Origin of the sequence: Rugamonas fusca, from assembly GCF_014042365.1 — a bacterium.
Lineage (GTDB): Bacteria > Pseudomonadota > Gammaproteobacteria > Burkholderiales > Burkholderiaceae_D > Rugamonas > Rugamonas fusca.
In genome coordinates, this window is sequence record NZ_JACEZS010000012.1 from 115343 (window position 1) to 173013 (window position 57671).

General features: G+C 66.9%; 51 protein-coding genes (2 of these 51 running past the window's edge). 25 read left to right on the forward strand and 26 right to left on the reverse strand.

Annotated features, from left to right (window positions below; translation table 11 throughout):
• Together pgeF and H3H36_RS15160 are read right to left on the reverse strand one after the other, a co-directional pair.
• Positions 1-128, reverse strand: the 5' portion of a protein-coding gene (gene pgeF / locus H3H36_RS15155) for a peptidoglycan editing factor PgeF (RefSeq protein WP_182218925.1). The gene continues 688 nt to the left of window position 1, outside the view; only the first 128 of its 816 coding nucleotides appear in the window; its start codon is at positions 126-128; its stop codon lies beyond the left edge, outside the window.
• On the reverse strand, positions 128-1168 hold the full coding sequence (locus tag H3H36_RS15160) for an RluA family pseudouridine synthase (protein WP_182218926.1): 1041 nt from the start codon (positions 1166-1168) through the stop codon (positions 128-130). The genes pgeF and H3H36_RS15160 overlap by 1 nt, the downstream gene beginning before the upstream one ends.
• A 66-nt stretch (positions 1169-1234) precedes the next feature.
• On the opposite strand from H3H36_RS15160, the gene H3H36_RS15165 reads away from it, so the two are divergent.
• Entirely contained in the window at positions 1235-2032 is a 798-nt protein-coding gene (locus H3H36_RS15165; protein ID WP_182218927.1) for an outer membrane protein assembly factor BamD, read from the forward strand.
• Positions 2033-2130: 98 nt separating this feature from the next.
• On the opposite strand, the gene yaaA is transcribed toward H3H36_RS15165, so the two are convergent.
• Positions 2131-2901, reverse strand: coding sequence for a peroxide stress protein YaaA (gene yaaA / locus H3H36_RS15170; RefSeq protein WP_182218928.1), 771 nt, complete (start codon positions 2899-2901; stop codon positions 2131-2133).
• A gap of 36 nt (positions 2902-2937) precedes the next feature.
• Here yaaA and H3H36_RS15175 point away from each other — a divergent pair, with 36 nt between their 5' ends.
• The 3 genes from H3H36_RS15175 to H3H36_RS15185 all read left to right on the forward strand — a co-directional run bounded on the left by H3H36_RS15175 (position 2938) and on the right by H3H36_RS15185 (position 5809).
• The gene (locus H3H36_RS15175; protein WP_182218929.1) at positions 2938-3375 is read left to right on the forward strand and encodes a putative toxin-antitoxin system toxin component, PIN family; all 438 of its coding nucleotides are present in this window, start codon (positions 2938-2940) and stop codon (positions 3373-3375) included.
• Positions 3376-3475: 100 nt separating this feature from the next.
• Complete coding sequence (locus tag H3H36_RS15180; protein WP_182218930.1) at positions 3476-4654, forward strand: pyridoxal phosphate-dependent aminotransferase; 1179 nt, start codon at positions 3476-3478, stop codon at positions 4652-4654.
• A 57-nt stretch (positions 4655-4711) separates the two neighbouring features.
• A complete protein-coding gene (locus H3H36_RS15185; protein WP_182218931.1) occupies positions 4712-5809 on the forward strand; it encodes an HD-GYP domain-containing protein in 1098 nt (365 codons plus the stop codon).
• Between the two features lie 381 nt (positions 5810-6190).
• Here H3H36_RS15185 and H3H36_RS15190 read toward each other — a convergent pair whose 3' ends face one another.
• A complete protein-coding gene (locus H3H36_RS15190; RefSeq protein WP_182218932.1) occupies positions 6191-6523 on the reverse strand; it encodes a hypothetical protein in 333 nt (110 codons plus the stop codon).
• 241 nt (positions 6524-6764) lie between these two features.
• On the opposite strand from H3H36_RS15190, the gene H3H36_RS15195 reads away from it, so the two are divergent.
• The gene (locus H3H36_RS15195) at positions 6765-7352 is read left to right on the forward strand and encodes a class I SAM-dependent methyltransferase (protein ID WP_182219004.1); all 588 of its coding nucleotides are present in this window, start codon (positions 6765-6767) and stop codon (positions 7350-7352) included.
• Positions 7353-7504: 152 nt separating this feature from the next.
• Here the strand turns inward: H3H36_RS15195 and H3H36_RS15200 are convergent, their stop codons facing one another.
• The 15 genes from H3H36_RS15200 to H3H36_RS15270 all read right to left on the reverse strand — a co-directional run bounded on the left by H3H36_RS15200 (position 7505) and on the right by H3H36_RS15270 (position 21158).
• Positions 7505-8740, reverse strand: coding sequence for a tetratricopeptide repeat protein (locus tag H3H36_RS15200; protein WP_182218933.1), 1236 nt, complete (start codon positions 8738-8740; stop codon positions 7505-7507).
• Entirely contained in the window at positions 8737-9630 is an 894-nt protein-coding gene (locus H3H36_RS15205; protein ID WP_182219005.1) for an ExeA family protein, read from the reverse strand. The genes H3H36_RS15200 and H3H36_RS15205 overlap by 4 nt, the downstream gene beginning before the upstream one ends.
• Positions 9631-9632: 2 nt before the next feature.
• The gene (gene mshL, locus H3H36_RS15210; RefSeq protein ID WP_182218934.1) at positions 9633-11405 is read right to left on the reverse strand and encodes a pilus (MSHA type) biogenesis protein MshL; all 1773 of its coding nucleotides are present in this window, start codon (positions 11403-11405) and stop codon (positions 9633-9635) included.
• Between the two features lie 8 nt (positions 11406-11413).
• Positions 11414-11839, reverse strand: coding sequence for an MSHA biogenesis protein MshK (locus H3H36_RS15215; RefSeq protein WP_182218935.1), 426 nt, complete (start codon positions 11837-11839; stop codon positions 11414-11416).
• A complete protein-coding gene (locus H3H36_RS15220; RefSeq protein ID WP_182218936.1) occupies positions 11824-12615 on the reverse strand; it encodes a type II secretion system protein GspM in 792 nt (263 codons plus the stop codon). The genes H3H36_RS15215 and H3H36_RS15220 overlap by 16 nt, the downstream gene beginning before the upstream one ends.
• Complete coding sequence (locus H3H36_RS15225; RefSeq protein ID WP_182218937.1) at positions 12612-13292, reverse strand: hypothetical protein; 681 nt, start codon at positions 13290-13292, stop codon at positions 12612-12614. Before H3H36_RS15225 ends, H3H36_RS15220 begins: the two co-directional genes overlap by 4 nt.
• Positions 13289-14233 (reverse strand): agglutinin biogenesis protein MshI, encoded by a 945-nt coding sequence (locus tag H3H36_RS15230; protein WP_182218938.1) that lies wholly within the window; start codon positions 14231-14233, stop codon positions 13289-13291. The genes H3H36_RS15225 and H3H36_RS15230 overlap by 4 nt, the downstream gene beginning before the upstream one ends.
• Before the next feature lie 236 nt (positions 14234-14469).
• On the reverse strand, positions 14470-14952 hold the full coding sequence (locus H3H36_RS15235) for a pilus assembly PilX family protein (RefSeq protein WP_182218939.1): 483 nt from the start codon (positions 14950-14952) through the stop codon (positions 14470-14472).
• The gene (locus H3H36_RS15240) at positions 14949-15836 is read right to left on the reverse strand and encodes a type II secretion system protein (RefSeq protein ID WP_182218940.1); all 888 of its coding nucleotides are present in this window, start codon (positions 15834-15836) and stop codon (positions 14949-14951) included. The genes H3H36_RS15235 and H3H36_RS15240 overlap by 4 nt, the downstream gene beginning before the upstream one ends.
• Positions 15836-16456, reverse strand: a complete 621-nt coding sequence (locus H3H36_RS15245; protein WP_182218941.1) for a prepilin-type N-terminal cleavage/methylation domain-containing protein — start codon at positions 16454-16456, stop codon at positions 15836-15838. Before H3H36_RS15245 ends, H3H36_RS15240 begins: the two co-directional genes overlap by 1 nt.
• Positions 16446-17006: a pilus assembly FimT family protein gene (locus H3H36_RS15250; RefSeq protein WP_182218942.1), complete on the reverse strand. Its 561-nt coding sequence runs from the start codon at positions 17004-17006 to the stop codon at positions 16446-16448. The genes H3H36_RS15245 and H3H36_RS15250 overlap by 11 nt, the downstream gene beginning before the upstream one ends.
• 88 nt (positions 17007-17094) lie before the next feature.
• Positions 17095-17622, reverse strand: a complete 528-nt coding sequence (locus H3H36_RS27560; protein WP_182218943.1) for a type II secretion system protein — start codon at positions 17620-17622, stop codon at positions 17095-17097.
• 71 nt (positions 17623-17693) lie between these two features.
• Positions 17694-18203 carry a type II secretion system protein gene (locus H3H36_RS15260; protein ID WP_182218944.1) on the reverse strand — a complete coding sequence of 170 codons (510 nt, stop codon included), beginning with the start codon at positions 18201-18203 and terminating at the stop codon, positions 17694-17696.
• Positions 18204-18217: 14 nt separating this feature from the next.
• Positions 18218-19453: a type II secretion system F family protein gene (locus H3H36_RS15265; RefSeq protein WP_182218945.1), complete on the reverse strand. Its 1236-nt coding sequence runs from the start codon at positions 19451-19453 to the stop codon at positions 18218-18220.
• Between the two features lies 1 nt (position 19454).
• Positions 19455-21158 (reverse strand): GspE/PulE family protein, encoded by a 1704-nt coding sequence (locus tag H3H36_RS15270; protein ID WP_182218946.1) that lies wholly within the window; start codon positions 21156-21158, stop codon positions 19455-19457.
• A gap of 210 nt (positions 21159-21368) precedes the next feature.
• Between H3H36_RS15270 and H3H36_RS15275 the strand changes: the two genes are divergently transcribed.
• From H3H36_RS15275 to H3H36_RS15355, 17 genes are all read left to right on the forward strand, one after another.
• Positions 21369-22085, forward strand: coding sequence for an ABC transporter ATP-binding protein (locus H3H36_RS15275; RefSeq protein WP_182218947.1), 717 nt, complete (start codon positions 21369-21371; stop codon positions 22083-22085).
• Between the two features lie 10 nt (positions 22086-22095).
• On the forward strand, positions 22096-23097 hold the full coding sequence (locus tag H3H36_RS15280) for an ExeA family protein (RefSeq protein ID WP_182218948.1): 1002 nt from the start codon (positions 22096-22098) through the stop codon (positions 23095-23097).
• Positions 23098-23188: 91 nt separating this feature from the next.
• On the forward strand, positions 23189-25111 hold the full coding sequence (gene mshL / locus H3H36_RS15285) for a pilus (MSHA type) biogenesis protein MshL (protein WP_182218949.1): 1923 nt from the start codon (positions 23189-23191) through the stop codon (positions 25109-25111).
• Positions 25108-26763, forward strand: coding sequence for a tetratricopeptide repeat protein (locus H3H36_RS15290; protein WP_182218950.1), 1656 nt, complete (start codon positions 25108-25110; stop codon positions 26761-26763). Before mshL (H3H36_RS15285) ends, H3H36_RS15290 begins: the two co-directional genes overlap by 4 nt.
• A 73-nt stretch (positions 26764-26836) precedes the next feature.
• A complete protein-coding gene (locus tag H3H36_RS15295; protein ID WP_182218951.1) occupies positions 26837-28570 on the forward strand; it encodes a GspE/PulE family protein in 1734 nt (577 codons plus the stop codon).
• On the forward strand, positions 28570-29772 hold the full coding sequence (locus tag H3H36_RS15300) for a type II secretion system F family protein (RefSeq protein WP_182218952.1): 1203 nt from the start codon (positions 28570-28572) through the stop codon (positions 29770-29772). Before H3H36_RS15295 ends, H3H36_RS15300 begins: the two co-directional genes overlap by 1 nt.
• A 7-nt stretch (positions 29773-29779) precedes the next feature.
• Positions 29780-31345: a hypothetical protein gene (locus H3H36_RS15305; RefSeq protein WP_182218953.1), complete on the forward strand. Its 1566-nt coding sequence runs from the start codon at positions 29780-29782 to the stop codon at positions 31343-31345.
• The gene (locus H3H36_RS15310; protein ID WP_182218954.1) at positions 31345-32034 is read left to right on the forward strand and encodes a hypothetical protein; all 690 of its coding nucleotides are present in this window, start codon (positions 31345-31347) and stop codon (positions 32032-32034) included. The genes H3H36_RS15305 and H3H36_RS15310 overlap by 1 nt, the downstream gene beginning before the upstream one ends.
• Entirely contained in the window at positions 32031-32513 is a 483-nt protein-coding gene (locus tag H3H36_RS15315) for a hypothetical protein (RefSeq protein ID WP_182218955.1), read from the forward strand. Before H3H36_RS15310 ends, H3H36_RS15315 begins: the two co-directional genes overlap by 4 nt.
• Complete coding sequence (locus tag H3H36_RS15320; RefSeq protein ID WP_182218956.1) at positions 32482-33240, forward strand: hypothetical protein; 759 nt, start codon at positions 32482-32484, stop codon at positions 33238-33240. Before H3H36_RS15315 ends, H3H36_RS15320 begins: the two co-directional genes overlap by 32 nt.
• A 6-nt stretch (positions 33241-33246) precedes the next feature.
• Positions 33247-33948, forward strand: coding sequence for a type II secretion system protein (locus tag H3H36_RS15325; protein ID WP_182218957.1), 702 nt, complete (start codon positions 33247-33249; stop codon positions 33946-33948).
• Between the two features lie 2 nt (positions 33949-33950).
• Positions 33951-34706, forward strand: a complete 756-nt coding sequence (locus H3H36_RS15330; RefSeq protein ID WP_182218958.1) for an ABC transporter permease — start codon at positions 33951-33953, stop codon at positions 34704-34706.
• Positions 34706-35422 carry a hypothetical protein gene (locus tag H3H36_RS15335; RefSeq protein WP_182218959.1) on the forward strand — a complete coding sequence of 239 codons (717 nt, stop codon included), beginning with the start codon at positions 34706-34708 and terminating at the stop codon, positions 35420-35422. Before H3H36_RS15330 ends, H3H36_RS15335 begins: the two co-directional genes overlap by 1 nt.
• Positions 35423-35517: 95 nt before the next feature.
• Positions 35518-36090, forward strand: coding sequence for a prepilin-type N-terminal cleavage/methylation domain-containing protein (locus tag H3H36_RS15340; protein WP_182218960.1), 573 nt, complete (start codon positions 35518-35520; stop codon positions 36088-36090).
• Positions 36091-36220: 130 nt separating this feature from the next.
• Complete coding sequence (locus H3H36_RS15345; RefSeq protein WP_182218961.1) at positions 36221-37303, forward strand: phosphotransferase; 1083 nt, start codon at positions 36221-36223, stop codon at positions 37301-37303.
• A 171-nt stretch (positions 37304-37474) separates the two neighbouring features.
• Positions 37475-42016: a PAS domain-containing protein gene (locus H3H36_RS15350; RefSeq protein ID WP_182218962.1), complete on the forward strand. Its 4542-nt coding sequence runs from the start codon at positions 37475-37477 to the stop codon at positions 42014-42016.
• Positions 42013-42960, forward strand: a complete 948-nt coding sequence (locus tag H3H36_RS15355) for a diguanylate cyclase domain-containing protein (protein WP_182218963.1) — start codon at positions 42013-42015, stop codon at positions 42958-42960. Before H3H36_RS15350 ends, H3H36_RS15355 begins: the two co-directional genes overlap by 4 nt.
• 14 nt (positions 42961-42974) lie before the next feature.
• On the opposite strand, the gene H3H36_RS15360 is transcribed toward H3H36_RS15355, so the two are convergent.
• Genes H3H36_RS15360 through H3H36_RS15370 form a run of 3 tightly spaced genes read right to left on the reverse strand, consistent with a single transcriptional unit; the run spans position 42975 to position 45794 of the window.
• Positions 42975-43442 (reverse strand): MaoC family dehydratase, encoded by a 468-nt coding sequence (locus H3H36_RS15360; protein WP_182218964.1) that lies wholly within the window; start codon positions 43440-43442, stop codon positions 42975-42977.
• 11 nt (positions 43443-43453) lie between these two features.
• Positions 43454-44593 (reverse strand): acyl-CoA dehydrogenase family protein, encoded by a 1140-nt coding sequence (locus H3H36_RS15365; protein ID WP_182218965.1) that lies wholly within the window; start codon positions 44591-44593, stop codon positions 43454-43456.
• A gap of 10 nt (positions 44594-44603) precedes the next feature.
• Positions 44604-45794 carry an acyl-CoA dehydrogenase family protein gene (locus tag H3H36_RS15370; protein WP_182218966.1) on the reverse strand — a complete coding sequence of 397 codons (1191 nt, stop codon included), beginning with the start codon at positions 45792-45794 and terminating at the stop codon, positions 44604-44606.
• Positions 45795-45994: 200 nt separating this feature from the next.
• Here H3H36_RS15370 and H3H36_RS15375 point away from each other — a divergent pair, with 200 nt between their 5' ends.
• Positions 45995-49198 carry a DUF4214 domain-containing protein gene (locus H3H36_RS15375; protein ID WP_182218967.1) on the forward strand — a complete coding sequence of 1068 codons (3204 nt, stop codon included), beginning with the start codon at positions 45995-45997 and terminating at the stop codon, positions 49196-49198.
• A gap of 39 nt (positions 49199-49237) precedes the next feature.
• Here the strand turns inward: H3H36_RS15375 and H3H36_RS15380 are convergent, their stop codons facing one another.
• From H3H36_RS15380 to H3H36_RS15395, 4 genes are all read right to left on the reverse strand, one after another.
• A complete protein-coding gene (locus H3H36_RS15380) occupies positions 49238-51376 on the reverse strand; it encodes a gluconolaconase (RefSeq protein WP_182218968.1) in 2139 nt (712 codons plus the stop codon).
• A 341-nt stretch (positions 51377-51717) separates the two neighbouring features.
• A complete protein-coding gene (locus H3H36_RS15385; RefSeq protein WP_182218969.1) occupies positions 51718-53970 on the reverse strand; it encodes a carboxy terminal-processing peptidase in 2253 nt (750 codons plus the stop codon).
• A gap of 188 nt (positions 53971-54158) precedes the next feature.
• Complete coding sequence (locus H3H36_RS15390; RefSeq protein ID WP_182218970.1) at positions 54159-54704, reverse strand: hypothetical protein; 546 nt, start codon at positions 54702-54704, stop codon at positions 54159-54161.
• Positions 54705-54729: 25 nt separating this feature from the next.
• On the reverse strand, positions 54730-55281 hold the full coding sequence (locus H3H36_RS15395; RefSeq protein ID WP_182218971.1) for a thymidine kinase: 552 nt from the start codon (positions 55279-55281) through the stop codon (positions 54730-54732).
• Between the two features lie 230 nt (positions 55282-55511).
• Between H3H36_RS15395 and H3H36_RS15400 the strand changes: the two genes are divergently transcribed.
• Both H3H36_RS15400 and H3H36_RS15405 read left to right on the forward strand, forming a co-directional pair.
• Positions 55512-56879 carry a pyridoxal-phosphate dependent enzyme gene (locus H3H36_RS15400; protein WP_182218972.1) on the forward strand — a complete coding sequence of 456 codons (1368 nt, stop codon included), beginning with the start codon at positions 55512-55514 and terminating at the stop codon, positions 56877-56879.
• Positions 56876-57671, forward strand: partial view of a trans-sulfuration enzyme family protein gene (locus H3H36_RS15405; protein WP_311196638.1) — the 5' portion only. 401 nt of this gene lie beyond the right edge of the window; only the first 796 of its 1197 coding nucleotides appear in the window; it begins with the start codon at positions 56876-56878; its stop codon lies off the right edge, out of view. The genes H3H36_RS15400 and H3H36_RS15405 overlap by 4 nt, the downstream gene beginning before the upstream one ends.

The following is a 57671-nucleotide window of genomic DNA, read 5'->3' on the forward strand; positions in this document are numbered from 1 at the left end:
CCGCCGCCGCCCGCCCCGTCATCGTACGGCGCGGGACTCACCCCGCCCTGGCGGGTGGTGGACAGCGCTCCCACGCCGGCCGGCAAGTCCGGCCAGTGGGGGATCAGCCAGGATGGCTGCCCCGGCATCAGTCCTGCCCCGGCTCGGCGATGCCGGCCTTGGCGATCAGTTCAGCGAAGTCGTCGGCCAGCGGCACGGTCCACTCGCACTGCTCGCCCGTGGCCGGATGCACCAGGCCCAGGCGGCGCGCCTGCAGCGCCTGGCGCGGGAAGATGTTGGCCAGGTGCTGCTTGCCGTAGGTGACGTCGCCGACCAGCGAAAAGCCGATCGACATCATGTGCACGCGGATCTGGTGGGTGCGGCCCGTCTCCAGGCGGCACTGCACCAGGCTCACGGGACGGCGGTCCAGCTCGCCCGAGGCCAGCACTTCGTAGTGCGTGATGGCGGGCTTGGAACCCATGCTGGTGGAGACGGCCATCTTGATGCGGTCCTTCGGGTGGCGGCCCATGGCGGCGTCGATGGTGCCGCTCTGGCGCGGCGTGCCCCACACCAGCGCGTAATACTCGCGCTTGACGGTACGGGCGGCCAGCTGGCGCACCAGGTCGGTCTGGACCGGCAGCGTCTTGCCGACCACCATCAAGCCGCTGGTATCCTTGTCCAGCCGGTGCACGATGCCGGCGCGCGGCACGCCCGCCAGTTGCGGGCAGTGGTGCAGCAAGCCATTGAGCAAGGTGCCCGACCAGTTGCCCGCGCCCGGATGCACGACCAGGCCGGCCGGCTTGTTGATGACGATCAGGTGCTCGTCCTCGTAGACGATATTCAGCGGCACCGGCTCGGGCTTGAACGCCACGTCCTCGGGCGCCGGCTGCGGCAGGATGACGATGTGCTCGTCGCCATACACGGTGTCCTTGGTGCTGCGGGCCGGCTTGCCGTCCACGCTGACGAAGCCGTCCGTGATCCACATTTGCAGGCGGCCGCGCGAGAATTGCGGCACCAGGTGGGAAATGACCTTGTCGAGGCGCTGGCCGCACACCTCGGACGTCAGTTGCAGTTCGATCGGCGCCAGGCCGTCGTCGCCGTCATCGGCCAGCAGCTCGCCTTCGAAATCATGGTCAAATTCCGGTTCGGAGGTAGAATCGGCCGGATTCGGCTTTGGAGTTAATATCACAGCATTCCCATCGGCTATAATCAGCCCATTGTAAAACTTTGGTTAAACAGCTTCTTGCACAACTTTATGCAAAAAAAATTATCGGTAGTCGCAGCAACTGTCGTTCTGCTTGGTTTGTCCGGTTGCGGTCTCCTGCCCGAGAAAGTCGATGAGACGAAAGGCTGGAGCGCTTCGAAATTATACTCGGAGGCGATGGAAGAACTCGAGGGTCAACATTACGAACGTGCGGTTCAATTGTTCGAGAAGCTGGAATCGAGCTACCCGTTCGGCACCTACGCGCAACAGGCGCAGATGGAAATTGCCTACGCCTACTACAAGTCGCAGGACCAGGCCCAGGCGCTGGCGGCCGTGGAGCGCTTCATCAAGCTGCACCCGAACCACGCCAACGTCGACTACATGTACTACCTGCGCGGCCTGATCAATTTCAACGACCAGATCGGCTTCCTGAACTTCATCTACGAACAGGACCCGACCGAGCGCGACCCGAAAGCGACGCGCGAAGCGTTCACGGCCTTCAAGGCCCTGGTCGACAAGTTCCCCAACAGCAAGTACACGCCCGACGCCATCGAGCGCATGAAGTACCTGATCAACGCCATGGCCTCGTATGAAGTGCACGTGGCGCGTTACTACTACCGCCGGGGCGCCTACCTGGCGGCCATCAACCGCGCCATGGGCGCCGTCAATGACTACCGCGACTCGCCGGCCATCGAGGAAGCGCTGTACATCATGTACCGTGGCTACGACAAGATGGGCATGACCGTGCTGCGCGACGACACGCTGCGCGTGCTCAAGCTCAACTTCCCCAAGACCGCCTTTCTGGACGAAGGCGTGAAGGCCGAGCGCCACTGGTGGAAGATCTGGTAAGCAAAATCGGGGACGTACCCCGATTTTTCCAGCAGCCAAAATCGGGGACGTAACACGGTTTTTCTGCGTTGGAAAATGGTGTTACGTCCCCGATTTGTTTAGGCGGCAACGCGGCGGCGGAAGATCCAGGTCTTGGCGTTGGAGTCCTCGGCGTTGAAGGCGTAGCCATCGGCCGTGAAATCCTTCAGGCGCTCGGGATCGGTGATGCCGTTGACGGCCGCGTAACGGGCCATCAGCCCGCGCGCCCGCTTGGCGTAGAACGAGATGATCTTGTATTTGCCGTTCTTCCAGTCCTCGAACTGGGGCGTGACGACCGGCATCGCCAGCTGGCGCGGCTTGACGGACTTGAAATATTCTTCGGACGCCAGGTTGACCAGCGTCTGCGCGCCCTTTTCCTCGGCCGTGCGGTTCAGCGCCTGGGTAATGGTGTCGCCCCAGAATGCATACAAGTCCTTGCCGCGCGCGTTGACCAGGCGTGTGCCCATTTCCAGCCGGTGCGGGTGGATCATGTCCAGCGGACGGAGCACGCCGTACAGGCCGGACAGGATGCGGATGCGCGATTGCGCGTAATCGAGCTGGCCCGCCGTCAGCGTGCGCGCCTGCAAGCCGGCGTAGACGTCGCCATTAAAGGCCATCACGGCTTGCCGGCCTTGCGCCGGGTCCGGCGACCACGAGGCGTAGCGGGTCACGTTCAGGTGCGACAGCGCATCGGAAATATCCATCAGGCTGCCCACTTCGGCCGGCGAAAATTCGCGCAGGCGATCAATCAGCTGGGCGGAGTGATCGAGAAAGTCTGGGGTGGTTTGCAATTGGGTGGTGGGTGGCGTCTCCAGGTCGAGACTTTTGGCGGGCGAAAGCACTATCAGCATAAGAATCCAGAACAACACATTTACAGAATTGCCGACATGATACCTGTTCCACCGAAACGCATCGTGCTAGACACCAATGTCTGCCTCGACCTGTTCGTCTTCAACGACCCGCGCTGGTCGGCCCTGCTGGCCGCCATCGAGAGCGGCGCCGTGGAAGCGATCACGCGCGAGGATTGCCGCGCCGAATACCGCGTCGTGCTGCACTACCCCCACCTGCCGCTCGACGAAACGAGCCGCCCCGTGAGCGCAGCGCGCTTTGACGCGCTGATCAAGGTGGTGGCGCCGCCCGTGTCCGGCGTGCGCTTACCCGTGTGCAGCGACCGCGACGACCAGAAGTTCCTGGAACTGGCGCGCGACGCCCAGGCCGATATCCTCATCACCAAGGACAAGGCCCTGCTCAAGCTGGCGCGCCGCCTCACCAAGGCCGGCATGTTCCGCGTGATGGTGCCGGAAGCCTGGTCGCTGGAAAGCTGATCGCGCCGGTTTGCCAAGGCTCGCCAGGCCACCTTTTTGGCAACACGCGCCCCAATGCGCTGCGCTAGAATAAGCACTGGCCCATCAATTGCAATCCGTCATGAACCAGCCGCAGCATCCGCCCGTTACACCCGCCCTGACCAGCCGCTTGCCCCGCGTGGGCACGACAGTGTTTACCCGCATGTCGCAACTGGCGGCCGAGTCCGGCGCGGTCAACCTGGGCCAGGGCTTCCCCGACTTCGCCTGCGAACCGGCGCTGGTGGACCTGGTCACGGAAGCCATGCGGAGCGGCCACAACCAATATCCGATGATGACGGGCGTGCCGGCATTGCGCGCCGCCATCGTCGCCAAGATCGCCGCCATCTACGGCCACCAGTACGACGCCAACACGGAAATCACCGTCACGGCCGGCGCCACCGAGGCGCTGACGACGGCCATCCTGTGCTGCGTCCATCCGTGCGACGAAGTGATCGTGATCGAACCGGCCTACGACAGCTACCTGCCCGCCATCGCGCTGGCCGGCGGCGTGCCCGTGCCGGTGCAGATGACGGTCGACGCCGACGGCTACCGCGTGCCGTGGGACCAGGTGGCGGCCGCCGTCACGCCGCGCACCCGGCTCATCATCGTCAACACCCCGCACAACCCCACCGGCAGCGTGTTGCGCGCGGCCGACCTGCACGCGCTGGCCGACATCGTGCGCGGCACCCACATGCTGATCCTGTCGGACGAAGTGTATGAACACATGGTCTACGACGGCCAGCGCCACGAATCGATGTGCCGCTATCCGGAACTGGCGGCGCGCAGCTTCGTCGTCTCCAGCTTCGGCAAGACTTACCACGTGACGGGCTGGAAAGTGGGCTATGTGGCCGCGCCGGCCGCGCTGAGCGCCGAGTTCCGCAAGGTCCACCAATACAACGTGTTCAGCGTTAACACCCCCATGCAGCACGGCCTGGCCGGCTACATGGCCGATCCGGCGCCCTACCAGCAATTGCCCGCGTTCTACCAGCGCAAGCGCGACCTGTTCCGCGACGGCTTGCAGGGCAGCCGCTTCGAGCTGCTGCCGGCTGACGGCACCTATTTCCAGTGCGTCCGTTACGACCGCATCTCGTCGCTGCCGGAGGCGCAGTTCGCGGAGTGGCTGACGAGCGAAATCAAAGTGGCCGCGATTCCGGTCTCGGCGTTTTACCAGCGTAGCCAGGAGTCGGGCATCGTCCGCTTCTGCTTCGCCAAGAAAGAGGAGACACTGGCACTCGCCTTGCAGCGATTGACCAGCATATAACATCAGCCAGCCGGCCCTTCATGCGGGCTCAGGCAGGCCAGCAGGACGGGAAAGATCATGGTGCAACGTCGCATTACCCTCAAGGATCTGGTGTTGGGCGAACCGCTGCGGTGGGATTTGTTCGGCGCCGACTCGGGCGGCCGCCCGCTGCTGCACAAGGGCCAGATCGCCGATGACAACCAACAGCTGCAGACGCTGATCGACGCTGGCCTGTTCGCCGAGGAGGAACCGCCGCCGTCCGTGCTGCACCAGCTCAACCGGTGCAACCGCCGGCTCGAGCGCATGCTGCGCGACCTGCGCAACGAGCACAACGCGGAGGCGGAACTGCGCGATATCGCGCGCGACGTGATCGCCGCCGTGGAACTGAACGCCGACATCGCCCTGGCCTGCATTTTCCTGGCCCAGATCGCCGGCACCTACGCCGTGCGCCACTGCATCGAGACGGCCGTGGTGGTGGTGGTCATCGCGCGCGGCATGGGCAAGCCGCCGGCGGAAATCCTGACTGTGACGGCCGCCGCGCTGACCATGAACGTGGGCATGCTGCGCCACCATGACACCTTCCAGAACAAGCGCCTGCCGCTCACGCGCGAAGAAATGGCCATCGTGCACCGCCACCCCGAAGACAGCGCCGACCTGCTCAAGTGCGCCGGCGTGAAGGACGAGGAATGGATTTCCTGCGTGCTGCTGCACCACGAGAACGACGACGGCAGCGGCTATCCGGCCGGCCTGGTCCGCCCCGCCGTGACGCAGAACGCCAAGCTGATCAGCCTGGCCGACCGCTACTGCGCCCAGGTGTCGGCCCGCAACTACCGCCGCTCCATGCTGCCCGACCAGGCGCTGCGCGCCGTGCTCGGCGATCCCACCATTCCCGTCGACAAGGAACTTGCAGCCCACTTTGCGCGTGAGCTGGGCAGCTACCCGCCCGGCTGCCTGGTGCGCTTGCAAAACGGTGAGATTGGCGTGGTGCGGCAACGCGGCGGCGATGGCACCTTGGGCATCTCCAGCCTGCGCGACGGGGCCGGCATCGTGCTCGCGCCGGCAACGCCGCGCAGCACGCAGGACGCCCAGTGCGGCATCGCGGCCGTGCTCAGCGAGGACGAAGCGGCCGTGCGCTTCAGCATGAAGCAGATCTGGGGCGCGCAGGCCAGCCTGTAGCTTTTACCGCCCGCCAAACGACTGCCATGGGAAACGATCACCCAGACGTGGGTCTGAGGTGCCGCTCGAAGCCGCCCTGGTCCGACTCCAAGTCGAGGAGATCCGCCGCCTGAACAAACAGGCGTAACGGGGAACGCTTGCCGGAGGGTTTCAGTTTTTGATTAACCGGTGGGCGTATGCAATCCGAGATCGTCAGCTGCGACCTTAAGACACGGAAGCCGAAACTTGGCCTGAAAAACAAGTGACTGGGACTTACTTCCGTTACCGCCCCATTGCGGACCGTTGCGATTCTATTTAGCGGCCGTTGAGCGTGACGAACAGCCGGGGCGCTTTAGCGAGGCCGAGTTGATTAAATGGTTGGGTGTTTTGGGGCGCAATCAATTAAACACGGCCTTGATTTTGCAAATAGGTTCGAACTGCCTCAGCGGAATTAAACGGCGGCGGGCTTTCAAAATTCAAAATCTCGTCTAGCGCCTCATCTAAATTCGCATGATGGTCCGGAGTCGCCGGGACTAATGAATAAATTCCGTTCTCTACAACGAACATCCCACGCCTGTTTGGCACTGAGAATTCAGGTTTTAGCGGCTCACCGCGATCACTCCAGAACAGCCAAATAGCAGCTTCCACATCCAATCCTTCACAATTGGCGATTGCTTCGGCCTCAGTGTGGAAAGCAATCAATGTGCGTTCCTCGGTCTCGACCACAAATATCATAGTCTAATGATTCCTTTCGAAACTTCCGCTTTTGGCCGAACGCAGCCGTCGGCAGCATAGCAGTTTTGCAATTGGGAAAAATTCACGCTTTGTCACAGCCTGCATATATCCCTGACGACCCGCCATCGGTCGAGATCAAACTGTGCCGCAGAAAAGCCCTGCTGTTTGTGAAATTCTGTGATCTTTGCTGTTTAACGAACTGCTATCCTTGGTCGCCTGCTCTACTGCGTCGTTTTTCCTTATGGATATTCGAACCCTCAGCGCCTACGACCATCATGCCACCGCGTTTGCGGACGACTGGGAGGAACAGCCGCCGGCGTCGGACTTGCACGCTCTGATATGCAAATACTTCCGTCCTGGATGCACGGCCGATGTCGGTTGCGGCAGTGGGCGCGATACTGCCTGGCTGTCCTCGAATGGATTCCCGGCCATAGGCTTCGAACCGTCACAGGGTTTGCTGACAGAGGCACGGTTGCGCCATCCCAAGGTCAGCTTTCAGGCTGCGGCACTGCCAGAGCTCGCAGGGGTGGCAGACGGCAGCTTCGTCAACGTGCTCTGCGAAACTGTCGTGATGCACTTGGGAGCTGAACTCATCGCGCCTTCGGTACGCAAGCTCCTGGCCATCATCAAACCCGGCGGTACCTTGTATCTGAGCTGGCGCGTGACCGAGGGGAACGATCGGCGCGATGAATACGGACGGCTATATGGCGCATTTGACCCGTTATTGGTTCGCCACGCCTTGTCCGACGCCGTGATTATTCTTGATGAGCAAGTGGCAAGTACTTCGTCCGGAAAAACGATCCGCCGCATCATCGCGCGGAAAACATAACGGTACTTGCCAAATAGAGCAACCACCCCAGGCAAACCGCCTGGCTGCCTCAGCGCCACATGTAAGACCAGCCAATTCCTACGCACGCCACGCTGAGCCAATCCCGTAGCGACAGCAACCGGACGGCGCCGGCATGACGCCATCTGGCCCCCTCAGCGGCCCAGCGCCTCCAGCTTGCGGTCGAGGAACGCCTGCAATTCGGGCGTCATGCCGCTCGCGGCCCTGGCGCGGGTGTAGGCGGCCCGCGCTTCGGGCAGGCGCTTCCCGGCCTGCAGCGAAATTCCCAGCCCCATCCACCACACGCCTTTTTGCGGCGCCAGCTTCAACGCGGCTTGGTAGTGCTCGACGGCTTCGCCGTGGCGCTGCGCCCGTTGCAGCACGCCCGCCACGAAGCCTTGGTATTCCGCGTTGTCGCCCGCGTAAGGCAGCGTGCGCAGCAACGTGTCCAGCGCCGGGCCGCCGCTTTCCAGCTGCAAACGGGACAGCAACATGGCCATGTCGGGCTGACGGGCATCCAGTGCCAGCGCCTGCTGCAACTGCACGATGGCCTCGTCCGTCCGGTGGTTCTCGATCAGCAGCGTCACCAGCGTCTGCCGGGCCGCCTCGTGACGCGGGGCGAGTTCGACGGCATGTTGCAGCTCCACCAGCGCTTCGACATTGCGACCTTCCTGCAGATCCTGCAACGCCCGGCGGTAACGGTTTTCAGCCAGCTGCGCCGGGCCGAGGTCGCGGCTAACGCCGCCGGCGGACGCGGCGCCCGCCTCCCTGTTCGCCGGTTTGGCCTGAAGCCTGGCCTGCTCGCGATGGCGGCTGACCAGCCCTTCATTGCCACGGTCCGCTTGGGCGCGTGCCTTGGCCTCGCGGACGTCGTGCTTGCGCTTGCGCGCGTGCGGCGCGGGCGCGCTGTCCATGTCATCGGTCAGGACTGGTCCAGCCGGGTCGCCACCAGCGTGCTCTGCGCGGTCGGCCGTGCCGCCCGCAGCAGAACCGTCGGCGGGCGATCGCGCGGCCGCGACCGCAGCGGCATCACGCGCCCCAGCGGCCGCAGGTGGCACAGCTGCCCTACTGGCGGCACCGTCGCCGGCATTGGTTGCCGATGGCAGCGCAGCAGCGGCGGCCGCCGGCGCCGGCACGGACGCCGGCGCCTGCGGCACCACCACCATCACCGGCGCCGGACGCGGCTTGACCGTGTGGCTGGTGAAATAGTGCCAGCCATACCAGCTGCCCGCCCCCATCGCCACCACGGCCACGGCGCCCACGCCAAGCAACACGGGCAGCAACCGCTTGCGCGGCATGGCCACGGGACGCAGTTCCTGCTGTCCAAGCGCAGCGCCGGGCTTGCCGCCGCGCGCATCGAGGTCTTGCAGCATTTTGTTAATCAGGCTCATTTGGTCAACGCCCACGTCAATCCGCACGCGGCCACCAGCGCGCCGGCGCCCAGCGCGGCCAGCCACGGCCAGCGCGAACGGCGCACGCCGATGGTATCGCCGGCCGCCAGCTTCACGTGGCCCTTGGCCACCTGCTGCTTGCCCTGGCCATAAGCGAGCATCAGCGACTTATGGGCCATGATGTTGATCAGCCGAGGAATGCCGCCGCTGGCACGGTACAGCACGCCGATGGCGCCACGGCTGAACAGGCGGCTGCCCGTAAAGCCCGCCACCCGCAGCCGGTGGGCCAGGTAGTATTCCATGTCGTCGCGCGTGAGCGGCCCCAGGTGGTAGTGGAAGGTGATGCGCTGGGCCAGCTGGCGGATCGAATCGCCCTGCAAATGCACGTTCAGTTCCGGCTGGCCGAACAGCACGATCTGCAGCAGCTTGCGTTTTTCCGTTTCCAGGTTGGTCAGCAGGCGCAAGGCTTCCAGGCTTTCCAGCGGTATCGCCTGGGCCTCGTCCAGGCACAGCAGCACGCGCTTGTCCTGGGCCGCCAGCTCCATCAGGCGCGAGGTGATCGCCTTGAGCAACTGGTGCTGGTCCACGTCGCGCGCCAGCGTGAGCGACAGTTCATCGGCCAGCGCCAGCATCAGCGAACGCGGCTCGAGATAGGGATTGGGAATGTAGGCCGTGACGAAATCGTCGCCCAGCGTGGTGATGAACTTGCGGCACAACAGCGTCTTGCCCGTGCCGACCTCGCCCGTGATCTTGATGAAGCCCTCGCCGCTGCGGGCCGCCACCAGCAAGGTGTTGAGCGCCTCCTGCGAATGGGGGCTGGTGAAGAAGAAGCTGGTGTCGGGCGTGATGCCGAACGGCGCCTCCTTCAGGCCAAAGTGCTGCAGATACATCATCAGTTGCGCTCCTTCAGGCCGCGCGGGTCCAGATCCTTGATGCGACGGCCCGTCTCCAGCAAGTCCTCGTTCCAGTCGCTGCCCTCGGCCACGATGGTGGGCTTGATCAGCACCACCAGCTCGCGCTTTTGCATCACGTCGCTGGTGTTGCGGAACAGCGCACCGAGCACGGGTACATTGCCCACGCCGGGCACTTGCGAACGGTCCATGGTCGTGGCCTGGCGCATCAGGCCGCCGATCGCGACCACGCGTCCGTCCTGGCCACGCACCATGCTGTCCATCTCGGACGTGGACGAGGCGGCCAGCGGCAGGCTCAAATTACCCGCCGTGCCGAGGTTGATGCCCTTGTTCACGGTCGACACCTGGCTCACCGACGGGTGCACGTGCAGCGTCACGTTGCCATGGTCGTCGATCTGCGGCGTCACGTCCAGCACCACGCCGGAGAAGAACGGCTGCAGCGTCACGCTGGGCGACACCACGCCGCTGCCGGTGCCGTTGGTGGTCGTGGTGGTGCTCACGCCGGTGACGAAGAATTCATCGGTGCCGATCTTCAGCACGGCTTTCTGGTTGTTCAGCGTGGCAATGCGCGGGCTCGACAGCACATGCACCGTGCCCTGCGATTCCAGGAACGAGATCAGGGCCGCGAAGTTACTGGTCTGGAACGCCAGCCCGAACAGCGAACCGGCCGCGTCGGCCGCGCTGCCCAGCGAGACGCCCGTGGTGGCCGTAATGCCGCCCTTGCCCGTGCTGGCGATGGCCGTTTGCGGCGAGTTGAGCGGATTGAGCGACGTGCCCGGCGTGAGAAAGCCGCCCGAAATCTTGTTGTTGCCATGTCCATCGCGGAAGTTGGCAAAACCGGCCCAGTTGATGCCGGTCTGGTAGCCGCTGTTCAGTTCCACTTCCAGGATCTTCGCCTCCAGGATCACCTGGCGGTCGACGGAAAGCTGGGTCGCCTTCAAGTATTGATCGACGCTACGCAATTCATCGGGCATGGCCTTGATCAGCAGCACGCCCGATTGCGGGCTGATCACGACCTTGCGGCCATCCTTGCCGACCGGGACGATGGCTTCCAGCGCATCCTTCAATTCGCCCCAGAAATCACTGTTCGAGGAAGTGCTGACGTTGCTCGCATCACGCTGGCGTTGATTGCCGGCCGTTGGATTGGCCGGGTCGGTGGGCGCGTTGTTGAGGTTCTGGTTGTTCTGGTTGCCCAGGTTGTTCTGCCCGCCGCTGTTGCTGGTGCCCGCGTTGGCCACGGAAGTGGACGTCACACGCAGGCTGGAACTGCCCTTGCGCGTCGCGTTCAGGTACTGGACGCGGAACATGCGGGTCTGCATGGTCAGCGGACGGATGTAGATGCGGCTGCCTTCCACGCGGTAGTCGTAGCCATACAGTTCGCGCACCGCGTCGAGCGCTTCGAACAGTGTCACGTCCTTCAGGTTGGCGCTGATGGTGCCGCTCACGTTGGGGTCGATCAGCATGTTGTAGCGCGTGCCGGCCACCAGCGAATTGAAGAACTGCTGCACCGGCACATTGTTGAACGCGACGTTGAAGCGTTCCTCCAGCACGGTGCGTGCCTTGGGCAGTTGCTCGGCCAGTTGGGCGGCCGGCGGCAGCAAGGCGCTGGCCACGGCATCGTCCTGGGACGGTGCGGCAGGCTTGGCGGCGGACGCCAGCGTGGCGCCGATCTTGTCGTAGGTGTCGCGAGTGGACTGGGTGGCACAGCCGGCCAGGGCCAGCGCGACGGTTGGCACGATCAGTAATTTATGCATAGTCAGTCTCAGTCAATATGTGCTGGCCGTTGCGCTGGCTGTCTGGTTATTTGCCGCTTGCCGGCCGCGCTACCGCGTTCGGCGCTGTCCGGGTACAAGGTCAGCACCTGGGTCCGCGCGCCACGGCGCAGCACCGCGTGATTCTTGTCCACCTTGACCAGCAGGGCGCCGTTGAATTTCTCGCCGCGCCGCACGGTCTGGCCATCGATCACGGCCACCTGGCGGCCGTTGCTGCCCACCAGCACCGATTGCAATTGCGGCCCCTTGCTCGCCGGCGGGGCCGCCGCCACGCCCAACACCTGCCGGGCCTCCGGCGGCGGCACGGTGGGATCGGCCAAGCCCTGCGACCAGGCGCACGCGGTCCAAAGCACGGCTGGCAACAGGGCCAGCAGCCGGTGGCGCGCGAACGATGGGCGGCTCACAGTTTCATCCATTTCGTATCCAGGCTCAGGGTGTACAGGGTCAGCGTCAGGCGCGAAGCCGGGTACTGGCCAGCGTCCAGCTTCGCCTTGCCCCAGAACAGTTGGCTGGGCAATGCTTGCAGCGCATCCATGTACTGGATCATGTCCAGGTAGCTCCCTTGCAGCACGATTTCCACGCCGTGCCGGTACAGCAACTCCCTCGGTTTCGGCGCAGCAGGCGCGGCTGCCACGGCGTTCGCGGGCGGGGCCGCCGCCATGCCGGCGGCCGGCGCGGCGGGCGCCGCATTCGCGCCGGACGGGCCCGCCACCGCGGGTTGCTGCGGCGCGGCGACGGCCGGTGCGCCCGGCTCCAGCCTGGCTTCACTCAAGCCGCTGACCGGCAAGGTCTTCATGGACAGCAAACGCAGCTTGCCATTGCCGCGCAGGATATGTTCAAGCAGCGGCGCCACCTTCTCCGGCGCCACCAGTCCCTTTTGCATGTTCTGCAGCGCGGCGCTGCCCTCGTCGATCTGCTTTTGCAGCGATTGCAAACGCGCGCGGCCCTCCGCATCGGGATCAACGACGAAGGCGGCTGCCATCTGTGCGATCTCGCGGTCGATGCCGGCGATCTGGTTCTGCTGCTGGTTAATCTGCGCCAGCAAGACTTTCTGCTTGGCCAGCAGCGGTTCCAGCACCATGGTGTAGGCGAGGAACACGATGCTGGCGGCGACTGCGACGAACACCATGCCCCGCTCGCGCAAGGTCATGGCGTCGAGGCGGGTGCATAACTTGATCCACTGTGCTTTCATTTGGCGGCCTCCGGCATCGCCGATTGCAGGCTGAATTCCACGTAGGGCGACGTGGCCGCGCCCTGCCCGGCGCCGGCCCCCGCACTCGCCACCGGAGCCTGCGGCGCCGTGCCCGACGCTGGCGCACCATCGGGCCGCGCGATCTGCAAGCTGGCGAAGGTACGGCCATGCATCACCTTCTCCGTCGTCAACCGCGCGATGTAACCGGGGATCAGCGTCGGCTGCATGGCCTTGCCTTGCAGGCCGATATCGTTGCCCGCGCCTTCGATCGTCAATCCCGTCAACCACAAGCCGTTGACGTTCTGGCGCGCGAAGGCGCGGAAATATTCGGCGTAGCCGGCCCGGTCCCCCAGCGCGCCGCTGCGCAGCACGCTTTCCACGTCATGCAGCGAGGCCAGGCGCGCTTCCGCTTCCGCGATATTGGCAGCGATCACGGGGCTCTTGGGACGGGGCGCGAACTGGGCCACGGCTTTGTTCAGCATCGTCTCGCGCCCGGCCAGCACGGCCTTGCCGGCGGTCGCGCTGCGCTCGAGTTGGCCGACCTTGTACGAGCCATACCACGTCAGCGCGACCGTGCCCACCAGGATCAGGGCCAGCGATTCGAGCATGGGCACGGCGCCGAACACCTTCTTCTGCTTCAGGAAGATGGGATTGAACAGGTTGATCTGCTGGCTCACAGCGCCACCTCCTCAACCCGCAACGCCGCGCCCAGCGTGAGGAAGAAACGCTGCTGCTGCGCCACGTCCTGCAATGCCGGCAGCTTGCCCAGGTCGAACACGTCACCGAGTTCCATGGCCTCGACCGGCATGTACATATTGCTGGCCAGGTGCTCGTGCAAGCCTTCCACGCCGGTAGGCGCCAGCAGCAGCCTGGACACGCTGATGAAGTTGAACTGGCGGTCAAAGTGGTCGAGCGAGCGCTGCAGCTCCAGCGTGATCTTGTCAAAGCACGCGTGCTGCTTGTCCGTGTCCGGCTCCAGCAACTGCGGCAGCGTCACCTCGATGCGGCGTGCCAGGTACAGTTCGCCCTTGAACGTAATGGTCAGCAAGCCGCCATCGTCATGGAAGGACAGCATGGCCAGCCCGCGCCCCGGCGGCTCCAGCAAGGCCGAGATATTCCGCTGCGCCATTTCGGGAATGTCGATCACGGTCAGCGGAATCTTCGCTTCGCTGAACAGTTCCTGGCACGACTGGATCAGGCTGTTACGCGCGGCCACGGCGAACATGGAATGGCTGCGCGAACCGCCGGTGCTATCGACGGGAATATCGAACACGTCGATGGTGGCGTCGTCGATGTGGAAGTCCAGCATGTCCTTGAGGCGCCAGCGCACGGCCGTCTTCAGTTCCTCCGGCGGCACATTGGGCGCCTCCACCGTCAGCAACTGGTATTCGCCACCGGCCAGCAAGGTGCCGCACTGCATGCGCGCCGCGTGCAATTCCTTGCCCACCCGTTCCAGCGCCTCGGCCGAGCGGCTAGGCTGTACCGGGAAAAAGGTCGCCACTTCCACCGTCGGCTTGCCTTCGCGCACGCGCTTGACGCTGCCGGCGCAGATGCCATCGCTGAGGAAAGAGAGCGTCAGCCAGCCATCATTTTTTTTTGCTTTAGAAAAGTAACCCATGCCGGCAATCTAGTTGTTGAGAGGCCGCTTCAAAATGACTGCAGCTTCGTTGCGGCTCCTCGCCGTGCGAGCCGCACTGTCTTCGTCGCTGCGCCTCGCTGCACGCATTTTGAAACAGCCTCTAAGCAGGCCCCGGAAGGCTGCGCTGCGCTTGATTATATTCAAGTCGCATGGAAAATTTGCGGGATTGTTGCATTCCGCCCCCAAAAACATCAGCTTTTTCACGCCTGTCCTCATCAAAGCTGCGCCTCCACCACGCGCTGCGCATAATCGGGCCCCTTGCTGGCGTTGGGACAGCCGCTGGCGCCCGGCTGGTTGCAGGCCGTGGCGCGGATCCAGAAGTGTTCCGTACCGCCGGCCAGGCCCGCGTTGGCGCCGCAGGTGATCGTCACGCTGAAGGCCGACAGCGTGGTGTTGGCCGGCAAGGCGAACGTGTAGCCGGCCCCGGCAGCCTTGGGACAGCCGAGGCTGGCCGATGGTCCGGCGCCCGCGCCGCTGCGCAAGGCCCGCCACAACGCCCACTCCAGCCCGGCCCGTGCGGCCTGGTAGGCGCGTGCGCCCTGCTGGTCCTGGGTGGCGCCAGCCTGCTGCGACGTGACGACGGAGACGATGGCCACGCCGAGCCCGGCCAACGCCACCAGCAGGAAAATGGCGGTGACGATACCGATGCCAGCCGCGCGCCGCATGGCCCGGATGCGCTGGAAATGCGGCGCGTTCATGGCGTGTTCTCCACGGCGGCCTGGTGCGCCAGCGTGACCGTTTCCGTGCTGTTGGCGCGGCCCACGATCAAGGTGATACCCACCAGTCCGCTATGCACGTTCTGCAACTGGGTGTAGGAAAAATTGCAGCCAGCGACGTTGCCGGCCAGGATGGCGTGCTGGATGGTTTGCCCCGGCGGGTTGGACATCGCCGACGGATCGGCCTGGCTGGTGTTGAATTGATAGTTCCAGTAACGCGTCAATTCCATGCCACCCGTGGCCGCCGGCGCGCAGCGGAACGTGACGGGCTGCGTGGCCACGCTGAAACGCTGCGTGGGCGAGGTATTCGGAATGCCGTTGACGGGCACCGCGAACGGATTGCTGACCAGCGTCACCACATTGCCGACCGGCGCGCTGGCCACCTGCGCCCGGTTGCCGCCCGCGTAGGCATCCGCCGTCACGTAATCCGGCCCCAGGTTGTAGACCACGATGTAGTCGCCGGCCACGATGTTGTACGGGAAGGCGGGCATGTCGCCCACCACGGTGAAGGACTTGTTGGCCGCATTCTGGAAGTCCAGCGCCGGGCCACCGGCGTTGTCGTCCACGGACAGATAGGTGCCGGCCGCCTTGGTGGGAATGAATTCCAGCAGCACCACGCTGCCCGACGTCAGCACGCGCACGCTGTTGGGCAAGGCGCTGTGCAGTTCGCGCGTGATGCGGCGCAGCGCCAGGTCGGCCACGTCGCTCATTTCAGCCCTGCCCGCAGCGTCCACGTAATTCTGCACGGGGCGGCGGATGAACAGCACCATGACGCCGGCCAGGATGCTCGTGATCACCATCACGACGATCATTTCGACCAGCGTGAAGCCGCGTGCGGGCGAGGATGGGATGCGGATGGCCATCATCAGTCCGTCGTCCTTGGGGCGTAGCGCGTGCGGTAACCGTCGAGCGTGATTTTGTCGCTGCCGTAATCGACGTTGATCGTGATGCGCAGCGCCTCCATGTTGGCGGGCGAGGTGTCGCCCGCCACCGTCATGCCGGCCGGGCCCAGCGTGGCCGGCTCGATCGCGACGGTGGCCGTGAAGCCCGTCAACGGCGTGGCCGCGCCGCCCATGGGCTGGCCGGCCGCGTCCACCAGCTGGCCGCCGCTGAGGAAGGATTGCTGGGCCGTGCCGGACGCCGTCACGTAATCGTTGACGTTATTGTAGGGACGGGTTTCGCCATTCTCGGGGCCGAACGCTTCCACCGTCGCCTTGCATTTGGTGGTGTCGCCGGCCGCGCCGATGGCGGCGCTGGTGGCGGTGGCCGCGTTAGCGTCGGATGGGTCGCAGAAGGTGAAGCGGGCTTGCTGCACTTCTTCCATCAAGGCTTCTGCCAGCAGCAGCGCCTGCTTGCGGCGGGCCGGTTCGGCGCTGGCCTTGGTGGACATGTTGAGCAATTGCAGCACCGTCACGGCGGCCACGCCCATGATCACCATGAACATGACGAGTTCGATCAGGCTCAGGCCGCGCTGGTTAGTGGACATAGCCCGTCTCCGCTTCCACGATGACGTTGACGCTGGTGCCGCCGCCGCTGACGGTGATGGTCAGCGGCGTGGTGAAGGTGGATGCCGTGCCCAGCGGATTGGCGGCATCGGCCGCGTTGTAGGGCCGACCCATCGCATCGAAGAAGAACATGCCGCCCGGCCCCACTTCAGTGGTGCGGCTGGCGCTGACGGTGAGGCTGTCCGGTTTGCCTTCGCACATCCAGGTGGAGACATAGCTGCCGCCAATCTGACACTGGGCCTTGGTGTAGGCACTGCCGCTGTTGTTGCCGCCCGGCGCGGGGACGGCATCGCTGGCCGCGCAAGCCGCTTGCACGCACAGTGCGAAGCGGCTGCCGGTGGCGCTCACGTACACGGGACGGTTTTGCGCGATGGCCAGCTTCTGGCCATAGCGGATGACGGCCTTGGCCTGGTCCGCGTACTCGCGCGCCTGGATCGGAGCGTTGTCGAAGTAGCGGGCAACGGCGACGGCCGCCAGCACGCCCATCACCACCATCACGGTGACGAGTTCGACAATGGTGAAACCGGCCATTGCGCGGCGCGCAGTGCACCGCGCGCCGTTGTGCCAATTCATATGAATAGTGTTCAGTCTCAGCCGAAGGCCAGCGCCTGGCTAGCACTTATTGGCAAGTCGACGTGACTAGCGTGACGACCGGCGGCGTGTTGGCGTTAGCAGCTTCCTTGTACGACAGGTAGCAAGTCACCGCCGTCGCCGTGCCCTTGATACTGTTCGGGACAACGACAAAGCCATTTGCTGGCACGGTCGGCGTGGTCGTCGTCGCTGGTACGTCGCTGCTTGTATTGTTGGGCGTGATCAGATAATCGTTCTCTGTGAGTCCGGCCGCGTTAGCCGTCGCGGTGCTCGCGCCCGGATAGGACGCGACCAGCGGAATGGAAATACCGTCGTTGGTGATCTGCGTTGCGGAAGGATTGAGTAATGCCTGTCCATGCACCATGGCCGCAGTCGTATTCAGTGCGCCGCGCGCCGCCTGCAATGAAGCAACACGCGCGTCGCCACCAAGACTCGCAAATCGGGGCAAGGCCGTGGCCGCCAAAATACCCAGGATGACAATCACGACGATCAGCTCGATCAGGGTGAAACCAGCCTGTGCGGACGGACGGACGCTATGCGGTGCTTGCTTGTTCATTAACTTCTCCAAATCGCCATACAAATCAGAAATTCACAAGGGACGGTGCGCAGCAATCTGGTTGGGCGGCGCTAGTCATTCACTTGCTCAAAGGTCACACCTGCGTTTTCAGATGCTCCTGATGGCTTGGCGACTTTTGTGGGCAAGCGCAACAATTTTACCTTGAATTTCAACAGTTTCGCGGGAGCATTTCCAAAACTTTCGCGGTTATTTAACAAATAGATCAACGTCTTGTCATGCCGATCAAAGTACCAGTTTCCGGCAGGTAATTCATTATTATCAGGAGAGAAATATTCCCCCAGATAATTAGCCGGTTTGCGGTCCAGCAGCCCGATGGGATTCTGCGCCGCCAGCACGCCGAGGTCGACGCCCCGCCCCGGCAATTGCGCCTGCGTCGCCTTCACTTCCAGCGCGGCGCGGATGTTGGCCGCCACTTCCTGCACGGCCACCAGCTCGGCCTGCTCCTGGTAAAACGCCACCCGCTCCAGCAACACCCCGGCCAGGATGGCCAGGATGGCAACGGCGACGGCGAACTCGAAGCGGCTCGCACCGCGCTGGCGCCACCGTTGCAAGCGCCCCACAGGCGGCCGCCTCTTCATTTGTGCAACGCCACTTTGCCCAGGTCCCAGATCGGCAGGAAGATGCCCAACGCCAGCACCAGCACCAGCACGCCGAGAAAGGTGATCAATATCGGTTCGATCTGGGCCGACAGGGTCTTCAATTCATAATCGACTTCGCGCTCATACATCTGGGCGATCTCGTCCATGAGATCGTCGAGCGCGCCCGTCTCCTCGCCCACCGCGATCATTTGCAGCACTACGGGCGTGAACACGCCGGCCGCCGCCGCCGTGCGCAGGATGCTGTCGCCGCGCTCCACACCGTCGCGCATCTGCTCCACGCGCGCGGACAGGTAAGCGTTGTCGACCGTCTGCGCCACCACCGTCAAGCCCTGCACGATGGGCACGCCGCTGCGGGCCGACAGCGCGAAACTGCGCGCGAAGCGGGCCATCGTGCCCTTGAGGATGATCTTGCCGGCCACCGGCACTTTCAGCTTGAACTTGTCCCAGCGATAGCGCCCCTGGGCCGTCGCGATCCAGGCCCGGAAGCCCAGCACGGCCGCCACCGCCATCGCCACCAGCAGCGGCCAGTAATGGACGGTGAAATTGGAACTGCCGATCAGGATGCGCGTCATCAGCGGCAACTCGGCATGGAAGGACTCGAACACCTTCACGAAGGCGGGAATGACGAAGATGTTCACGATCACCATGGCCGCCACCATCGCCACCACCACGAAGGTCGGATAGCGCATGGCCGTCTTGACCCGCTCGCGCATGTCGCGGTCGAACTCCATGTGATCAAACAATCGCAGGAACACTTCCTCGAGCCGGCCCGTCATCTCCCCCACCCGCACCATCGACAGGTAGAACGGGGTGAACACGGTCGGGTGGCGGCGCATGGCGGCCGACAGCTCGCGGCCCGAATCGAGCGATTCGCGCATGTCCTTGATGACCCGCCCGAACGCCTTGCTGACGGCCGATTCCTGCAAGCCGGCCAGCCCGCGCATGATGGGCACACCGGCCTTGAGCAAGGTGTACAGCTGGCGGCTGAACAACTGCACGTCCATCGCCGTCACCTTCTTTTCCGTCAGCTTGACCCACCATGCGTCCCCATTCGAGGCATCCGTGGCGGCCCGCTTGGTGACGCTGATGTCGATCGGCGTCACCCCGGTATTGAACAACTGGTCGGCCACGGCGCCGCTGTCGGTCGCCTCCAGCACTCCCTGCATCAGTTCGCCGCGTGCGTTGCGGCCCTTGTAAGCGTAGAGCGGCACGTCAATCCTCGAACTGGTTGCTAATGCGCATGGCTTCGGCCACCGTCGTGCGGCCCTGCACCACCAGCTGCACGGCGTGGCGGCGCAAGGTGTTGCCCGCCATCTGGGCGGCGGCCGCCTTCAGGAAAGCGTTGGCGTCGTGGTGGTTGGCCGCGTCGACCACGGCACTGGTCATTTCCAGCAATTCATAGACCCCGGTGCGCCCCCGGTAGCCCATGCCGTTGCAGTGCGAGCAGCCCTTGCCGTGGAAATAGTGGCCGGTGCCGGCCTGGTCGCCCAGTTCCAGTCGCAGCCATTCCGTCTCCGTGGCGCTCGGCTGGTAAGGCGTGGTACAGCTTTCACAGATCACGCGTACCAGGCGCTGCGCCAGCACGGCTTGCAGCGAACTGCCCACCATGTAGCGCGGCACGCCCATGTCCATCAGGCGCAGCGGCGTGCCCAGCGCATCATTGGTGTGCAAGGTGGACAGCACCAGGTGGCCCGTCATCGCGGCCCGCAGGCCGATCTGGGCCGTTTCCTGGTCGCGCATCTCGCCCACCAGCACGATGTCGGGGTCCTGGCGCAAGGCCGAGCGCAGCACGCGCGCGAAGTCGAGGTCAATCTTGTCGTTGACCTGCACCTGGTTGATGCCGCGCAGCCGGTATTCGATCGGGTCTTCCACCGTGATCAGCTTCTTTTCCACGGAATTGAGTTCGGCCAGCGCGCAATACAGCGTCGTGGTCTTGCCGCTGCCGGTGGGGCCCGTCACCAGCACCAGGCCGTTGGGGCGCTGGATGATGGCGCGGAATTTGTCCAGGATGGGCTTGGGCATGCCGATCGCGTCCAGCCGCAAGGTGGTGCCGGCCTGGTTGAGCAGACGCATCACCACCGATTCGCCATATTGCGTGGGCATGGTGGAGATACGCACGTCGATGCGCTGCTGCTTGACGCGCACGGCGAAGCGGCCATCCTGCGGCAGCCGCTTCTCGGAAATGTCCAGGTCAGACATCAGTTTCAGGCGCAGCGCCAGCGCCGGCGCGATCTTGATGTCGGCCTCGGTCTGCAAATGCAGCACGCCATCGATGCGGAAGCGGATCTGCAGGCGCCCTTCCTGCGGCTCGATGTGGATGTCGGACGCGCCCACCTGGGCCGCGTCGTCGAACACCGATTGCAGCAGCTTGACGATGGGCGCTTCTTCCAGGTTGGGGTTGACGGCCAGCGCACCGAAGTCCACCGATACGTCGCCCAGGTCCTGCTCCAGCTCGCGCGCCAGGTCCGTGATGTCGTCCGTGCGGCGGTAGATGCGGTCGATGGCGCCCAGCACTTCCGTCTCGTTGACGACGGCCAGCTGCACGGTCTTCTTGAGGATGCGGGAAATCTCGTCGTAGGCGAACAGGTCGGTCGGGTCCGACATGCCCACCAGCAGCGAGGCGCCGCGGTCCTCGAGCGCCAGCGCGCGGAAGCGGCGGGCCTGGGTTTCGGGCAGCAGCCGCACCACGTCCGGGTTGATGTTATAGAACTTCAGGTTCAGGTAGGGAATGTCGAGCTGGCGGGCCAGCGCGCCGGCGATCTGCTCCTCGGTCACGTAGCCGCTCTCGATGAATAGCCGGCCCAGCTTGCGCCCGCTGCGCTTTTGCTCGGCCAGGGCCAGCCCCAGCTGTTCCTCGGACAGCAGCTTTTGCTGCACCAGGATTTCCCCCAGGCGCACTTTTTCCGGCCTTGCCATGTATTCTCCTCCAGTTCTGTCGCCGCCCAGCGCGCGCTGCGGCCATTCTAGTCCAGAAAATTGTCCTTGCCAGCAATCTACCCTTCGGAAAATCATGAACGTCGCCAGAATACCGCTTCATAGGGGAAATTCACGTTTGCACTAGCAAGATCAGGGGGGAATGCGCTACAGTGTGGGTCGCTTACCACTCGCGCGCTCAGACCGCTACACATGACCGACCCTGCATTGCGAATCCACCAGCTTGCCAAGCGCTATGGCGACACCTGCGTCTTGCAGGACGTGGATCTGGAAGTGGCGGCCGGCGAGTGCGTGGCGCTGGTTGGCGTGAACGGCGCGGGCAAGACCAGCCTGATGAAATGCCTGCTTGATTTTTGCGCAGTCGATGGCGGCACCATCCATATTTTCGGCCGCGACCACCGCCAGCCGGCCGCCCGCGCGCCGCTCGGTTTTCTGCCGGAGCGCTTCACCCCGCCCTATTACCTGACGGGAGCGGAATTTATACGGTACATACTAAGCCTGCAGGGCCAGGCGGCCGACCCGGCCGCCATCGACGGCATGGTGCGGGCGCTGGACCTGGAGGTGTCGGCCTTGCAACGTACGGTGCGCAGCTATTCCAAAGGCATGACCCAGAAACTGGGCCTGGCCGCCTGCCTGCTGGCGCCCAAGGCCCTGTACGTGCTCGACGAGCCCACCAGCGGCCTCGACCCGAAGGCGCGCGCCCTGTTCAAGGCCCAGCTGCTGGCCAGGCGCGCGGCCGGCAGCGCCCTGCTGTTCACCTCCCACCTGCTGGCCGACGTGGACGAGCTGTGCGACCGCATGGCCATCCTGCACGCTGGCCGGATCCGCTACGCCGGCACGCCCGCCGACTGCCGTGCCCGCTACCAGGCCGACACGCTGGAGCAGGCTTTCCTGCGCTGCATCGCCTGAGGCCGCCACCATGTACCGTTCCCATTTCGGCCTGCAGGAATCCCCGTTCGGCATCACGCCCAACCCGGCCTTCTTCTACGCCGGCAACACGCGCGGCGAAATCCTGCAGGCGCTGCTCTATGTCGTCACCCATGGCGAAGGCATCATCAAGGTCACCGGCGAGGTCGGCAGCGGTAAGACCATGCTGTGCCGCATGCTCGAAAGCCAGCTGCCACCCCACATCGAAGTGATCTACCTGGTCAACCCCAGCCTGTCGCCGCTGGAAGCGCTGTTCGCCATCGCCAGCGAGCTGGGCCTGCAGCCGGCCGGCAAACGGGGCGACGAGGTGCTGCGCGAACTGCACGCCGACCTGATCGCCAAGCACAGCGCCGGCAAGCAGGTGGTGCTGCTGGTGGAGGAAGCGCAAGCCATGCCGCTGGCCACGCTGGAGGAAATCCGGCTGCTGACCAACCTGGAAACGGCCCGCAACAAGCTGCTGCAAATCGTGCTGTTCGGCCAGCCCGAGCTCGATGAGCACCTGGACCTGGCCAGCATGCGCCAGCTCAAAGAGCGCATCACCCACAGCTTCGACGTGCCGGCCATGCCCCCGGAACTGGTGCCCGAGTTCCTCGACTTCCGGCTGCGCGCGGCCGGTTACGCGGGACCGGCGCTGTTCAGCCAGAAGGCGGCCTTGCGTATCGCCCGCGCCTCGGGCGGCATCGTGCGGCGCATCAATATCCTGGCCGACAAGGCCTTGCTGGCCGCCTACGCGGCCGACGCGGAGCGGGTCGAGGTGGACCATGTCAACAACGCGATACAGGAAACGACATTCAAGAAGAAAAACCGTATCGTATCGCACGCCACCACGGCGCTCACGCTCATCATCGTGCTGTTGTTAGCCGGCATCGCGTGGCTGCTGTGGCGCCCGCCCCTGCCGGCGCTGGCGCCGGCCCGGCCCGCCGCCGTGGCCCAGGTGGCACCGCAAGCGGCGCCACCCGTGGCGGCCGTCTCGTCAAAGAATTTGCCTCAATGAAACGTAATGGTTGCTGGACAAGTTAAATTGTAAGATCATGTCGACTAGAATTCCAAAAGCACAACATTCAGCGCAAGGGGCGGACAGATCAATGAAAAACCACGTTGCTCCCTTGATCCCGGCCCTGTGCGGCATGCTGCTGGCCGGCTGCGCCAGCGCGCCCATGCCCGACTCGCGCAGCCATATCACCGAAGCGGCCCGCCCGGCCGGCGCCATCCCCGAGCCGGTGCAGGAGAGCGTGGCGCTGGCGCCGCCCAAGCCGGCCGCCAAGGTGGAAACCTACAGCGTGACCGTGCACAAGGTGCCCGTGCAGTCGCTGCTGTTCGCGCTGGCGCGCGACGCCGGCCTGAACGTGGACATCCACCCCGGCATCGAAGGCACGGTGACGCTCAACGCGCTTGACCAGACCATGCCGCAGTTGCTGGCCCGTATCGCCAAGCAGGTCGACATGCGCTACGAGATCGACGGCAACAACCTGGTGGTGCAGCCCGACACGCCCGTGTGGCGCAACTACAAGGTCGATTACGTCAACATCGCGCGCAGCACCAGCAGCAGCGTCAACATCGCCACCCAGATCTCGACCACGGGTGGCGGCTCGGCCAGCAACGTCAACACCGGCGCCACCAACAGCCCCAGCGCGCTCAACAGCACCAACAACGGCGCGTCGGGCAACAACAATTCGACCACGGCCGTCAACAACCGTTCGGATAACAACTTCTGGTACACGCTCGAGAAGAACATCCGCGACATGCTGCGCCCGTCCAACCTGTACGACACGCCGATCGACCCGCTGGCCGCGTTCCACGAGCAGCCGGCCAACGCGGCCGCGCAAAGCCAGGCCATGGCCATGCAACAGCAACAGCAGCAGGCCGGCCAGAGCAACCAGATGACGCCGGCCATCTTCGCCCCCCAAGGCGCGGCCGCCTTCAACGCCAATCCGGCCGCCCAGCAGCAGCAACAATTGCAGCTGCAGGAAAAGCAGGCCGCCTTCAAGAACCAGGCCTCCGTCATCACCAATATCGAGGGCGGCCTGATCGCCGTGCGCGCCACCGCCCGCCAGCACGAGAAGATCCAGCAATTCCTCGACATCGTGCTGGGCGCGGCCAAGCGCCAGGTGCTGATCGAAGCGACCATCATCGAGGTGCGGCTGAGCGACCAGTACCAGCAAGGCATCAACTGGAGCAGCCTGGGCAAGGGCGGCCTCAAATTGACCCAGGGCCAGGTGGGTAACGCCACCTTGCCATCGGACGTCATCCCCGGCACCTCGCCGGGCGTATTCGTGCTCAATTACGCCAACCCCACTTCGCGCCTGGGCAACATTGCCACCACCATCCAGCTGCTGGAAACGTTCGGCAAGGTCAAAGTGCTGTCCAGCCCCAAGATCAGCGTGCTCAACAACCAGACCGCCCTGCTGAAAGTGGTCGACAACAACGTGTTCTTCACCATCAAGGTCACGCCAGCCGTGTTAGGCAGCAATGGCTCGCCGACCACCCCGGCCACCTATGAATCGCGGCTCGAGACGGTGCCGGTGGGTTTCGTGATGAGCGTCACGCCGCAGATTTCCGACACCGATGAAGTCACGCTCAATGTGCGCCCCACCATCACCCGCATCGTCGGCTACGTGCAGGACCCCAACCCGGCGCTGGCGGCCGGCCAGGTGGTGAGCAAGGTGCCCGTGATCCAGGCCCGGGAGCTGGAATCGATCATGAAAGTGTCGAGCGGTCAGGTGGCCGTGATGGGCGGCCTGATGCAGGACTCGGTCGACAACACCAAGGATGGCGTGCCGGGCCTGAGCGCCCTGCCCGTGGTGGGCAACCTGTTCTCCTACCGTAACGAAAACAATGTCAAGACGGAGCTGGTCATCTTCATGCGGCCGGTGGTGGTCAAGGACGCCAGCATCAATGGCGACTTCAAGGAGTACCGTTACCTGCTGCCCAACCAGGACGCGGCGGCGCCCGCGGCCCCGGCCGCCAGCGCCGCCCCTGTCACCCCCTTGAAGGCGGATGGAACATGAGCCTGCTGATGCAAGCGCTGAAAAAAGCAGAGCGCGCCAAACAGAACAGCATTCCCGAGACGGAGCTGGAAAAACCGTCCGAGGCCTTCGACGAGCTGCTGGCTCTGACGCCGCAGGAAACAGCGCCCCCGGCGCGCGCCGGCGGCGAGTTCATGCTCGACCTGGAGCCGCTCGATGGTCCGCCCGTGACAGCCACCCCGGCCGCGCCGGCGCCCGTCCCCATGCCGCCGGCCGCGCTCGATGCCGCGCTGGCACCGTTGTCGTTCGAGACGGAGCCGCCCATCCCCGTGCTGGCCGTGGCTGATGAAGCGATCCACGATCCGGTGCCGCCCCAGGCCCGCCAACAGGAGCCGGGACGGCCGGTGCCGCCGCCCGCCGCGCAAGCGGCAGCCCAGGCGGCCCAGGCCAGCCAGAACGGTGCCGGCGACGGCCGCGCCAAGCCCGATGCGCCGCGCGGCGCCGCGCGCGCGCGCGCCGCGGCAGCCGCTTCGATGGCCAGCGGCGGGGCTGGAATGGACCCGGCCAAGATCCGGCTGGCGGTATTGAGCGGCGTTGCCGTGCTGATCGCGGCCGTGTTCGGCTATATCTACTGGCAAGCCCTCACGGGCCCCGGCCCCGGCGCCCGCCTGCCCATGGTGCCCATGCCGCCGCCCAACGCCACCACGGGCGCCGCTTCGGCCCAACTGGTTGTCGCTGCGCCGGGCGCGGCCACCAACGGCCCGCCCACCGGCGGTGCCCAACCCAGTGCCGCGCCGCTCCCCGCCGCGCCGGCGGGCGTTCCCCTCCCCACTGGCGCGACGCCCGCTGCGATCGCTGGCGCTCCGATTGCGCCGGCTCCGGCCGGGGCTGCGTCAGCCCAGTACCTGATACCGCCCCCGTCCGGCCCCGTCACGCAGGAAGAGTACGCCCGGCACGACCAGCCGCCGCCCGAGCCAGCGATGAACAATGCGCCGGCATTGAACGCCCCGGCTGGCGCCAAACCAGGGGTACCCGGCCAGGACGCGCTGGCGCCGCTGGCCGCCCCTGACAACAGCGACATCAAGGTGGCGCGCAGCAGCGTTCCGTCACAGACCGACCCGAACCTGGAAGCGGCCTACCAGGCCTTCAACGGCGGCGACCTGGCGCGCGCCCAGCAGCAATACGCGCTGGCCCTGCGCACCGACCCCAACAACCGCGACGCTTTGCTGGGCACGGCCGCCGTGGCACTGCGCCAGCGCCAGGGGCCGCAGGCGGCCGCCATCTACAGCCGCCTGCTGGACCTGGACCCGAACGATGGCGACGCGCTGGCCGGCCTGATAGGCTTGCGCCAGGGCGACGCGGCCCTGGCCGAGCTGCGCCTGAAGACCATGCTCACCCGCACGCCCGACGCGGCCCCCCTGCAATTCGCGCTGGGCAACTTGTACGCGCGCCAGGGCCGCTGGTCCGAGGCCCAGCCAGCCTACTTCCGGGCCTGGTCGGCCGCGCCGGACAACGCCGATTACGCCTACAACCTGGCCATCGGGCTGGACCGCCTGAACCAGGGCAAGCTGGCCCTGACCTATTACCAGAAGGCGCTGGCACTGGCCCAGGACGCACCGGCCAGCTTCGACCGCGCGGCCCTGCGCCTGCGCCTGCACCAGTTGAACCAGCTGTACCACCCGGCCCAGCAATGAGCCAGCGATGAGCCAGCGACCCCAGCAACAAAGACACTAGCAACACGCATGCGGCGCACGCCGGCAGAACACCATGGCAGAACAACCTAAAATCCCGCTCGGCAAATTGCTGATCCAGAAAGGCGTGATCAGCGAGGACCAGCTGCGCATTGCCCTGATCGAGCAACGGCGCAGCCAGGAACCGCTGGGCAAGCTGCTCATCACGCTCGGTTTCGTCACCGAGGCCACGGTGCGCGAGGCGCTGTCGAAGAACCTGAACCAGCAAAGCGCCGACCTCAACAGCCTGGTGGTGGACGCCATCGCCCTCAAGCTGATCCCCAAGGACGTGGCCAAGCGCTACCGGGTGTTCCCCATCGTCTACGAGCGCCACAGCGACAACCTGATCCTGGCCATGTCCGACACCAGCAACATCGTGGCGCTGGACCAGATCAGCGCCATGCTGGTCAAGGGCATCACCATCACGCCGCTGCTGGCCGGCGAATCGGACATCCAGCGCGCCATCGACCAGTATTACGGCTTCGAGCTGTCGATCGATGGCATCCTGCACGAGATCGAGACGGGCGAGGTCAATTACGCCAGCATCGCCGGCAGCACCTCGGACGAATACAGCCAGCCCATGGTGCGCCTGATCGACGCCCTGCTGGCCGACGCCGTGCAGAACGGCGCCTCCGACATCCATTTCGAGCCCGAGCAGTCGTTCCTGCGCATCCGCTACCGCATCGACGGCATCCTGCGCCAGATCCGCAGCCTGCACAAATCCTACTGGCCGGCCATGGCCGTGCGCCTGAAGGTGATCTCGAACATGAACATCGCCGAGACGCGCGCGCCCCAGGATGGCCGCATCTCGATCAAGTTCTCGGGCCGCCAGATCGATTTCCGCGCCTCGGCCCAGCCCACCACCCACGGCGAGAACGTGGTGCTGCGGGTGCTGGACCGCCAGAAAGGCATCGTCCCGCTCGACGGCCTGGGGCTGGGCGAAAACGAACTGAATCTGCTCAAGCTGATGATCGCCCGCCCCGACGGCGTGATCCTCGTGACGGGCCCGACCGGCTCGGGCAAGACCACGACGCTGTATTCCATCCTCAACCACATCAACACGGAAAGCGTCAACATCATGACGCTGGAAGACCCGGTGGAATACCCGATGAACATGATCCGCCAGACCTCCGTCAACGAGTCGGCCAAGATGGGTTTTGCGGACGGCATCCGCTCGATGATGCGGCAAGACCCCGACATCATCCTGGTGGGCGAGATCCGCGACAAGGAAACGGCCGAGATGGCCTTCGCGGCCGCCATGACGGGCCACCAGGTGTATTCGACCCTGCACACCAATTCGGCCATCGGCTCCGTCACCCGCCTGCTCGACATCGGCATCCTGCCCGACATCATGGCCGGCAACATCATCGGCATCGTGGCCCAGCGCCTGGTGCGCAAGCTGTGCACCCACTGCCGCGAACCGTTCGAAGCCGACCCGCTCGAGCGCCGTCTGCTGGGCCTGCCCACGCCGCCGGCCCACGACGGCGAGCAGGAAGCGCTCACGCCGCAGACCATCTACCGCGCCGTCGGCTGCGAACGCTGTGCGCACCAGGGCTACAAGGGCCGCATCGCCATCATGGAATTGCTCAAGATGACGGCCGAACTCGATGAACTGGTGGCCCGGCGCGCCTCCTCGCGCGAGCTGAAGACGGCCGCCACGGCCGGCGGCTTCCACTCGCTGGTGGACGACGGCGTGCGCCGCGTGCTCGAGGGCGTGACCACGCTGGAGGAAGTGGCGCGCGTGGTGGACCTGACCGACAGGCTGAGCTGATGCCCCAATACATCTACCGCGCCATGGATGCCGGCGGCCAGCTGTTGCCGGGCAATATGGACGCCGCCAACGAACCGGACCTGGAACTGCGGTTGAGCCGCATGGGCCTGGACCTGGTCGACTGCAAGGTCACGCGCCAGAAGGTGGTGGCCATCAAGCGCGTCATCACGCGCAAGGACTTGATCAACTTCTGCTTCCACATGGAGCAGCTGACGGCGGCCGGCGTGCCCATCCTCGAAGGCCTGGACGATTTGCGCGAGAGCATGGACCACCCGCGCTTTCGCGAAGTGATCACCGACCTGATCGAGAGCATCGAAGGCGGTCTGCAACTGTCGACGGCGCTGGCGGCCTATCCGGACGTGTTCGACGTCACCTTCACCAGCCTGATCGCGGCAGGCGAACACAGCGGCAAGCTGGCCGAGGTGTTCAAGAACCTGTCCGAAAGCCTGAAGTGGCAGGACGAGCTGGCGGCCCAGACCAAAAAGATGATCATGTATCCGGCCGTGGTGGGCGTGGTGGTCACCGGCGTGACGTTCTTCCTGATGATTTATCTCGTGCCGCAACTGACGGCCTTCATCAAGAACATGGGCAACACGCTGCCGCTGCACACGCGGGCGCTGATCTTCGTGTCCAACATCTTCATCCATTACTGGTATCTGCTGCTGGCCCTGCCCGTGGCGGCCTGGTTTGGCGCCCGGGCCTGGCTGGCGCGCAGCGAGACGGCGCGCTACCGCTTCGACGCGCTGCAACTGCGCATCTGGATGGTGGGCCCGGTGCTGCACAAGGTGATCCTGGCCCGCTTTGCCACCTTCTTCGCGCTGATGTATGCTTCCGGCATCACCATCCTCGAATGCATCCGCCTGTCCGAGGGTATCGTCGGCAACCGCGTGGTGGCGGCCGGGCTGCGACAGGCGGCGCGCCTGATTTCCGAAGGCCAGGGCGTGACGGCCGCGTTCCAGAACACGGGCATCTTCCCGCCGCTGGTGATCCGCATGCTCAAGGTGGGCGAGGCCACCGGCGCGCTCGACGGCGCGCTGCGCAACGTGGCCTATTTCTACAACCGTGAAGTGAAGGAAATGATCGAGAAGGTGCAGGCGATGATAGAACCGGCCATTACCGTGGTGCTGGGCCTGCTGCTGGGCTGGATCATGCTGTCGGTGCTGGGCCCGATTTACGACACGATCAGCAAGATCAAGACCTGAGGCCGCCGTGCTGCGCAACCATTTACTCTACCTCACCAGCGAACAGCTGTGCGTCTACCACTGGCGCCTGGGCAAGCTCACGACCGGCCCCTGCTTCGCGTCCGACGACGATGGCATCGACGCCTTCATGGATTACATCGACGCCGCGCCCGTCGGCCCGTGCTGGCTGCTCACCGACCTGATCGAGGAGGATTACCACCGCCTCACGCTGCCGCACGTGAGCGGCAAGGCCGGGCGCCAGATGCTGCAGCGCCGCCTGATGCAGCAATACCGCGAGACGCCGTACCGCCACGTGAGCATCCAGGGCCGCGCGCCCGAAGGCCGGCGCGACGACATCGCCCTGCTCAGCGGCCTGACCAACCCCTCCATCGTGCAGCCGTGGATCGCCGCGCTCGAAGCGTTGAAGGCGCCGCTGGCCGGCCTGTATACGACCACCCTGATGAGCGACGTGCTGCGCCGCAAGCTCGGCCTGCACCATGAACACCTGCTGCTGGTGACGGAACAGTCGGGCGGCTTGCGCCAGAGTTATTTCCGCGACGGCCAGCTCAAGTTCTCGCGCCTGACGCTGGCCATCGACCGCGACGGCGTGCCCGTCAACGTGGCCGCCGAGACGGGCAAGACGCTGCAGTTCCTCACCAGCGTGCACCTGATCGAACGGGGCGACGTGCTGCACACGGCCATCGTCACCCCGTCCGACCAGATAGAACGCTTGTCGGCGCTGTGCCGCAACGGCCCGGAGACGGCCTACCATTTCATCCCCATGGAGACGGCCGCCGCCAAGGTGGGCTTGCCCGAGGCGCCGCGCCTGGCCGACACCTTGCTGCTCAAGCTGCTGGGCGCCGAGCTGCCGCGCAGCCACTACACGCTGGGTCAGGCGCGCCGCTACTACCAGCTGTGGTGGGCGCGGGTGGCCATGTATGGCGCCAGCGCCGCCATCCTCGGCTGCACGCTGATGTGGGCCGCCGTCAGCCTGTGGCGGGCCGGCGAGGCTGACAACGCGGCCACCCGCATGCGGGCCGAGACGGCCCGCTACGACAGCCAGTATCAGGCCGTGATGTCGGACATGCCGCCGGCCGTGGCCAGGACGGCCAACATGAAGGCGGCCGTGGCCATCGAACGCATGCTGGCCGAGAAAGGACCGGCCCCGCTGCCCATGGTGCGCATGCTGAGCAACGCGCTGGAGCGGGCGCCCCTGATCCGGCTCAACCGGCTCGACTGGCGCGTCGACCTGCCCGGCGCCGCGCCGGCGCCGTCGGCCATGCAGGGTCCGGCCGACAGCGGCCCGGCCACGCCCGTGCCGTCGCGCCTGCTGGGCCTGCCCAGCGCGCCACCGCAGGCGCTGCACCTGGAGGCGGAAATCAGCGGCCAGCAGGACGACTACCGGGCCGCGCTCGACGCCATGCGCCAGTTCGCCCAAGCCCTGGCGGCCCAGCCGCACATGGCGGTGGAGATCGAATCGCAACCGCTCGACACCCGGCCCACCGTCAAGCTCAGCGGCAAGGCCGGCGTGACGGCCGGCGTGACGGCCGAGGACAAACTGAAATTCGCCTTGAACCTGATCTGGAATCCTTGATGAACGCAGCCGCCACCTTGCCCGGCAAGAAAAAGAAGCCGGCCGTCACCATCGCCGTGCCCTACTGGGTGCGCGAATTCGCGTTGATCCGCTGGGGCGTGGTCTCCCTGGCGGCCAGCGTGGCCGTGGGCGTGGCGGCCGTGGTGGTCAGCAACGCCCAGCTGCGCGACGCCAGCGCCACCCGCACCCACGTGCAGCAAGTGCGCGACGCCGCCTATGCCCGCTATGCCGACGCCGATAATGAAAAGCGCGAGATCCGCACCTTCCAGCCCCAGTTCCTCGTCATGCGCGAGCGCGGCCTGGTGGGCGAGGAGAACCGCCTGAGCTGGCTCGACGCGATCCGCCGCATCCAGGAAGAGCGCCGCCTGCAACCCATCAGCTATGAGATCGCACCGCAGCAGCCCGTGGCGCTGGAACCGGGCATCGCCAGCGGCGACTACCAGTTGCATGCCAGCCGCATGCGCTTGCACATGGATCTGTTGCACGAGCTGGACTTGTTCAACTTCCTGGAAGATTTGCGGGCACGCGGCTATTTCGCCGTGCAAGATTGCGCCATCAAGCGCCTCGGCGCCAACCTCAACCAGGCCGACGCGCCTACGCTGGCGGCCGATTGCACGCTCAACTGGCTCACCCTCACGCCCGGCGCGCCGGCTGTGGGCGTGCCATTCAGCAGCCGGAGCAAGCCATGACCTCGCCCCACCCCGGCTGCCCACGGGCGCGCACCGTCCCGCCTGTCCGCCGACCGCTCCTGGCACTGGTCCTGCTGGCAGCGCTGGCCGGGCCAGCGCCGGCCCAGACCCTGGGACTGGGCCGCCTGTTCACCTCCAACGACGAGCGCCTGGCGCTCGACATGCGGCGCGGCACCAGCCCGCCCGCCCAGAGCGGCGCCATACCCGGCGCCACCACGCCCATGATGGCCGCGCCACCACCTGATGCCGCACCTCCGGCGCCACCGCCGGAACCGGCGCAGCTGAACGGCGTAGTACGGCGCAGCAGCGGCAAGTCCACCGTCTGGATCAACCAGGTGCCTTATGCCGACAGCAACGCCCAGTTGCGGCCCGACCAGTCGGTCAAACTGCAACTGTCGTCCGGGCGCACGGTGGTGCTCAAGCCTGGCCAGCGTTTCAATCCCGCCGATGGCACCGTACAAGAAGCGGCCGGACGCTAGCGGCGCCCACGCCCGCGCCAGCGCGCGCCAGCGCGGCGCGGCCTTGCTGCTGCTGTTGGCGCTGATGGGCGTGGGCGCGGCCAGCCTGCTGATCACGGCCTTCAGCAGGGGCGACCGCGAGGTACGCCACACCCGCCAGACGCTGGCACGCATGGGCGCCGCCACCGATGCGCTGGTGGGCTACGCCACGGCCCAGGGCCGCCTGCCGCGTCCGGCCGTGTCGGCCACGGATGGGCGAGAGCGGCCGGCACCGTGCACGTCGGAGGAAAGCTGCACCGGCTTCCTGCCCTGGGTCACGCTGGGCGTGGAAGGGGACGACGCCTGGGGCAAGCGGCTGCGCTACAGCGTCACGCCAGCCTACACGGTGGCGCCCGTGCAGCGCATTTCCACCATCGCAACCAAGACCGTGCAAACCCGCTACCCCGGCGGCGCGCTGGCCTACCTGGCCGGCCAGGGCGGCTGCGAACTGGCCGCGCAATGCGCGCCGCTGGTGGTATTGTCGCAGGGACGGGACAATTTCGGCAGCACGGTGCTGGGCATCGTGCTGCCCAACACGGCCAGCGGCAACGTCGACGAGCAGCTCAATGACCAGGGCAGCGCCCATTTCATCAGCCGCCCCGCCACCACCGACGCCACCGTCCCCGGCGGCGTGTTCGACGATCTGGTAACGTTCGTGCCGCTGGATTTTTTATACAAACAGATGGGAACGGCGCGCAAGCTGCCGTGACGGAACATGAAGCGCACACAACACGGTTTTACCCTGGTCGAGATCGCCATCGTGCTGGTCATCGTCGGCCTCATGATCGGCGGCCTGGTCACGCCGCTGAGCGCCCAGCTCGAACAGCGCCGCGTGGGCGACACCCAGAAGGCGCTCGACGATGCGCGCGAAGCGCTGATCGGTTTCGCGCTGCGCAACGGCTACCTGCCCTGCCCCGCCGTCTCGGCCAGCAACGGCCTGGAAGACCGCAGCGAGAACCGCTGCCGCGGCGAACGCCGGGTCGGCTACCTGCCATGGGCCACGCTGGGCTTGAGCAAGCTCGACAGCTGGAACCGGCTGTACCGCTACAGTGTCTCGCCCGGTTTCAGCGACAGCGCCGTCCATTTCAATTTCCAGACCGCGCGCGACATCAGCATCGCCACCCGCGACGGCGCCGGCAACCTGGTGCCGGCCACGCTGGTCAATGACATCCCGGCCGTGATCCTGTCGCACGGCAAGAACGGCTTTGGCGCCAGCACCGACCAGGGCACGCTGGTGGCCGACACCTCGGCCAGCAACCAGGACGAGAAAGTGAACGCCAGTTCGGCCATCGCCTTCATCGCCCGCGACCCCAGCGACAACCCGGCCGCGCCGGGCGGCGAATACGATGACCTGGTGACGTGGGTCTCGCCCTACATCCTGTTCAACCGCCTGGTGGCGGCCCAGCGCCTGCCCTGACCATGCACTGGCCCGTCGTCATCATCGCCCGCCACACGCTGCGCGAGGCCTTGCGCAACCGCCTGCTGTGGCTGCTCGTGCTGGCCGCCTGCGGCGCCATCGGCGCCAGCGGCCTGCTGCACGAGGTGGCCCTGACGGAAAGCGGCCAGTTGCAGACGGCCCTGCTGGCGGCCGTGCTGCGGCTGGCCGCCGTGTTCCTGGTGGCCACCTTCGTCGTCACCAGCATGGTGCGCGAGGCCAACGACAAGGGCCAGGAACTGCTGCTGGCGCTGCCGCTGCCGCGCGCCGTCTGGCTGCTGGGCAAGCTGGCCGGCTTCGCCGCGCTGGCCATGCTGCCGGCCGCCCTGTTCGGCGCGCTGGCCGCCTGCGTGGCGCCGCCCGGCCAGGCCGCCCTGTGGGCCTTGTCACTGCTGGCCGAACTGTGGATCGTGGCCGCCTTCAGCCTGCTGTGCATGCTCACGCTGAGCCAGGTGCTGCCGGCCCTGGCCGCCGCGTTCGCCTTCTACCTGCTGGCGCGCACGGCGTCCACCCTGCAACTGCTGGCGCACGGCCCCGGCCGGCATGATGCGCTGCTCACGCGGGCGATCGACGCGCTGGCCCTGCTGTTGCCCAGGCTGGACGCCTGCGCCCGCACCGACTGGCTGCTGTACCACGGCGGCACGGCCGCTGAACTGGCCGCCATCGGCATCCAGAGCGCCATCTACGTCACGCTGCTGACGGCCGCCGCCCTGTTCGACCTGTACCGCAAGAACCTGTGATGGACAACCGCCCCCTGCGCCGCGTGCCCCGTGCCGTGCCGGTCCTGCTGGCGCTGGCCCTGGCCACGCAGGTCTGGTGGCAGGCGGGCCACCAGCCAGCGCCGCCCGGCGCCCAGCCGCTGCCGCCACCGCCCGCGCTGGCCACGCTGCAGCTGGCCAGCCTGGGCGAGCGGGCCGCCTTGTCGCGCGTGCTGATGTTGTACGTGCAGGGCTGGGACGACCAGCCTGGTGTGAGCCTGCCCTGGCGCAGCCTCGATTACGAGCGCCTGGCCCAATGGCTGGGCCGGGCGCTCGACCTCGATCCCCGCAGCCAGTATCCGCTGCTGGCCGCCAGCACGCTGTACACGGCCGTGGACGACCCGCAGCGCGTGCGCCGCATGCTCGAGTTCGTCTACCAGCGCTTTGGCGAAGACCCCGACCGGCGCTGGCCGTGGCTGGCCCAGGCCGCCATCATCGCCCGCCACCGGCTGCACGACCTGCCGCTGGCGCGCCGCTACGCCCAGGCCATCCGGCTGCGGGCGACGGGGCCGCAGGTGCCGCCGTGGGCGCGCGAACTGGAAGCGTTCGTGCTGGAAGACATGAACGAGCTAGCCAGCGCCCGCGCGCTGATCGGCGGCCTGCTGCACGATGGCCGCATCACGGACCCGAACGAGCTGCGTTTCCTGGCCCGCCGGCTCGACGCACTCCAGGCCAGGGAGCAAGCGCAGGCGCATTGAATCGTGCGCCCCTTCCGCCGCGGCGCGCCATTCTTTATGATGCGCAATTCGCTCAGGAAATGTAATATAGCCTTATGCCTCGAAAGGAACTTCTCATGCACCGTCCACCTGCGCGCGGCCCGGCCCAACGTGGCTTCACCCTGGTTGAAATCGCCATCGTCCTCGTCATCATCGGCCTGCTGCTGGGCGGCGTGCTCAAGGGCCAGGGTTTGATCGACAGCGCCAAGGTCAAGAACATCATCCAGCAATCGAACTCGCTGTCGGCCGCCGTCAACGCCTACCAGGACAAGTTCCGCGCCCTGCCCGGCGACGACGTGCAGGCCACCATCCACGCCCCCGGCGCCACCGGCAACGGCAATGGCGATGGCCAGATCGCCGAATACCAGCTGGCGCCCCAGCACCTGGCGCTGGCCGGCTTCATCACGGGTTCCTACAATGGCAGCACCGACTTCATGACCAGCGCCCAGGGCGGCGCCGTCTACATTTACAACGACATCGTGGCCGGCCGCGGCGGCAACGGCATCCGCTTCGACAACCTGCCCGACTCGTTCGCCGAGCAGATCGACAGCAAGCTCGACGATGGCAAGTTCAACACCGGCTCCGTGCGCGCCACCGGTAACTACACCAACAACGGCACCATCATCACCCGCACCGCCCTGTTCTTCTGACAAAATCGGGGACGTACCCCAATTTGCCAAATTGGCAAAACCGGGGTACGTCCCCGATTTTAATAAATGGAAAGCACGGACGTACTATTCATCCGCTAGAATGGGTTCTCCTTTCAACGCGGGAGACACCATGTTCGAGGAATTCATCGGTACCAAGGCCGTATCGGCGCGCCACCAGTTCGACGTGGCGGCGCTCGACGCCTACCTGCGCCAGCACGTGGCCGGCTACCCGGCCGGCACGCTCACGGTTGAACAGTTCAAGGGCGGCCAGTCCAACCCCACCTTCAAGCTCAGTATCGCCGGCCAGCAGCAATGCCGGCATTATGTGCTGCGCACCAAGCCGGCGCCGGCCGCCAGGCTGCTGCCGTCGGCCCACGCCATCGAGCGCGAATACCGGGTCATGGACGCGCTGCAGAAAGCCGGCTTCCCGGCCGCCCGCCAGTATGCCCTGTGCACCGACGAGAGCGTGATCGGGCGTGCCTTTTACCTGATGGAATTCGTCGAAGGGCGGGTGCTGTGGGACCAGGCCCTGCCCGGCATGACGCCAGCCGGGCGGGCCGCCATCTACGACGAGATGAACCGCGTCATCGCCCAGTTGCACAGCATCGACTACGCCGCCATCGGCCTGGCCGACTACGGCAAGCCGGGCAACTACTTCGCGCGCCAGATCGAGCGCTGGAGCAAGCAATACCTGGCCTCGCAGACCGAGCCCATCGCGGCGATGGAGCAGCTGATCGCGTGGCTGCCGCACCACATCCCGCCCGGCGAGGCAACGTCCATCGTGCACGGCGACTTCCGGCTCGACAACCTGCTGTTCCATCCGAGCGAGCCGCGCATCCTGGCCGTGCTGGACTGGGAACTGTCGACCCTGGGCCACCCGTTCGCCGATTTCTCCTACCATTGCATGAGCTGGCACATCGCGCCGGGCCAGTTCCGCGGCATCGCCGGGCTGGACCTGGCGGCGCTGGGCATCCCCTCGCAGCAGCAATACATCGCCCGCTACGCCGAGCGCACCGGCAAGACCATCCGGCTGGAGGACTTCAATTTCTACCTGGCGTTCAATATGTTCCGGCTCGCGAGCATCATGCAAGGCATCATGAAACGCTACGTGGACGGCACGGCCGCCAGCGCCCAGGCGCTGGCCTCGGGCCGGATGGCGCGTCCCATGGCCGAACTGGCCTGGGACTACGCGCGCGGACGCAAGCACGTCTGAGCCGGCCGGCCCCGCCCCGGGGACGGCGCGGGCCATGTGTCGCGCCAGCCGCGCGCCGCTGCACTTGCCGCTTTCTCAAACCGCCGCGCTGGGCTACTATCGTGCTGCCAGCGTTTTCGCAGCCCACCGGGGGGCCGCGCCGCCGCCACCGGCTCACTTGGGGTTCACGCATTGCCAGTACACGCCAGTCCATCCCTGCCCTCGATACGCTCGCAGATTGCGCTGCTGGTGCTGGCCTGCGCGCTGCCCACCGTGATCGGTTTCGCCGCCCTGGTCAGCCAGCTCTATGGCCGCGAGCACGCGGCGCTGCGCGAGGATACGCTGGAAGTGGCGCGCGCGGTGGCGGCCGCCATCGACCGCGACCTGGCCCAGAGCGCCAGCGCGGCCCAGGCCCTGGCCACCTCGCCCAGCCTGCAAAGCGGCGACCTGACCAGTTTTCGCGAACAGGCGGCCCGCCTGCTGGTGCCCCAGTTTCCCGGCTCCCGCTTCCTGCTCAGCGACAGCCGCGGCGCGCTGCTGCCGGCGCCCGATGAGACGGTGGCCAGCGCCTTCGGCGCGCGCCGCAACCAGGCACGGCTGCGCGCCCTGCTGGCCGCTACACCGGACACGGCCAGCGCCGCGCCGCCGCAGCCGGCCGTCTCAGTCGTGTACGACCATGACCAGGCCCTGCTGGCGATCGACGTGCCGGTGCGCCACAACGGCAAGCTGCGCTACGCGCTGACCGTGCTGCTCAAGCCGGACCGGCTGGCCCGGACCCTGATCGAGGAGCATGTCACCAGCCGCCACAGCGTGGCCCTGTACAACCGCGATGGCGTGCTGGTGGCCCACTACGGCAGCGGCGGCAACGTGGTGGGCCAGCTCGCGCCGCCCGCGCTGCGCATGCAACTGGGCCTGGCGCATGAATCGCTGCGCGACACCCGGGCCGCCGACGGCACCCCGATCTACCTGGGCCTGAACCGGGCGCCGGCCAGCGGCCTGGCCGTGGCCGTGGCCGCGCCCCAGGCGCTGGCCAATGACCGCTTGCTGCAAACGGTGGGCACGGTGTCGGTGCTGCTGGCGCTGCTGCTGGCGATCGGCTTCACGCTGGCGTGGGTGGTGGGCGGGCGCATCAGCCGTTCCGTGCGCGCCTTGCTGGGGCCGGCCCAGGCGCTGGCCAGCGGCGCCCCGTTCACGCTCGAGCGCATGACGTTCAGCGAGGCGCAGGCCGTGGGACTGGCCCTGCGCTCGCTGGAAGGCGATCTGCAGCGCCACCGCACGGAACTGGCCGCGCTGGTGGCCGAGCGCACCGCCCAGCTGGAGCGGGAACGGGCCCAGCTCGAAACCCTGTACGCCACCGCGCCCGTGGGCCTGAGCTACGTGGACCCGCAATTGCGGGTGGTGCGCATCAACGACTACCTGGCCGCCTACAACGCCCGGCCCGTGGCGGCCCACCTGGGCCAGCCCATCATGGCCATGATCACCGACCCCGAGGTGCGGCGCAGCGTGCTGCACGACTATGGCACCGTGCTGCAGACCGGCAAGCCGCTGGTGGGCATCGAACGGACCGGCGTGAGCGCGGCCGCGCCGGGGCGCACCAGCCACTGGATCGTCAGCTACTACCCGCAGTTCGACGCCGACGGCGCCATCGCCGGCATCACCAGCCTGCTGCTCGACATCAGCGAACTGAAGCGGGCCGAAGCGGCGCTGCGCCAGTCGCGCCAGTTGTTCCAGTCCGTGGTCGAGCACATGCCGGCCACCATCTTCGTCAAGCGCGCCTCCGACCTGCGCTACGAGATGTTCAACCGCTACGGTGAAACACTGCTGGGCCTGCAGCGCGCCGACGTGCTGGGCAAGACCGACTACGAGATCATGCCCGCCGCCCAGGCCGAAGCCTTCGGCGCCGACGACCGGCGCGTGCTGGCCTCGGGCCAGGTGAGCGAACTGGAACAGGAACTGGTGACGGCCGACGGCGCCCCGCCCCACTTCCTGACCACGCGCAAGGTGGCGCTGCGCGACGAGCATGGCCAGGTCACCCATTTGCTGGGCATCGCGCTCGACATCACGGAACGGCGCCGGGCCGAGGCCGTGCTCCATTCCACGGCCGAACGGCTGGCCCAGAGCGAGCAGTTCCTGCGCGCCGTGACCGACAACCTGCCCGGCATGGTGGCCTACTGGGACGCCCACCTGCAATGCCGCTTCGCCAACCGCTACTTCCTCGAATGGCACAGCCGCGACGCCGGCCAGGTCATCGGCGCGCGCATGACCGAGGTGCTCGACAGCGCCCGCTACGCCCTGTGTGCGCCGCACGTGGCCGGCGCCCTGGCCGGCATGGCCCAGGGCTTCGAGAGCCAGCTGGCGTGGCCCTCGGGCGCCATCAGCTACACCTGGGTCAACTTCATTCCCGACCACGACGAACAGGACCAGGTGCGCGGTTTCTTCGTGCTCGAATCGGACGTGACGGAACTGAAGGAGACGGAACTGCACCTGCAGCAACTGAACGACGAATTGCGGCTGGCGCGCGACAAGGCCGAAGCGGCCAGCCGGGCCAAGAGCGCCTTCGTGGCCAACATGAGCCACGAGATCCGCACCCCGATGAACGCCATCATCGGCCTGGCGCGGCTGCTGCAGGACGCGCCGCTGGCCCAGCGCGAGCGCAGCTACCTCGACAAGATCCAGCTGGCCACCCAGTCGCTGCTGTCGCTGGTAAACGACGTGCTCGACATCTCGCGCATCGAATCGGGCCAGCTGGTGCTCGAAGCGGTGCGCTTCCAGTTCGAGCATGTGCTCAACAGCGTGAGCGTGATGGTGGCCGCCAGCGCCTGGGACAAGGGCGTGGAACTGGTGTACGACATCGACGCGCGCGTGCCGCGCGAACTGGTGGGCGACGCCATGCGGCTGCAGCAGTTGCTGCTCAACCTGGTCAGCAACGCCATCAAGTTCACGCCGCAAGGCGAAGTGCGGCTGTCGGTGGCGCTGCTGGCCAGCACCGCGGCCGAGCTCACGCTGGAGTTCGTGGTACGCGACACGGGCATCGGCATCACGGCCGAACAGCAGGAACACATCTTCGATGCCTTCTCGCAGGGCGACAGCAGCACCAGCCGCAAATACGGCGGCGCCGGCCTGGGGCTGGCCATCTGCCGCCGCATCGTCCAGCTCAAGGGCGGCACGCTCACCGTGGACAGCGCGCCCGGCCAGGGCGCCGCGTTCCGCGCCGTGTGCGCGTTCCGGCGCGCCGAGCCGCACGATGGCGGCTGCCGGCCCGATAGCGACGCCCTGCGCGGCCTGCGCCTGCTGGTGGCCGACGACAACGCCAGCGTGCACGCCGCGCTGCGCCGCACGTGCGCCGCCTTTGGCTGGCAAGTCAGTGGCGTCGCCAGCGGCGCCGCCGCGCTGGCCCTGCTGGCGCTGGATGACGGCGCCGCCCCGTTCGACCTGCTGTTGCTCGACTATGACGCGCTGGGCGCCGGCGATGGCGGCCTGCTGGCCCAGGCCCGCGCCGCCGGCGCGGCCTTGCCGCCCGTGCTGCTGATGGTGCCCGAGCACCACAGCGCCAACCTGGCCCACGATTGCGCGGCGCTGGGCGCGGCCGGGGTGCTGGCCAAGCCGGCCACGCCGCCCCGGCTGCTGGCGGCCGTGCGCGCCGTGCGCCAGCCGGCCGCGCCAGCCATCGCCCTGCCCTCGCACGCCCTGCAGGACCGCCTGGCCGGTATGCGCCTGCTGCTGGTGGAGGACAACCCGATCAACCAGGAAGTGGCCCAGTACCTGCTCACCCACGCGGGCGCGCAGGTGACCCTGGCCGGCAACGGCGAACAGGCGCTGGAACTGCTGCAGCAGGCGCCCGAGCGCTACGACGCGGTGCTGATGGATATCCAGATGCCCGTCATGAACGGCTACGACGCGACCGCGGCCGCGCGCCGGCTCGGCCTGGGCCTGCCCATCATCGCCATGACGGCCAACGTGATGGAGGAAGACTTGCGGCGCGCCACCGAGGCCGGCATGGACGCCCACGTGGCCAAGCCGATCGACATCGAGCAATTACTGGGCACCCTGGTCCGGCTGGCGCCCCAGGCGATCCGCCACGCGGACCAGGGCCAGGCCGCCGTCGTCGTGGAAGGCGATGGCATCGATCCAGCCGCGCCGGCCGAACTGCCCGGCATCGACCTGGCCGCGGCCTTGCCGCGCATGGGCGGCAATTTCGGCGCGCTGGCCCAGCTGCTGCGCCGCTTTGTCCAGTCGCAGGGTGGATCAGTGGCCGAAGTGCGGCAGTTGCTGGCGGCGGGCCAGCGCCAGCAGGCGGGCCAGGCGCTGCACCGGCTGCGCGGCGTGGCCGCCAACCTGGGCGCCAGCGACGTGGCCCGCTGCGCGGCCCAGGTGGAGGCGGCGCTCCATGATGGCCATTCCGAACAAGTGGCGCCGCTGCTGGCGGCCCTGCAGGCGGCCCTGGCGACGGTGGCCGACGGCGCCCGCCGGCTGCCGGCCACCGTCGCCGGGCGCGCCGCGCACGAGTTCGACGACGCCAGCGCGACGACGTTAATTGCAACACTGGTGCAACTGCAAGATTTACTTCAGAATAACAACTTGAAAGCCCTGGCCGTGTTCCAGTCGCTGCGCCCGCGCCTGGACGCCGTGGACGGCACGGCAACGGCGTCCCTGGCCGAGGCCGTGGAGACACTGCGCTTCAGGGAAGCCGGACAACTGGTCCACACTTTGTTGCAACAAAAGGAATTCGCATGAGCTGGACCGACCTCGCCGTCAACGGCCGCATCCTGATCGTGGACGATGCCATGGAAAACGTGCAGGTGCTGTACCAGGCCCTGCGCGACGAGCAGGAAGTGCTGTTCGCGCTCGACGGCCCGACGGCCATCGAGATCGCGCGCCAGCAACTGCCGGACCTGATCCTGCTGGACGCCGTGATGCCCGGCATGGATGGCTACGCCGTGTGCGCCGCGCTGCGCGCCACGCCGGAAGTGCAGGACATCCCCATCATGTTCGTGACGGCCCTGAGCCAGCCCGAGGACGAGACGCGCGCGCTGGAAGCGGGCGCCGTGGACTTCATCAGCAAGCCGTTCAACGTGGCCGTGGTGCGGGCGCGCGTGCGCACCCAGCTCACCGTCAAGCGCCAGGCCGACGCCATGCGCGAACTGACCCTGACGGACGCGCTGACGGGCGTGGCCAACCGGCGCCACTTCAACGACACGCTGGAGCTGGAATGGCGCCGCTGCGCGCGCAGCGGCATGCCGCTGGCGGCCATCATGATCGACATCGACCACTTCAAGCACTACAACGATGCCTACGGCCACCAGGCCGGCGACCTGTGCCTGCAAAAGGTGGCGGCAGCCATGAAGCAGTGCGCGTCACGCCCGCAAGACCTGCTGGCGCGCTACGGCGGCGAGGAATTCATCCTGCTGCTGCCGCAGGAGGGAGTGGCCGGCGCCACGGCCGTGGCGCGCCGCATCCTCGACGAGGTGGACGCGCTGGCCCTGCCCCACGCAGCCTCGCCCACCAGTTCCGTGGTGTCGGTCAGCATGGGCGTGGCGGCGATCGAGCCGGGTGAATCGGCCGGCGCCGACCTGCTGATCCGCAGCGCCGACGAACAGCTGTACCGCGCCAAGCAGCACGGCCGCAACCGCTATTGCGTGGCCAGCGCCGGCGACGCGCCGGCCCGTCACAGCGCCTGAGGCGGCGCCGCCATTCAGCTGGTGGCGGCGGGCGGGCGGCGCGCGTACATGCCCATGCCGTCCACCGTGCAGACCAGCTCACCGTGCTGGTTACGCGCTTCCCACACGGACCACACAATGCCCCGGTCCGGCCGCGACGCCGACGCCCGCGTGTCCTTAGTCCGGTACAGCACCGCCAGCGTGTCGCCAGCGCGCACCGGCAACAGCCAGCGCACGCCATCGAGGCCGGGCGACCCCATGCCCGCCGCCTGCGACAGCAAGTTATCGACCACCATGCGCATCATCATGCTGCACGTGTGCCAGCCGCTGGCGATCACGCCGCCATAGATGGAGGCGGCCGCCGCGTCGTGGTCGACGTGAAACGGCTGCGGGTCGAACGCGCTGGCGAAGGCGATGATCTCCTCCTCCGTCACGTGGCGCGTGCCGAGCGCGATCTCCTGCCCGGCGTGGAAATCCTCGAAGTACCATTGCAGCGGTGCCATGGCCGTGCCCCTCACGCGTGCTGCCGGAAGGCCGGCTGGGCGATGAAGCGTTCCAGGTGATGGTCGGCGTCACCGAGCGTGACATCGATCATGGTCAGGCGCTTGAAGTGGTGGGCCGCCGGCAGCTCGTCCGTCACGCCCATGCCGCCGTGCAGCTGCACGGCCTGCTGGCCGACGAACCTGGCGGCCTGGCCGATGCGGGCCTTGGCGGCCGACACCGTGCGGCGCCGCTCCTCCACGTCGCCGGAACCGACCTTGGCGGCGGCCAGCATGGCCATCGAACGGGCTTGCTCGAGGTGGATGAACATGTCGGCCATGCGGTGCTGCAGGGCCTGGAACTTGCCGATCGGGGCGCCGAACTGCGCGCGCGTCTTCAGGTAGTCGAGCGTGGCGGCGAAGATGGCGTCCATGGCGCCCACCGCTTCCGCGCACAGCAGCGTGGCGCCGTAGTCGGCCGCCGCGTCCAGGATATCCCAGCCGGCGCCCGCCTGGCCCAGCAGGGCCGAGGCCGGCACGGCCACCTCGCGCAAGGTGACGGTGGCGGCGCGCTGGCCGTCGATGGTGCGGTAATCGCGCACGGTGACGCCGGCCGCGTCGGCCGGCACCACGAACAGCGAGATGCCGTCCGTGTCGCGCTGGGCACCGGCGCTGCGGGCCGAGACGATCAAGGCGCCGGCCTGGCCGCCGTGGATCACCACCGTCTTGCCGCCGTCGATCACGTAGCCGTCGCCGGCCGCGCGGGCCGTGGTGGCAATGTCGTTCAGGTCATGGCGCGCGCCCTGCTCGCCGAGCGCGCACGCCAGTTTCAGCGTGCCGCCGGCCACCTGTTCCAGCAGCGCGTCGTGGCCGCCGGCCAGCTTGAGGAACTGGGCGCCCAGCACGGTGGCGAAATACGGTTCCACCACCAGGCCGCGGCCCAGCTCCTGCATCACCAGCAGCAGGTCCACGGCGCTGCCATCGAAGCCGCCCTGCGCTTCCGGCACGGGCAGCGCCAGCATGCCCAGCTCCGTCAGCGTGGCCCAGGCCGCGTCGGACACGCCGGCCGGGGAATGGATGATCTGGCGGCGCGCGTCGAAACCGTAGTCCTTTTCCACCCAGCGGCGCAGGGCGTCGGCGAATTGCTGCTGTTCTTGGTTGAAAGTAAAGTCCATCGCCATCCCCTCACAGTCCCAGGATCATCTGGGTGATGATGTTTTTCTGAATCTCGTTCGAGCCGCCGTAGATCGACGTCTTGCGGAAATTGAAGTAGTAGCCGGCCAGCGGCGCGGCCGCATCGTCGCCCGTGAGGCTGTGCTCGGCCTTGCCCTCCAGGTAATCCGTGTCGAACGGCAGCGCGTCCGGGCCCAGCGCCTCGAGCATCAGTTCGGTCAGCAGCTGCTGGATTTCCGAGCCGCGCACCTTGAGCATGGACGCTTCCGGCCCCGGCGTGTGCGAGGCCTGCGAGATCACGCGCAGCACCGTCGTCTCCAGCGCCATCAGCTCGATCTCGAGGCTGGCCACCTTGGCGGCGAACAGCGGGTCTTGCAGCAACGGCTTGCCGTGCTTGAGGTGTTCGGTCGCGATCTTTTTCAGGAACAGCAGCTCGCGCTTGGAGCGGCCCACGGCCGCGATGCCGGTACGTTCGTGGCCCAGCAAATACTTGGCGTAGGTCCAGCCCTGGTTCTCCTTGCCGATCAGGTTGGCCACCGGCACCTTGACGTTGTCGAAGAACACTTCATTCACTTCGTGGTCTTCATCGAGCATGATGATGGGGCGCACCGTGATGCCGGGCGTCTTCATGTCGATCAGCAAGAAGGAGATGCCTTCCTGCTTGCGCACGTTGGGGTCGGTGCGCACCAGGCAAAAGATCATGTCGGCGTGCTGGCCCAGCGTGGTCCAGGTCTTCTGGCCGTTGACGATGTAATGCTCGCCCACGCGCTCGGCCGTGGTCTTCAGCGAGGCCAGGTCGGAGCCGGAGCCGGGTTCGGAATACCCCTGGCACCACCAATCCTCGCACGACAGGATGCGCGGCAGGTAATACGCTTTCTGTTCCGCGTTACCGAAGGCCATGATGACGGGCGCCACCATGTTGATGCCGAACGGCAGGATGGGCGGCGTGCCGGCGCGCGCGCACTCCTCGTCCCAGATGTGGCGCCAGGTGGCGTTCCAGCCCGTGCCGCCATATTCAACGGGCCAGGCCGGCGCGGCCCAGCCCTGCCTGGCGACGATGCGGTGCCAGCGCACGTAATCATCCTTTTGCAGGCGCAGGTGCTGGCGTACCTTCTGCTGCAAGTCGCTGGGCAAATTCGCTGCGAGGAAGGCGCGCACTGTGTCGCGGAACGCCAGATCCTCGGCCGTATAGTTCAAATCCATGCTGTCTCCTCCTGTGCGGCAATAAAAAAGCACGACCGTTCCAAATGATTGTACCGCACATGGCCTCCAGAACAAGCGCCTTTTTTAACTCTCCAGAAACAAATTCCTGGCACGGCAATCGCATATAAAATCCATAACCATGCTAAACTGACAATTCCAACATTGATCTTGATCAGCCGCCCTTTTTGATTGGAGTTCCCATGGCCACGACAAACGATTACACAACAGTTGTGCAGCAACTCTACCTGGCCTATTTTGGCCGCCCGGCCGATCCGATCGGCCTGGGAAACATGGAGGCGGCGCTGCTCGCCGGCGCCGCCCCCACCACCATCGCCGACTTCAACGCAGCCTACGCGGCCGGCGGCGTCGTCAAGACCTTGCTGGACAACTTTGGCAACAGCCCGGAATCGAGCGCGCTCTACACGGGCGATGACAGCCAGTTCATCACCGCCATCTACAACAACGTGCTGGGCCGCGCGCCGCTGGTCAACGGCCTGGCGTTCTGGACCGACGCGCTGCACAACCATGACATGACGCGCGCGCAAGCGGCCGTGCAGATCATGGCGGCGGCCGTCAAGCCGGGCGGCAGCGCGGCCGATGCGGCCACCGTGGCCGGCCGGCTGGCCATGGCGAGCTTGTTTACGAGCGAACTGGTGACGCTGCAGGACGTCAGCTACTACGTAGGCCAGCAATCGGCCCAGGAAGTGCGCGACCTGGTGCGCCTGTACGCCGGCACCGGCGACGCCACCGCGCTGCGCGCCGTGATCGATGACTTCCTGGCCACCCACCACGCCCCCATCCCGATGGGCATCACTGTCACGCTGGTGCACGGCCCTGACACCGTCACGGGCGGCGCCGGCAACGACAGCGTCAACGCACCCAGCGACGCGACGGCCGGCGACACCCTGGAGGCGGGCGACAGCATCGACGGTGCCGGCGGCCGCGATACGCTATACCTGGCCACGCAAGGCGCGCTGACGACGGGTGCCACCGTCAAGAACGTGGAGACGGTCAACCTGAGCAGCACCCATGCCATCACGGCGGCCGACGTGTCCGGCTGGACGGGCCTGGGCACGCTCACCATCGCCGGCGCAGGTGACGTCGGCGGCGTGCTGGCCGCCTCCACCACGGACGTGTTCGTCGCCGCCGGCCAGGGCGCCCTGACCCTGGACGGCGGCCACAACGTGGTGGCCCGCACCGTGCACGGCGACATCACCATCGGCGCCGGCCAGGCCGCCAGCGGCACCGTGAACGCGTCCAACAACGCCGCCGGCGGCGCCATCAGCGTGAACGCGGCCGGCTTTGCCACGCTGGTGGCGCAGGATGGCCCCATCCACATTACGGGCACCACCGGCTTCGTGGCCAGCGCCTACACGGCAGTGTCCCTGGCGGAGCGCAGCGCCCACCTGGCCGCGCAAGCGAGCGCCAGCGCGGCCGTGGCCGCGGCCCAGGCCAGCGGCGACGCGGCCGCCCTGGCCGCCGCCACGGGCGCCCTGAACGCCGCCAACGCCACCGTCCAGGCCGACGCGCTTGCCGCAGCATCGGCCGCCCACGTGGTGGTGACGGCCACCAGCAACACGGCGCTGACCACGGCCACGCTCCGTGGCAACTACGGTTCCAGCGGCAACGCCATCACGGACGCTTCGGCCCAGCACAACACGCTGGCCAACGTCACGCTCGACAATGCGGGCGCCACCACCATCACGGGGCAAGCGCTCGGCAACGTCTACGCCACCGGCATGACGGACGATGTCACCATCGTCAACAGCAAGGCCGGCCACGCCACCACGCTGACCCTGACCGGGGTGGCCGGTGGCGTCTACACGGACGATGGCGCGGCCAGCGTCAACCTGGTGACCCTGGCCACCCCCAGTGCGCTGGGCGGCCTGCACGTGGCCGGCGCCAGCACCATCACCATCAGCGGCGCCGCCGGGGTGGACCTGGGCAACCTGAGCGCGGCGGCCAATGCCGTGATCGACGCCAGCGGCTCCATGGGGGACAACGGCGCCACCGTCACGGCCACCCAGTCGTACCTGGGCGGCAGCGGCGCCGACACGGTGCGCACGGGGCTGGCCGCGCAAACGGCGGCCGTCAACGGTGGCGCCGGCGCTGCCGACAAACTGATCCTCACCGGCAGCGCCAACGGCAGCGGCGCGGCAGCGGCCTTGTTCAGCGGCTTTGAAGTGCTGCAGGTCGAGAACGGCGTGGTGGCCAAGGTGAACGACTTCAGCCATTCCGCGTTCAGCGCGGTGCTCCTGGGCGGCGATGCGGAAGTGGACGGCCTGAACGCCGGCCAGGCCGCCCATGTCGCGCTGCTGGGCGGCAACCAGGCGATCGTGCTGGGCGTGGACAGCAGCGCCCCGGCCGGGCAGCCCGCCGTCGTCACACTCACCAACGCGACGGCCGCCACCACCCTGCTCGCGCCATCGCTGGCCGGCGTGGGCACGTTGAACCTGCTCGACAGCAAAGCCATGACCATCACATCGCTGACCGGGGCGCCAGCGCTGGACACCATCAACGCCAACGGTTCCGGCGATCTCAGCATCACCACCGGCGCCCTGGCGCTTGGCCCGGGCACCGTGATCGATGCGCACCTGACCACGGGCGCCGTCACCGTCGACGCCAGCGCCTCCAGCGCCAACGGCGTGCGCGTGACCGGCAGCAGCCGGGGCGCCAACCACCTGACGGGCAATGCCAGCCACGAGAACTTCCTCACCGGCGGCAACGGCGGCGACATCCTGCAAGGCGGCACGGCGGCCGATGTCCTCGTCTCCGGCAACGGCAACAACACCATCACCGGCGGTGGCGGCAATGACCACATCGCCGCCGGCGACGGCGACAACACCATCGATGCGCGCGGCACGGGCGCCTCGAACATCGCGGCCGGCAATGGCAGCAACGTGATCACGGGCGGCAGTGGGGCCGACCTCATCGAGGTCGGCAGCGGCGCCAACCGGATCACGGGCGGCGGCGGCGCCGACGTGTTGAGCTTCGGCCATCATGCGACCGGGGTCGTCGACCAACTGGTGTACGCTGCCTTGGGCGGGGTGGCCGACACCGGCGCCGCCATCGCCGCCAATGGCAAGCTGGGCGGAGTGGACATCGTGACGGGCCTGCATGGCGGCGACACCATCGATCTCGGCCAGGCCGCCGGCGCGCTGGCGCTCGATCTCGATGGGACCTACACCCACGCCGTGGCCGGCGGGACGGCCTCGGTGGAGCTCGTGCGCGGCAGCTATGTGGCCTCGACCGGGCAGTTCACCGCGGCGGCCGGCGGCGCCGACGCCATGCTGGCATGGGCCGACGGCAACCCGGACCATGGCACGGCTGCCATCGTCCTGGTCGGCTACGCGGGCGCGCCAGCGAGCACCCTGAGCGCCAGCGGAGTAATGACCCTGGGCTGACAGACCTGCGCCCGCCCGCGCCGGGCCGGCGAGCGCGTCTTAGCGCACGGCCAGGGCCAGGTCGCGCCCCCTGGTGGCCACATTACCCGCGTAATCGGCCGCCAGGATGCGCAACGTGTAGTCGCCCGGCGCCAGGTCGGCCACCCGCCAAGTGCCTGGCGTCACACTGCCGTTGATGAGCTTGTTGTTGAGCGCGTAGACGAAGCGCGTGCTGGTGCTGCCATAGACCGTGATGCCGCTGGCCTGGGCGTAGGCGAGCTTGATGGCTTGCCGGTTGCGCGGCAGGCGGTCGTAGAGCTGGGTGATGACGGGCTGCTCATACCCCGGCACGGGCGTGCCGTCGGCCCGCAGCAACTGGTAACCGAGCTTGTAGATGCCCAGCCGGCGCCGGGCCTGGTTGCCGTCCATCTGGTCGAACGCGTCGACGGCGATGCCCACTTCCCCGAGCGCGCGCGGCAGCAGCAGCCGGCCGCCCAGTTTGTCCTGGAGCGGCTGGCCGGCGCCGTCGAGCACGGCGATGCTGACAATCTGGGGTGGCACTGTGTCGCGCAAGCCCAGGAATGGCAGGCTCAGCGGATTGAGCGCGCCGCCATTGGGCGCGTAATCGAGATGTACATGGGCCATGGGGTTGACCGTGCCCAGCGTCTCGCCGGCGTCGAACCGCGTACCGCGCTTGATGCGGATGCGTTGCGGCTTGCCTTTCTCATCCTTGAGCAGCTGGAAGCGGCCATCGAGCACCCCATCCCTGGCGCCCCGTCCCACCCGCATGTGGATGTACACGAGATCGGCCAGCCCGAAGCCCTCCGACAGTTCACCATAGCCCCAGTTGGGCAACGGGTCGCTGACCTTGGCGGCCGCCACGGCCAGCACCGGCGTGCCGGGCGCGGCCTGCACGTCCAGTCCGGCGTGGAAATGGTCGCGGCTCTCGCCGTCGCGGTTGCCGCGCACCTCGCCCATCAGGCCCACCACCTCGTGCGGCTGTTGTTGCGGCTTGATGGGCCACAACATGGTGGCGCCATGGGCGGGGGCCGGCGCCGGCCCCCGCTCGGGTGGCGCCGGCTGGCCTGGCTGCGGCGGCGCCACGTGGTGCACACGGAAGGTGGCCGCGTCCGTCACGAACAGCGAGCCATCCGGGGCCAGCGCCATGCCGCGCGGCGCGTACAGGCGCACGCTGCCGTCGGCACCGTAGCCGGGCTGGGGCGGATGATCGACATCGACCAGGGCCGCCACCGCGCCCGTCGGCGTGATGCGGGCCACTCGGCCATGGCGGGCGCTGGCCACGTAGAGGTAGCCGTCGGCGGTGGCGGCCAGGGCCAGCGGGCTGCGCAACGGCGCGTCGCGCTCCCCTTCGGGCGCGGCGGCCACCGTGCTGACCTGGCCATCCTTACCCAGCTTGCGGATGGCGTCATTGGCCGTGTCGGCCACCAGCAGCTCGCCGCCGGCCGTGATGGCCAGCCCGCCGGGCGTATCGAAGCGGGCCTGGGCGCCGGGGCCATCGGCAAAGCCGGGCACGCCGTCGCCGGCCACCGTGGTGACGGTACCGTCCGGCGCGATGCGGCGGATGCGGTCGTTATAGCTGTCGGCCACGTAGACGGCGCCGTCGGCCGCCACGGCCACGGCCAGCGGGCCATTGAAGCGGGCACCAGCGCCCTTGCCGTCGCGGTAGCCGGCCATGCCGTCGCCGGCCAGCGTGGACACCTGGCCCTGCGGCGTGACCTTGCGGATGGCGTTGTTGCCCGTGTCGGCCACGTACAGATTGCCCCCGGCGTCGAGCGCCACGCCGGACGGCGTGTTGAAGGCGGCCGCCGTGCCATGGCCCTCGGCATAGCCCTCGGTGGAACCGGCCAGCGTGGTGGTACTGCCGTCCGGCGCGATCTTGCGGATGCTGTTGTTGTCGCCCCCATCGGCCACGTACAGGTTGCCGGCGTGGTCGCGCGCCACGCCGAACGGATCGGCGAAGCGGGCGCGCTGGCCGGGGCCGTCGTTGGCGCCGGGCTGGCCGTCGCCGGCCAGCGTGCTCACGCGCGCGGCCCAGTCGGGCAAGGTGGCCACGGGCTGCCCGAGCGCCACGGCGGACGGGCGCGTGTGCTGGACCACGGCGAACGCGGCCACGCCGCCGACGGCCGCCCCCACCAGGGCCACGCCGGCCAAGGCCAGTTTGATTTGATTGGGGGACACGCGGCAACCTTTCAATGTATGCAAGGGTATGCAGCTTACCTGAAGCGGGAGGCGCGAACAATCATGGCGGCGGCCGCGCACGCGGAAAAATGCCACGGAACAGCGCGCACAAAAAAAAGCCCGCTACGGGAGCGGGCTGAATCTATTTCCTTGGAGGAGAATAGAGGAGACAGGTGAATGATGCCGCATCGCACAAACTTAATCCAATTTAAGTTTGTGATGAGAGAAATTTCCCAAGCGCATAACTCCTGACCGCTTGGCAAAATTTTGAGAGCAAAAAAACATCGGCCCGGACGCGGCGGCGTCCGGGCCGATGGACGGGTGCCGAAGGCCGGCCCCGCTTATTTGTTCGCTTCGACGGCGTAGGGCAGCACGCGCGAAGCCATGCGGGTGTCCGTTTTCAGCAAGCCGACTTCGTCGGCCAGGATGTGCACGGCCTCGTTCAGCAGCACGTCCTTGGCGGCCTTGGCCGCTTTTTCCGCGTCCAGCTCGGCCGACAAGGCCCGCTCATCGGCCTGCAAGCCGTCATCCGTGCGCAGCGCGCCCTTCACGGCCGCCACCTTGGCACCGGCCTTGGCGCCGGCCTGCTTGAGCAGTGATTGTTGCTTGAGCAAGTCCTTGGGATCGGGCACCAACACCGGGTCGTCGCCGCCGGGCACGGCCGCCACGGCCAGGCGCGATTCACGCAGCTTGGCGCGCGCTTCCTGGGCGTCGCGCTCCTTGCGGCGCACGGTTTCGTTGAGCGAGATCAGGTTGTCCTTGCGCAGCTTCTTGGCCAGGTTGATGTCTTCCAGCAAATACTGGAAGTCCTTGTCCTTGGCCACCCGCGCCTCATGCTTCTTGTCCAGCAGCGGCACGATTTCCTTGAGCTCGCCGGCCGGGATGTAGGTGGCGGGACGGATCGAGGTCCACGGCAAGGCGTTGTCGTAGCTCGATTCGCCGAAGCTGTCGGAATCGGCCATCACGGGCAGCTTGATGTCGGGCGTGACGCCGCGCAACTGGGTGGTGCCGCCGTTGATGCGGAAGAACTGCGCCACCGTCATCTTCAGCTCACCGAGCCGGGCCTTGTCGCCCTGGGCGAAGCGGTCCAGGTTGATCAGCTGCTGCACCGTGCCCTTGCCGAAGCTGGGCTCGCCGATAATGATGCCACGGCCGTAATCCTGGATGGCGGCCGCGAAGATCTCGGACGCCGAGGCCGAACCACGGTTGATCAGCACGCCCACCGGGCCATCCCAGGCCAGGCCGGGATTGTTGTCGCTTTCCACTTCGATGCGGCCTTCGGCGTTACGCTGCTGCACCACCGGGCCGCGGTCGATGAACAGGCCCGTCAGTTCCACCGCCTCGTTGAGCGAGCCGCCGCCGTTGCCGCGCAGGTCGATGAGCACGTTGTCCACTTTTTCCTTCTTCAGCTCGCCCAGCAGGCGGGCCACGTCACGCGTAGCGCTCTTGAAGTTGGGGTCACCCTTGCGGCGCGCCTCGAAGTCCTGGTAGAAGGTGGGCAGCGCGATCACCCCCACGCGGCGCTTGGCCGTGCCGTCGCGCACCTCCAGGACGGATTTCTTGGCCGACTGTTCCTCCATGCTGATCTTCTTGCGCACCAGCGACAGCGACACGTGCTTGCCGTCCGGTCCGGCGTCGGCCGGCAGCACATCGAGCCGCACGGTGGAATCCTTGGGGCCGCGGATCAGGGCCACCACGTCGTCGATGCGCCAGCCCAGCACGTCCGTCATGGGCGAATTGTCGTCCTTGGCCACGGCCAGGATGCGGTCGCCCACCTTGATCTTGCCCGACAGCGCGGCCGGGCTGCCCGGCACCACTTCGCGCACCACCGTGTATTCGTCGCGCGTCTGCAGCACGCAGCCTATGCCTTCGAGCGACAGGCGCATGGCGATGTCGAAGTTCTCCGACGCGCGCGGGCCCAGGTAGTTGGTGTGCGGCTCGATCGACATGGCGTAGGCGTTCATGAAGATCTGGAACACGTCCTCGTTGTTGAGCTTGCGCGAACGGCTCAGGTAGTTCTCGTAGCGCTTGTCGAGCGTCTCGCGGATGGCCTTGTCGTCCTTGCCGGCCAGCTTCAGGCGCAGCCAGTCGTTCTTCACGCGCTTGCGCCACAGCTCCTTGATCTCGGCGTCCGTCTTGACCCAGTCGGCCTTCTCGCGGTCGTACTGGTAGCTTTCATCGACGGTGAAGTCGAATTTGGTCTTGAGCAATTCGCGGGCGTAGCCGATGCGCTCGTTGAAGCGCTGCTGGTACAGGTTGTAGATAGCGAACGGCACGCTCAGGTTCTCGCCGTTGATGGCGTCGTCGAGCCGGGTGCGCGAATTGGCGAACTGGTCCAGGTCAGGCTGGGTGAAGAACAGCTTTTCCGCGTCCAGCGACTTGAAATAGCGGTCGAAGATCTTTTCCGACATGGCGTCGTCCAGCGGCACGGCCTTGTAGTGGTAGCGCGACAGCACGCGCGACGCCCACAGCGCCGCCTGGGTCTGCTGCGGCAAGGGTTTGAGCTGGGTGTCGCCCAGCTTTTCCGTTTGCGCCGACATGGCGCTCAGCGATACGGACATGGCCAGCGCGACCAACAACATGTGCTTCTTCATCGGCGAACTCCGAACTGTGATGTGTACATGAAACTTCGCGGGATGCTCCGCGCAAGGAAACGGCAAGGCTGCGGCAATTTTTCCCGCTTCAATTCTACAGGATAGCACCGGCCGCACGACTCGTCGCGGCACAGTTTCCCCGCAAAGGCTTAAGCATAACTGAAGACGGCGCGCCAGCGCGCCCCGGATCAGCCCCACGCCCGGCCCCACTGGCGCCAGGCCAGCCACAGCGCGGCCAGGATCAGCAGGTAAGGCCAGGAGCGCAAGGCAATCTTCCAGTCCACCTTCGATGGCCAGCAGGCGAGGAACTGGGGCGCCACGGCGAACGCCAGCACCAGGTCCAGCCACTGGAAATGCCAGCCGGGCCGGGTGCGCCAGGCCGCCACCATCCAGGGCAGCAATACCACCAGGAACGGCGCCAGCGCGACCGGCGCCGCGTTATACCAGCGCACCCGCGTGAGCAGCACGGAACCGAGCTCCCAGCCCTGCCCCACCCGGCGCGGGATGATGGTGAAGGAACCGGGACGGGCCCCCGTCAGCAGGCCCACACTGAAATGGGCCAGCTCATGGCAAGCCGTGCCGGCTGCCGTGAACAGGAAAAAGAAGGGATGGCGGGCCGACAGCTGCCGGATCAGCAGCGCCAGCAGCACCGACGGGGCCAGGTACAGCAGCATGTCGCCATGCCGGCACAGCCAGGCCGGTGCCAGCGCGCCGCAACTGAGCAGGCTAGCCATGGCCGATTCCGGTGGTGGCCATGATTTACCCGGCGTAGAAACAGCGGCCACAAGCCTGGCGGTAACTTTCATTGCCGCCAATGCTGATCTGTTCGCCTTCCTTGATGCGCTTGCCCTGTTCGTCGACGCGGATATTCATGGTCGCTTTCTTTCCGCAAGTACAGATGTTCTTGAGTTCCTCGATGTCGTCGGCCAGCGCCAGCAGGTAGGCCGAGCCGGGGAACGGTTCGCCCAGGAAGTCCGTGCGCAAGCCATAGCAGATCACGGGTACGCCACGGGTCTGGGCCAGCTGGTGCAGCTGGCTGACCTGGCGCGGCGACAGGAACTGCGACTCGTCGATCAGCACGCAGGCCACCTTGGGCATATCGGTCAGGAAATCCGTGGCCGCCGTGAACACGTCCACTTCGCGCTGCGGCCCCAGGCGCGAGGTGACGCGGCCCACGCCGTAGCGGTCGTCGATGGCTGCCGTGTAGAGCCGCACCTGCTGGCCCTGTTCCTCGTAGTTATGCGCCACCTGCAACATTGCCGTGGATTTGCCCGCGTTCATCGCGGAGTACCGGAAATAAAGTTTTGCCACTGCTGCCAATTGCCTCTGTCGTTATGCCGTGCCGGCTGGCGGATTATAAACCGCCGTCCGCCAAAAAAGCGCATACTTGTTACACAGGCACACGGCCGATAAGGCAAGCTTGCATAAGCATACTCGGAATCATTCCTTCCCAGCGTGGCGGGGTTGACCTAGGATCGCTCCTCGTCACGAACAGCGCGGGCCGCCACCAGCGGCCGCGCCGGCGTTAGCCAGGAGCCACTATGCAACCACCCGCCCTCTTCCACTTGATCGGCAACACCCCGCTGGTCCAGGTCACCCGGCTCGACACCGGGCCATGCCAACTGTTCCTCAAGCTGGAATCGCAGAACCCCGGCGGCTCGATCAAGGACCGCATCGGCCTGGCCATGGTGCAGGCGGCCGAGGCCGATGGCCAGTTGCGCCCGGGCGGCACCATCGTCGAGGCCACGGCCGGCAACACGGGCCTGGGCCTGGCCCTGGTGGGCCGGCTCAAGGGCTACCGCGTGCTGCTGGTGGTGCCCGACAAGATGTCGCCGGAAAAAGTGCTGCACCTGAAGGCGCTGGGCGCCGAAGTGCGCACCACCCGCTCCGACGTGGCCAAGGGCCATCCCGATTACTATCAGGACTACGCGGCCCGGCTGGCGCGCGAACTGCCCGGCGCGTGGTATGCCGACCAGTTCAACAATCCCGCCAACCCGCACGCCCACGCCACCACCACCGGCCCCGAAATCTGGGAACAGATGCAGCACGACGTGGACGCCATCGTCGTCGGCGTCGGCTCCTCGGGCACGCTGACGGGACTCACGCGCTACTTCCGGCGCGTGCACCCGCCGCTGGAATTCGTGCTGGCCGATCCCAAGGGCTCCATCCTGGCCGACTACGTGCGCACGGGGCGCGCCAGCGACACCAGCGGCTCCTGGGCCGTGGAAGGCATAGGCGAGGATTTCGTGCCCGCCATCGCCGACCTGAGCGGCGTGCGGCAAGCCTACACGATCGAGGACCAGGAGAGCTTCGCCAGCGCGCGCGCCCTGCTGCGGGCCGAGGGCATTTTGGGCGGCTCGTCCACCGGCACCCTGCTCGCGGCCGCGCTGCGCTACTGCCGGGCGCAGACGAAACCCAGGCGCGTGGTCAGCTTCGTGTGCGACACGGGCACGCGCTACCTGTCCAAGCTGTACAACGACGGCTGGATGCACGACCAGGGCTTGCTGCCACGGGTGCCCACCCACGACCTGCGTGACCTGATCGGACGTCCCTACGACGAGGATGAAGTGGTCAGCGTGGCGCCCACCGACAGCCTGCTGGTGGCCTTCAACCGCATGCGCAGCGCCGACCTGGCGCAACTGCCCGTGATAACCCAGGGCCGGCTGGTGGGCATCATCGACGAATCGGACTTGCTGATGAAGGTGGACGACGATCCGGCCCACTTCGCCACGCCCGTGGGCGAGACCATGAGCGCGCGCGTGGAGACCCTCTCGCCCACGGCCGGCCTGCACGCCGTGCGCGCCACGCTGGACCGCGGCCTGACAGCCGTGGTGGCCGACGGCGACATCTTCTACGGCCTGATCACCCGCTTTGACCTCCTCAACCACTTGCGCAGGAAGCTATCGTGAACCAGTCCGACCATGGCCAACCGAAAGCGGCGCTGGCCACGCGCGTGATCCACGCCGGCCAGGCGCCCGATCCATCCACGGGCGCCATCATGCCGCCCATCTACGCCACCTCCACCTACGTGCAGGACAGCCCCGGTGTGCACAAGGGGCTGGACTATGGCCGCTCGCACAACCCCACGCGCTGGGCGCTGGAACGCTGCGTGGCCGACCTCGAAGGCGGCGCGCAGGGCTATGCCTTCGCCTCCGGCCTGGCCGCCATCTCCACCGTGCTGGAACTGGCCGACGCCGGCGCCCACATCGTGGCCGGCGACGACATGTACGGCGGCACCTACCGCCTGTTTGAAAAAGTCCGCCGCCGCAGCGCCGGCCACAGCTTCAGCTACGTGGACCTGACGCGGCCCGACTGCCTGCTGGCCGCGCTGCGCCCGGAAACCCGCATGGTGTGGGTGGAAACGCCCACCAACCCCATGCTCAAGCTGGCCGACCTGCAGACCGTGGCCGAGATCTGCCGCGTGCGCGGCATCATCGCCGTGGCCGACAACACCTTTGCCAGCCCCATGGTGCAGCGGCCGCTGGAATTTGGCTTCGACATCGTGGTCCACTCCACCACCAAGTACCTGAACGGCCACTCCGACATCATCGGCGGCATGGCCGTGGTGGCGGGCGAAGCACACCAGCACGCGTGGCGCGAGCAGCTGACATTTTTGCAGAACGCCGTGGGCGCCATCGCCGGACCGTTCGACAGCTTCCTGGCGCTGCGCGGCGTGAAGACGCTGGCGCTGCGCATGGAAC

Coding starts and splice junctions, on each gene's coding strand:
- H3H36_RS15235 (WP_182218939.1), bottom strand. CDS start 14,952: ATGAACGCGCCGCATTTCCAGCGCATCCGGGCCATGCGGCGCGCGGCT.
- H3H36_RS15325 (WP_182218957.1), top strand. CDS start 33,247: ATGAAGCGCACACAACACGGTTTTACCCTGGTCGAGATCGCCATCGTG.
- mshL (WP_182218934.1), bottom strand. CDS start 11,405: ATGCATAAATTACTGATCGTGCCAACCGTCGCGCTGGCCCTGGCCGGC.
- H3H36_RS15290 (WP_182218950.1), top strand. CDS start 25,108: ATGAGCCTGCTGATGCAAGCGCTGAAAAAAGCAGAGCGCGCCAAACAG.
- H3H36_RS15280 (WP_182218948.1), top strand. CDS start 22,096: ATGTACCGTTCCCATTTCGGCCTGCAGGAATCCCCGTTCGGCATCACG.
- H3H36_RS15295 (WP_182218951.1), top strand. CDS start 26,837: ATGGCAGAACAACCTAAAATCCCGCTCGGCAAATTGCTGATCCAGAAA.
- H3H36_RS15215 (WP_182218935.1), bottom strand. CDS start 11,839: ATGGATGAAACTGTGAGCCGCCCATCGTTCGCGCGCCACCGGCTGCTG.
- H3H36_RS15315 (WP_182218955.1), top strand. CDS start 32,031: ATGACCTCGCCCCACCCCGGCTGCCCACGGGCGCGCACCGTCCCGCCT.
- H3H36_RS15340 (WP_182218960.1), top strand. CDS start 35,518: ATGCACCGTCCACCTGCGCGCGGCCCGGCCCAACGTGGCTTCACCCTG.
- H3H36_RS15345 (WP_182218961.1), top strand. CDS start 36,221: ATGTTCGAGGAATTCATCGGTACCAAGGCCGTATCGGCGCGCCACCAG.
- H3H36_RS15220 (WP_182218936.1), bottom strand. CDS start 12,615: ATGAAAGCACAGTGGATCAAGTTATGCACCCGCCTCGACGCCATGACC.
- H3H36_RS15200 (WP_182218933.1), bottom strand. CDS start 8,740: ATGAGCCTGATTAACAAAATGCTGCAAGACCTCGATGCGCGCGGCGGC.
- H3H36_RS15400 (WP_182218972.1), top strand. CDS start 55,512: ATGCAACCACCCGCCCTCTTCCACTTGATCGGCAACACCCCGCTGGTC.
- H3H36_RS15190 (WP_182218932.1), bottom strand. CDS start 6,523: ATGATATTTGTGGTCGAGACCGAGGAACGCACATTGATTGCTTTCCAC.
- H3H36_RS15205 (WP_182219005.1), bottom strand. CDS start 9,630: ATGTATCTGCAGCACTTTGGCCTGAAGGAGGCGCCGTTCGGCATCACG.
- H3H36_RS15330 (WP_182218958.1), top strand. CDS start 33,951: ATGCACTGGCCCGTCGTCATCATCGCCCGCCACACGCTGCGCGAGGCC.
- H3H36_RS15175 (WP_182218929.1), top strand. CDS start 2,938: ATGATACCTGTTCCACCGAAACGCATCGTGCTAGACACCAATGTCTGC.
- H3H36_RS15230 (WP_182218938.1), bottom strand. CDS start 14,233: ATGGGTTACTTTTCTAAAGCAAAAAAAAATGATGGCTGGCTGACGCTC.
- H3H36_RS15245 (WP_182218941.1), bottom strand. CDS start 16,456: ATGTCCACTAACCAGCGCGGCCTGAGCCTGATCGAACTCGTCATGTTC.
- H3H36_RS15165 (WP_182218927.1), top strand. CDS start 1,235: ATGCAAAAAAAATTATCGGTAGTCGCAGCAACTGTCGTTCTGCTTGGT.
- H3H36_RS15180 (WP_182218930.1), top strand. CDS start 3,476: ATGAACCAGCCGCAGCATCCGCCCGTTACACCCGCCCTGACCAGCCGC.
- H3H36_RS15385 (WP_182218969.1), bottom strand. CDS start 53,970: ATGAAGAAGCACATGTTGTTGGTCGCGCTGGCCATGTCCGTATCGCTG.
- H3H36_RS15375 (WP_182218967.1), top strand. CDS start 45,995: ATGGCCACGACAAACGATTACACAACAGTTGTGCAGCAACTCTACCTG.
- H3H36_RS15365 (WP_182218965.1), bottom strand. CDS start 44,593: ATGGACTTTACTTTCAACCAAGAACAGCAGCAATTCGCCGACGCCCTG.
- H3H36_RS15270 (WP_182218946.1), bottom strand. CDS start 21,158: ATGGCAAGGCCGGAAAAAGTGCGCCTGGGGGAAATCCTGGTGCAGCAA.
- H3H36_RS15320 (WP_182218956.1), top strand. CDS start 32,482: ATGGCACCGTACAAGAAGCGGCCGGACGCTAGCGGCGCCCACGCCCGC.
- H3H36_RS15195 (WP_182219004.1), top strand. CDS start 6,765: ATGGATATTCGAACCCTCAGCGCCTACGACCATCATGCCACCGCGTTT.
- H3H36_RS15185 (WP_182218931.1), top strand. CDS start 4,712: ATGGTGCAACGTCGCATTACCCTCAAGGATCTGGTGTTGGGCGAACCG.
- H3H36_RS15240 (WP_182218940.1), bottom strand. CDS start 15,836: ATGATGGCCATCCGCATCCCATCCTCGCCCGCACGCGGCTTCACGCTG.
- yaaA (WP_182218928.1), bottom strand. CDS start 2,901: ATGCTGATAGTGCTTTCGCCCGCCAAAAGTCTCGACCTGGAGACGCCA.
- H3H36_RS15390 (WP_182218970.1), bottom strand. CDS start 54,704: ATGGCTAGCCTGCTCAGTTGCGGCGCGCTGGCACCGGCCTGGCTGTGC.
- H3H36_RS15335 (WP_182218959.1), top strand. CDS start 34,706: ATGGACAACCGCCCCCTGCGCCGCGTGCCCCGTGCCGTGCCGGTCCTG.
- mshL (WP_182218949.1), top strand. CDS start 23,189: ATGAAAAACCACGTTGCTCCCTTGATCCCGGCCCTGTGCGGCATGCTG.
- H3H36_RS15360 (WP_182218964.1), bottom strand. CDS start 43,442: ATGGCACCGCTGCAATGGTACTTCGAGGATTTCCACGCCGGGCAGGAG.
- H3H36_RS15310 (WP_182218954.1), top strand. CDS start 31,345: ATGAACGCAGCCGCCACCTTGCCCGGCAAGAAAAAGAAGCCGGCCGTC.
- H3H36_RS15250 (WP_182218942.1), bottom strand. CDS start 17,006: ATGGCCGGTTTCACCATTGTCGAACTCGTCACCGTGATGGTGGTGATG.
- H3H36_RS15355 (WP_182218963.1), top strand. CDS start 42,013: ATGAGCTGGACCGACCTCGCCGTCAACGGCCGCATCCTGATCGTGGAC.
- H3H36_RS15370 (WP_182218966.1), bottom strand. CDS start 45,794: ATGGATTTGAACTATACGGCCGAGGATCTGGCGTTCCGCGACACAGTG.
- H3H36_RS27560 (WP_182218943.1), bottom strand. CDS start 17,622: ATGAACAAGCAAGCACCGCATAGCGTCCGTCCGTCCGCACAGGCTGGT.
- H3H36_RS15300 (WP_182218952.1), top strand. CDS start 28,570: ATGCCCCAATACATCTACCGCGCCATGGATGCCGGCGGCCAGCTGTTG.
- H3H36_RS15275 (WP_182218947.1), top strand. CDS start 21,369: ATGACCGACCCTGCATTGCGAATCCACCAGCTTGCCAAGCGCTATGGC.